Annotated in this window: 41 protein-coding genes and 1 tRNA gene; 22 read left to right on the top strand and 20 right to left on the bottom strand. The window is 71.9% G+C overall.

What is annotated here, in order from left to right:
• Positions 1-3: 3 nt before the first annotated feature.
• From Q7A36_RS28645 to Q7A36_RS28605, 9 genes are all read right to left on the bottom strand, one after another.
• Entirely contained in the window at positions 4-618 is a 615-nt protein-coding gene (locus Q7A36_RS28645; RefSeq protein ID WP_305107200.1) for a YcbK family protein, read from the bottom strand.
• 114 nt (positions 619-732) lie between these two features.
• A complete protein-coding gene (locus Q7A36_RS28640; RefSeq protein ID WP_305107199.1) occupies positions 733-1815 on the bottom strand; it encodes a UDP-glucuronic acid decarboxylase family protein in 1083 nt (360 codons plus the stop codon).
• The gene (locus Q7A36_RS28635; RefSeq protein WP_305107198.1) at positions 1812-2921 is read right to left on the bottom strand and encodes a CgeB family protein; all 1110 of its coding nucleotides are present in this window, start codon (positions 2919-2921) and stop codon (positions 1812-1814) included. The genes Q7A36_RS28640 and Q7A36_RS28635 overlap by 4 nt, the downstream gene beginning before the upstream one ends.
• Positions 2918-4012: a CgeB family protein gene (locus Q7A36_RS28630; RefSeq protein ID WP_305107197.1), complete on the bottom strand. Its 1095-nt coding sequence runs from the start codon at positions 4010-4012 to the stop codon at positions 2918-2920. Before Q7A36_RS28630 ends, Q7A36_RS28635 begins: the two co-directional genes overlap by 4 nt.
• Positions 4009-5115: a CgeB family protein gene (locus Q7A36_RS28625; protein ID WP_305107196.1), complete on the bottom strand. Its 1107-nt coding sequence runs from the start codon at positions 5113-5115 to the stop codon at positions 4009-4011. Before Q7A36_RS28625 ends, Q7A36_RS28630 begins: the two co-directional genes overlap by 4 nt.
• Positions 5112-6236: a glycosyltransferase family 4 protein gene (locus tag Q7A36_RS28620; protein WP_305107195.1), complete on the bottom strand. Its 1125-nt coding sequence runs from the start codon at positions 6234-6236 to the stop codon at positions 5112-5114. Before Q7A36_RS28620 ends, Q7A36_RS28625 begins: the two co-directional genes overlap by 4 nt.
• Positions 6233-7522: a TIGR04295 family B12-binding domain-containing radical SAM protein gene (locus Q7A36_RS28615; RefSeq protein WP_305107194.1), complete on the bottom strand. Its 1290-nt coding sequence runs from the start codon at positions 7520-7522 to the stop codon at positions 6233-6235. Before Q7A36_RS28615 ends, Q7A36_RS28620 begins: the two co-directional genes overlap by 4 nt.
• Complete coding sequence (locus Q7A36_RS28610) at positions 7519-8565, bottom strand: NAD-dependent epimerase/dehydratase family protein (protein WP_305107193.1); 1047 nt, start codon at positions 8563-8565, stop codon at positions 7519-7521. Before Q7A36_RS28610 ends, Q7A36_RS28615 begins: the two co-directional genes overlap by 4 nt.
• Positions 8562-9671: an NAD-dependent epimerase/dehydratase family protein gene (locus Q7A36_RS28605; protein WP_305107192.1), complete on the bottom strand. Its 1110-nt coding sequence runs from the start codon at positions 9669-9671 to the stop codon at positions 8562-8564. Before Q7A36_RS28605 ends, Q7A36_RS28610 begins: the two co-directional genes overlap by 4 nt.
• Positions 9672-9976: 305 nt before the next feature.
• On the opposite strand from Q7A36_RS28605, the gene Q7A36_RS28600 reads away from it, so the two are divergent.
• Genes Q7A36_RS28600 through Q7A36_RS28540 form a run of 13 tightly spaced genes read left to right on the top strand, consistent with a single transcriptional unit; the run spans position 9977 to position 22925 of the window.
• Positions 9977-11050, top strand: a complete 1074-nt coding sequence (locus Q7A36_RS28600) for an inositol-3-phosphate synthase (protein ID WP_305107191.1) — start codon at positions 9977-9979, stop codon at positions 11048-11050.
• Between the two features lie 4 nt (positions 11051-11054).
• Complete coding sequence (locus Q7A36_RS28595) at positions 11055-11654, top strand: histidine phosphatase family protein (protein WP_305107190.1); 600 nt, start codon at positions 11055-11057, stop codon at positions 11652-11654.
• The gene (locus tag Q7A36_RS28590) at positions 11651-12415 is read left to right on the top strand and encodes a TIGR04290 family methyltransferase (protein WP_305107189.1); all 765 of its coding nucleotides are present in this window, start codon (positions 11651-11653) and stop codon (positions 12413-12415) included. Before Q7A36_RS28595 ends, Q7A36_RS28590 begins: the two co-directional genes overlap by 4 nt.
• On the top strand, positions 12412-13341 hold the full coding sequence (locus Q7A36_RS28585) for a glycoside hydrolase 5 family protein (RefSeq protein WP_305107188.1): 930 nt from the start codon (positions 12412-12414) through the stop codon (positions 13339-13341). Before Q7A36_RS28590 ends, Q7A36_RS28585 begins: the two co-directional genes overlap by 4 nt.
• A 34-nt stretch (positions 13342-13375) precedes the next feature.
• Positions 13376-14521 carry a DNA topoisomerase IB gene (locus tag Q7A36_RS28580; RefSeq protein ID WP_305107187.1) on the top strand — a complete coding sequence of 382 codons (1146 nt, stop codon included), beginning with the start codon at positions 13376-13378 and terminating at the stop codon, positions 14519-14521.
• Positions 14521-15594, top strand: coding sequence for a CgeB family protein (locus tag Q7A36_RS28575; RefSeq protein WP_305107186.1), 1074 nt, complete (start codon positions 14521-14523; stop codon positions 15592-15594). Before Q7A36_RS28580 ends, Q7A36_RS28575 begins: the two co-directional genes overlap by 1 nt.
• Positions 15595-15596: 2 nt before the next feature.
• Positions 15597-16427 carry a sugar phosphate nucleotidyltransferase gene (locus tag Q7A36_RS28570; protein ID WP_305107185.1) on the top strand — a complete coding sequence of 277 codons (831 nt, stop codon included), beginning with the start codon at positions 15597-15599 and terminating at the stop codon, positions 16425-16427.
• 29 nt (positions 16428-16456) lie between these two features.
• Positions 16457-17509, top strand: a complete 1053-nt coding sequence (locus tag Q7A36_RS28565; RefSeq protein WP_305107184.1) for a glycosyltransferase — start codon at positions 16457-16459, stop codon at positions 17507-17509.
• Entirely contained in the window at positions 17499-18539 is a 1041-nt protein-coding gene (locus Q7A36_RS28560) for a GNAT family N-acetyltransferase (protein WP_305107183.1), read from the top strand. The genes Q7A36_RS28565 and Q7A36_RS28560 overlap by 11 nt, the downstream gene beginning before the upstream one ends.
• Positions 18524-19645: a phosphopentomutase gene (locus tag Q7A36_RS28555; RefSeq protein ID WP_305107182.1), complete on the top strand. Its 1122-nt coding sequence runs from the start codon at positions 18524-18526 to the stop codon at positions 19643-19645. The genes Q7A36_RS28560 and Q7A36_RS28555 overlap by 16 nt, the downstream gene beginning before the upstream one ends.
• Positions 19642-20505: a class I SAM-dependent methyltransferase gene (locus tag Q7A36_RS28550; RefSeq protein WP_305107181.1), complete on the top strand. Its 864-nt coding sequence runs from the start codon at positions 19642-19644 to the stop codon at positions 20503-20505. The genes Q7A36_RS28555 and Q7A36_RS28550 overlap by 4 nt, the downstream gene beginning before the upstream one ends.
• 60 nt (positions 20506-20565) lie before the next feature.
• Complete coding sequence (locus Q7A36_RS28545; protein WP_305107180.1) at positions 20566-21960, top strand: glycoside hydrolase 5 family protein; 1395 nt, start codon at positions 20566-20568, stop codon at positions 21958-21960.
• Positions 21957-22925 carry a sodium:calcium antiporter gene (locus tag Q7A36_RS28540; RefSeq protein ID WP_305107179.1) on the top strand — a complete coding sequence of 323 codons (969 nt, stop codon included), beginning with the start codon at positions 21957-21959 and terminating at the stop codon, positions 22923-22925. Before Q7A36_RS28545 ends, Q7A36_RS28540 begins: the two co-directional genes overlap by 4 nt.
• On the opposite strand, the gene Q7A36_RS28535 is transcribed toward Q7A36_RS28540, so the two are convergent.
• Positions 22922-24490, bottom strand: coding sequence for a GMC family oxidoreductase (locus Q7A36_RS28535; RefSeq protein WP_305107178.1), 1569 nt, complete (start codon positions 24488-24490; stop codon positions 22922-22924). The genes Q7A36_RS28540 and Q7A36_RS28535 overlap by 4 nt on opposite strands.
• A 126-nt stretch (positions 24491-24616) precedes the next feature.
• Here Q7A36_RS28535 and Q7A36_RS28530 point away from each other — a divergent pair, with 126 nt between their 5' ends.
• A complete protein-coding gene (locus tag Q7A36_RS28530) occupies positions 24617-25516 on the top strand; it encodes an alpha/beta hydrolase (RefSeq protein ID WP_305107177.1) in 900 nt (299 codons plus the stop codon).
• Between the two features lie 145 nt (positions 25517-25661).
• Here Q7A36_RS28530 and Q7A36_RS28525 read toward each other — a convergent pair whose 3' ends face one another.
• Both Q7A36_RS28525 and Q7A36_RS28520 read right to left on the bottom strand, forming a co-directional pair.
• A complete protein-coding gene (locus tag Q7A36_RS28525) occupies positions 25662-25973 on the bottom strand; it encodes a putative quinol monooxygenase (RefSeq protein WP_305107176.1) in 312 nt (103 codons plus the stop codon).
• A 62-nt stretch (positions 25974-26035) separates the two neighbouring features.
• Positions 26036-27610, bottom strand: a complete 1575-nt coding sequence (locus Q7A36_RS28520) for a hypothetical protein (RefSeq protein WP_305107175.1) — start codon at positions 27608-27610, stop codon at positions 26036-26038.
• A gap of 624 nt (positions 27611-28234) precedes the next feature.
• Here Q7A36_RS28520 and Q7A36_RS28515 point away from each other — a divergent pair.
• From Q7A36_RS28515 to Q7A36_RS28500, 4 genes are all read left to right on the top strand, one after another.
• Positions 28235-28456, top strand: a complete 222-nt coding sequence (locus Q7A36_RS28515; protein ID WP_305107174.1) for a hypothetical protein — start codon at positions 28235-28237, stop codon at positions 28454-28456.
• 511 nt (positions 28457-28967) lie between these two features.
• On the top strand, positions 28968-29726 hold the full coding sequence (locus Q7A36_RS28510; protein WP_305107173.1) for a hypothetical protein: 759 nt from the start codon (positions 28968-28970) through the stop codon (positions 29724-29726).
• A 128-nt stretch (positions 29727-29854) separates the two neighbouring features.
• Positions 29855-30064, top strand: coding sequence for a hypothetical protein (locus tag Q7A36_RS28505; RefSeq protein WP_305107172.1), 210 nt, complete (start codon positions 29855-29857; stop codon positions 30062-30064).
• 54 nt (positions 30065-30118) lie between these two features.
• Positions 30119-32086 carry a S8 family serine peptidase gene (locus Q7A36_RS28500; protein ID WP_305107171.1) on the top strand — a complete coding sequence of 656 codons (1968 nt, stop codon included), beginning with the start codon at positions 30119-30121 and terminating at the stop codon, positions 32084-32086.
• A 372-nt stretch (positions 32087-32458) separates the two neighbouring features.
• On the opposite strand, the gene Q7A36_RS28495 is transcribed toward Q7A36_RS28500, so the two are convergent.
• From Q7A36_RS28495 to Q7A36_RS28475, 5 genes are all read right to left on the bottom strand, one after another.
• A tRNA-Gln gene (locus tag Q7A36_RS28495) sits at positions 32459-32533 on the bottom strand.
• A 26-nt stretch (positions 32534-32559) separates the two neighbouring features.
• Complete coding sequence (locus tag Q7A36_RS28490) at positions 32560-33414, bottom strand: 4-(cytidine 5'-diphospho)-2-C-methyl-D-erythritol kinase (protein WP_305107170.1); 855 nt, start codon at positions 33412-33414, stop codon at positions 32560-32562.
• Complete coding sequence (locus Q7A36_RS28485; RefSeq protein WP_305107169.1) at positions 33414-35120, bottom strand: tetratricopeptide repeat protein; 1707 nt, start codon at positions 35118-35120, stop codon at positions 33414-33416. The genes Q7A36_RS28490 and Q7A36_RS28485 overlap by 1 nt, the downstream gene beginning before the upstream one ends.
• Positions 35121-35185: 65 nt before the next feature.
• Positions 35186-35821 carry a class II aldolase/adducin family protein gene (locus tag Q7A36_RS28480; protein ID WP_305107168.1) on the bottom strand — a complete coding sequence of 212 codons (636 nt, stop codon included), beginning with the start codon at positions 35819-35821 and terminating at the stop codon, positions 35186-35188.
• Positions 35818-36093 carry a cupin domain-containing protein gene (locus Q7A36_RS28475; RefSeq protein ID WP_305107167.1) on the bottom strand — a complete coding sequence of 92 codons (276 nt, stop codon included), beginning with the start codon at positions 36091-36093 and terminating at the stop codon, positions 35818-35820. Before Q7A36_RS28475 ends, Q7A36_RS28480 begins: the two co-directional genes overlap by 4 nt.
• Before the next feature lie 299 nt (positions 36094-36392).
• Here Q7A36_RS28475 and Q7A36_RS28470 point away from each other — a divergent pair, with 299 nt between their 5' ends.
• Positions 36393-37361: a Bug family tripartite tricarboxylate transporter substrate binding protein gene (locus tag Q7A36_RS28470; RefSeq protein ID WP_305107166.1), complete on the top strand. Its 969-nt coding sequence runs from the start codon at positions 36393-36395 to the stop codon at positions 37359-37361.
• A 43-nt stretch (positions 37362-37404) separates the two neighbouring features.
• Here Q7A36_RS28470 and Q7A36_RS28465 read toward each other — a convergent pair whose 3' ends face one another.
• Together Q7A36_RS28465 and Q7A36_RS28460 are read right to left on the bottom strand one after the other, a co-directional pair.
• The gene (locus Q7A36_RS28465; protein WP_305107165.1) at positions 37405-43074 is read right to left on the bottom strand and encodes an FG-GAP-like repeat-containing protein; all 5670 of its coding nucleotides are present in this window, start codon (positions 43072-43074) and stop codon (positions 37405-37407) included.
• A gap of 249 nt (positions 43075-43323) precedes the next feature.
• Positions 43324-45027, bottom strand: a complete 1704-nt coding sequence (locus tag Q7A36_RS28460) for an electron transfer flavoprotein-ubiquinone oxidoreductase (protein WP_305107164.1) — start codon at positions 45025-45027, stop codon at positions 43324-43326.
• 100 nt (positions 45028-45127) lie between these two features.
• On the opposite strand from Q7A36_RS28460, the gene Q7A36_RS28455 reads away from it, so the two are divergent.
• From Q7A36_RS28455 to moaB, 3 genes are all read left to right on the top strand, one after another.
• Complete coding sequence (locus tag Q7A36_RS28455; protein ID WP_305107163.1) at positions 45128-45916, top strand: uracil-DNA glycosylase; 789 nt, start codon at positions 45128-45130, stop codon at positions 45914-45916.
• Between the two features lie 136 nt (positions 45917-46052).
• Positions 46053-47900, top strand: a complete 1848-nt coding sequence (locus Q7A36_RS28450) for a lytic transglycosylase domain-containing protein (protein WP_305107162.1) — start codon at positions 46053-46055, stop codon at positions 47898-47900.
• A 26-nt stretch (positions 47901-47926) separates the two neighbouring features.
• Complete coding sequence (gene moaB, locus Q7A36_RS28445) at positions 47927-48469, top strand: molybdenum cofactor biosynthesis protein B (RefSeq protein ID WP_305107161.1); 543 nt, start codon at positions 47927-47929, stop codon at positions 48467-48469.
• A 113-nt stretch (positions 48470-48582) separates the two neighbouring features.
• On the opposite strand, the gene pgmG is transcribed toward moaB, so the two are convergent.
• Entirely contained in the window at positions 48583-49998 is a 1416-nt protein-coding gene (gene pgmG, locus Q7A36_RS28440; RefSeq protein ID WP_305107160.1) for a phosphoglucomutase/phosphomannomutase PgmG, read from the bottom strand.
• Positions 49999-50122: the final 124 nt, after the last annotated feature.

Raw genomic sequence — 50122 nt, 5'->3', positions numbered from 1 at the left:
TGCTTAGGGCAGGCGCGTCTGCGCCCAGGCCTCGGCCATCTTCGCCAGGGGATCGACCGGCACCGGCTTGGCATGCGCCAGGGCGACGCCGTCCGGCAGATCGCCCCAGGCGCGCACCGGCCCGCTGTCGAGATGCACGAAGCTGCGCCGCGCATAGATCCCAACGCCGCCGCGGCCGAGTTTGAGCGCCTGTTCGCCGAAGCCCGCCACCTGCTCCGCCGGCAGCAGCACGTCCACTGCGCCCGCCCGCAGGTGCTGGCTGTCGCCGGCGCCATGCACGAAGCGGTTGGTCTCCGGCGTGCGATAGCCGGAGAGGATCGTCAGCGGACCGGCAAGGCGCGCGCGCCGCGCGACCTCCCACAGCACCTCGATCGCCATGGGATCGAAGGGCATCACCGCATGGGTGCGGCTATCCGCCAGCACCTGCGACAGGTCCGCCATGGCCGCAGGATCGGGCGCCCGGCCGTCATGCCAGGGGCCATCGAAGCGGTCGCCCGTCGCCAGGTGCCGCAGCGACAGGCGCCGCGCGACGGGGCCGACGCGCCGCGTCGCGGCCCAGGCGCCGTGAGGCCCGAGGGCGACCGCAGCGGCCGCAAGGAGGAAGGTCCGGCGTGTCATCGCTTCCCTGCTACGCAGCATCGGCAGCGGAGGAAACCCGCAACCGCATCCTGCGCACGCAGCCTTGACGAAACGGATCACGCGGCGCGAGCAGCATCCAGGCGCGATCAACGCTCAGTCGCTGCGCGCCCGCAGCGGCACGGGCTCCGGCCCCGGCAGGGCGCCGGCATTGCCCTTGGCGTAGCGCGGATGCGCGTCGTTCGCGGCGGCGCGCATGGCCATCGCCCAGTGGCGTTCCTGCATGAACCAGGCGATGGTGCTGCGCAGCCCGGCCTCCAGCCCGACGCGCGGCTGCCAGCCCAGCAACTCGCGCGCGACCGCGATGTCCGGCCGGCGCCGCCGCGGATCGTCCACCGGCAATGGCCGCCGGACGATGGCGGAGGTGGAGCCGGTCAGGGCGACCACGCGCTCGGCGAGTTCCGCGACCGTCAGCTCCTCCGGATTGCCGAGATTGACCGCGCCGCGCAGCGGCGCGTCCGACGCGGCCAGGCGGCACAGTCCCTCCACCAGATCGTCCACGTAGCAGAAGGAGCGCGTCTGGCTGCCGTCGCCGTAGATGGTGATGGGATCGCCAGCGAGAGCCTGGGTGACCGCGTTGGAGACGATGCGGCCGTCATCCGGCCGCATGCGCGGGCCATAGGTGTTGAAGATGCGCGCGACGCGCACCTGCGCCCGCCCGGCGCGGGCATAGTCGAAGGCCAGCGTCTCCGCCGCGCGCTTGCCCTCGTCGTAGCAGGCGCGCGGGCCGCAGGGGTTCACGTTGCCCCAGTAGCTCTCGGCCTGCGGATGCACCTCCGGGTCGCCATAGACCTCGCTGGTCGAGGCCAGCAGGAAGCCGGCCCCGGCCCGCTCGGCAAGCTGCAGCAGGTTGCGGGTGCCGAGCACGCAGGTCAGCAGCGTGTGTTCGGGATCCGCCTGGTAATGCGGCGGGGAGGCCGCGCAGGCCAGATTGAACACGGCATCCACCCGCGTCCCGCCGCGCAGGATCTGCCCCGGCCGGAACTCGATGACATCGGCCTCCAGCAGGTCGAAGCGAGGCTCATGCTCCAGATGGAGGATGTTTTGCTTTCGCCCGGTGCGGAAGCTGTCCACGCAAATGACATCCCAGGACCTGCCCAGCAGCGCATCGCAGAGATGCGAGCCGAGGAATCCCGCGCCGCCGGCGACGACAGCGACCTTTCGCCTGCCCCTGGTCACGTGGCCGCCTGCTCCCTTGCAAGATGATCGTGGCGGCGCAGGGCCGCACGCAGATGACCTTCCAGCTCCGCCGCGCGATGCGCCGCCGTATGGGCGCCGAGCACGCGTTGCCGGAAGGCCGCGGCGAGCCGGTCCCGCGCCGGCTCCGCCGTGCCGAGCAGGATGTCGAGCACCTGCCCCGGCCGCGTGGCAAGGAGGATCTCCTCGCCCGGCCGGAACAAGGCCTCGATCCCGTCCCAGGTATCGGAAATGACAGGGGTTCCGCAGGCCCCTGCCTCGAAGAGACGGACGCTCGGACTGTGTCCGGCCTGCACCATGTCCTGCCGCGTGACGTTCAGGGTGAAGCGGCTGGCGGTGTAGAAGGCGGGGTGGTCGGCGGGCGCGACATGCTCCAGCCGCTCGACATTCGCCGGCCAGTCGATGCCGGCCGGATACTGCGCGCCGGCGACGACGAAGCGAAGCTGCGGCGCCCGACGCGCGGGCTCGAGCAGCAGCGCCTCGAGCATCGGCTGGCGGTCGTCGCTGTAGGTGCCGAGGTAGCTCAGGTCCCAGCGCCGCGGCCCGCCGAGCGGCTGGTAGACGGCAGGATCGACCGAGCAATGCAGCACGCGCGCCGCCGGGGCGCCGTACTCGCGCTCGAGCCGGCGCAGCGTCGGCCCGCCGGTGAAGGAGAGATAGAGGTCGAACTGCGGCACCTGCCGCGCGGCGATGTACTCCTCGTCGTCGCGCGCGAGCTTCGCCAGGGTCACCGGCGTATCGATGTCGTAGAAGGCGGTGGCGCCGCGCGCGATCCGCTGCACTAGGTCGCCGACGGCGACACCCTGCGGGACATAGGAGCCGAGGACCACCGCATCGGCCGCGGCGATGTCGTCCTGCCAGCGCCGCAGGTCATCGAGATCGCGATACAGCACGAGTTCGCAATAGTCCGGCGACGCCAGGTCGCGCTGGCTGGCATACCAGGGCACGTCGCGTTCGAGGAACAGCACGCGATGCCCGCGCGCGGCGAAGGCCTTGAGCAGAGCGCGGTAGGTGGTGGCGTGGCCATTGCCCCAGGCGGAGGACAGGCTGAGCCCGAGGACGACGAGGCGCAGGGGCCGGTCGCTCATGCCGCCTGGCCTGCGCGGCGCCGCGCCGCGACCTCACGCAGCAGCGCGTCCACCTGCGCGCCGCGGCGGGCGTAGGTGTGCTGCGCCATGATCCTGGCGCGCGCCGCCTCGCCGATGGCGCGCGCGCGACCGGGCGTGAGCGCGGCGAGATGGGCGGCCACCTCCGCACCATCGCGCGCGACCAGCACCTCCTCTCCGTCCCGCAGGAAGAGCTCCAGCCCGACCCAGGCATCGGTGATGAGGCAGGCCCCGGCCCCCGCGGCCTCGAAGACCCGGGTCGCCGGCGAGTAGCCGACCTGCGCCATGCTGTCCCGCGCGATGTTCAGCACCGCCAGCGGCGTTGCGTTGAAGGCATTGTGCTCGCGCGTATAGACATGCCCGATATGGCGGACATTCGGCGGCATCGGCTTGTCGTGCCAGCCATTGCCGCCGATCAGGAAACGCCTGTCCGGCAGCAGCGCGGCCGGGCGCAGGAAGAACTCCTCCACCCGCGCCTCCCGGTCCGGCAGGCGATTGCCGAGGAAGGCGAGGTCCGATGCGAAGCGCTCCTCCGCCGCGACCGGATGATGGGTGGCGGGGTCGAGCGCGTTGTAGACCGGCACGCAGCGGCGCGCCCCGAAGCCCTCATAGGCCTGCACGACGGGCGGGCCGCCGCCATAGGTGAGGACGAGGTCGAGGCCGGGCAGCGCGCGCCGCAGCGGGTGGTCCGGCGCGGCGGCGATTTCCGCGAGCGTCGCCGGCGCATCCACGTCCCAGAAGATGCGGATCGCCTCCGGCCGCGCGGCCGCCATGACGCCCTGCAGCAGCTCGGTGTCGAAGACGCCGACGCCGCTCGCCTTCACCACGACATCCGCCCGCGCGGCCTCGGCGATCACCTCCCGCAGCGCGGCCTCGGTCGCCGGATAGACCCGGACCTCGGCCCAGTCCGGCGGGGCGATGTCGCGGTGCTGCTGGCGGTCGAAGGCATCGGGCTCGTAGAAGGTGGTCCGGTAGCCGTGCCGATGCAGCTCCTGGATCAGGCCGCGATAATAGGTGGCCGCGCCGTTCCAGTAGGAGGAAAGCAGGCTCGAGCCGTAGAACGCGATCCTCATGCCACGGCCTCCGTCGGCGCGCGCAGCCGGGCGACGATGCCCAGCAATTCCTCCACCCGATGCGCGCAGGTATGGCGGGCGCGGATGCTCTCGAGGCCATACGCGACCAGGCTGGCGCGCAGCCCGGCATCCTCCTGCACGGCGCGCAGATACCGCGTCATCTCCGCCCCGTCGCGTGCGACCAGGTAGTCCTGGCCGGGCCGGAACAGCCCTTCCGCATCCCGCCAGGGCGAGCAGAGCAGCGGAATGCCGCAGGCCAGCGCCTCGAAGACCCGGATGGTCGGAATGCCCGGCAGGAGGTCGAGGTAGAAGCGTCGCGGGACATGCACCGTGGCGAGATGCCGCGCGAAGACCTCCGGCGCCCGGGCATTCGGCAACCAGCCGCGGTAGCGCGCGCCATGCGCCGCGAGCATCCGCAATGCGTGGTCGGGGTAGCGCACGCCATGGATGTCGAGCCGCAGGCCGGCCTCCTCGGCCGGTTGCAGCAGGAAGCGCTCCAGTTCCTCGCTCCGCTCCTCGTCGCCCCAATTGCCGATCCAGACCAGACCGTCGCGTGCAACTTCCGTCGTCGGCGGGTGAAACAGGCGCGTATCCGCCGCCTCGTGCCAGGTGAAGACGCGGCCGCCCCAGCCCCAGCGACGATAGACCGCGGAAAGCGCCTCGCCGAAGGCGAGCACGCCATCATAGCCCTCGAGGTCGAAGCGCCGGATCGCCTCCGGGTCGCTGACGGCGCGATGGTGCGTGTCGTGAAACAGCAGCGTGAAGCGCGCGCCGAGGCGGCGCAGGCGACCGACCGCCGCGACGATGGCCGGCTCGTTCCATTCGTGGACGATGATGAGGTCGGCGCCGTCCAGCGCGGCCTCGATATCGCCGGCATTGCGGTAGCGCCGCGGCTGCAACTGCGGATAGGCTGCGCGGAAGGCGTCCAGCCCGGCCTCGCCATGGTCACGCAGCAGGTTGTCGCGGCTCCAGGATTCGACGGGTTCCAGCGCAAGGACGTCATGCCCGCGCTCCTGCATCTCCGCCAGCACGCCACGCAGGAAATGCGCGTTACCGTGGTTCCAGCAGGACTCGAGCGAATGCGTCAGATAGGCGAGCCTCACGCGGCGGCGTCCCTTCCCGTCTGATGGTGAGCCCCCTGGAGGAGCCGGCGATAGGCCGCGAGCATCGCCTGCGCCTGCGCCTCCGGACCGTAGTGGCGCGCCCGTTCCCCGGCCGCAACGCCAAGCGCGCGGCGCCGTTCCCCGTCCATGGCGAGACGATGGATCGCATCCGCGAAAGCCGGTGCATCGCCCGGCGGCACGAAGACCGCCGCATCGGCCCACAACTCGCGGAACACCGGCGTGTCCGCCAGCACCAGCGCGCATCCGGCCTGCGCGGCCTCGAGCACGGTCAGGCCGAAGGGCTCGTAGCGCGCGGCGGAGGCGAAGATCGGCCGCGCGGCGAGCCATGCCGCGACTTCCATAGTGGAAAGGCGGCCGAGCCGACGCAGATGCGCGAATGCCGCCTGCGCGCCATGCGGCCCTTCCAGGGGTCCAGCCGCCATGAGCGGGAAGGGCAGAAGCGCGGCCGCGCGGTCGAGCGTCGCGGCATCCTTGCCTTCGTCCCACAGGCGACCGGCGGTGAAGGCGAAGGGTTGCGCGGCATCCATGGCAGATGCCACGGCCGGCTGCCGCGCATTCGGCACCACGATCGGTGCCGCGGGCAGGCGATAGGCTGCCCGCGTCGCGGCCGCGAAGGCAGCGCTCGGCGCCACCAGCAGGTCGGCCGCGCGATAGCCGCGCGCCGTCAGCTCCGCGCGCCAACGGAAATCCGCCGGCATCTCGCTGCCGCGCACCGCCTGCCACCAGGTCGCCAGGCAGGAATGGCAGGCCACCAGAACCGGCACGGGAAAACCTGCGGCGGCGGCCGGCCCCGGCGCGTTCAGGTGGACGAGATCGGCGCCGGTCTGCTGCGCGAGCCGGGCGAGCGCCTGGCCGGAGCCCAGCACCTCCGCCGCGGAGCCGGCCAGCCATTCCAGCGGCAGATCCGTCTCAAGCAGACGCAGGCCGGGCACGCGCTGCGCCGCTGCGCGCTGGTCGGGCGCGGGTCGTGGCCCCATCACCGCCAGCACCGTCTCCACGCCGTGCGGCGCGAGGGCACCCGCGAGGTCCAGCGCATAGGTCCAGACCCCGCCCACCGCATCCGCCGTCATCAGCAGCCGCAGGCGTCGCGCGTCGCTCATCGGCAACACGCCGCTTCGAGCTCGGCCAGCGGCAATACCTGCTCCTCCTGGATGTCGCTCAGCCGCGCGAACTGGCCGAGGTAATGCGCATGCGCGCGCTCCCAGGCCAGATCGTCCGGCGGGCCCCAGAGCCGCAGGTAATCGGGCGAGCTCGGATAGGGATAGAGCGGCACCGGGTCGTTGGCCCAGACGCCACCGCGCTGCAGGTCCTCGCGCCAGGCCGCGACCATGGCCGGATCGTCCCCCGCCGTCTTGATCAGGTTCGCCTGCACGAAGGGCACCCGCCGCTTCGCATAGAGCAGGCGCTCGGACAGTTCCTCCGTCGTCATGCGGCAGTTCTTGTCGAGGGCGGCGCGCCCTTCCGGCGTCAGGCTCTCCACCCCGGCCTCGATGGAGACGCAGCCGGCGCGGCCGAGCAGGTCGAGCATCTCCGGCTTCCACAGGTCGATGCGCGTCTGGATGCCGAATTGCAGGCCGCGCCCCACCAGCGCCTCCAGCAGCGGCCGCTGCGGCAGGAAGATCTCATCGATGAAGTAGAGATAGCCGACGCCCTGCGCGGCGAGGCCGTCGATCTCCTCCAGCAGCGGGCCGAGCACGCGCCGGCGATAGGCGTCGCGGAAATCGAGCTTGGCGCAGAAGGAACAGGTATAGGGACAGCCGCGGGAGGCCTCGACCTCCGCGCCTGGCACCGTCGGCTCGCAATCGAAGCGATGATGATGATGCCGGTGGCGGCGGACCCAGTCATCGGGCCAGTGCAGCGCCGGCAGGTCCGTGAACTTGCCGGCATGCGGGCCGCCCGTTGTCCGCATGCGCCCGGACTCCTGCCAGGCGATGGACGGCACATCGGCGAGGTCGCGCGCCTCCGCGAGGCGCAGGATGATCTCCTCGCATTCGCCGCGCACCACGACATCCACGTCGAGCTTCCGCAGCGCCGCGCCGGGCGTCGCGGAGCCATGCGGGCCGACCGCGACGGTGCGCCCGCCGCGGCCGCCGAGCGCCAGCAGGAACGCCCGCGGCACGCGCAATTCCGGTGGTGCGCAGCGCCAGAACAGGTAGCTCGGCGCCGTCGTCACCACGGTCATGTCCGGGGTGAAGGCCGCGACCTGTGCAACCGCCTCGGCCTCCGTCAGGCCACAGAGATGCGCGTCGAGCAGCAGGACCTCATGTCCCGCCGCCTCTAGCAGGCTCTTCGCATAGCCGAGTTCCAGCGGCAGGTGCGGCGCGCGGCAGCCGAAGTAGATGCTGCCATCGAAACGCCAGGGCGGATTGACCAGCGCGACCCTCACGGCAGAGCCTCCGCCGGCGCATGCTCATTGCGCAGCCAGGATGCCAGCGCGCGCAGGCCCTCCCGCCAGGGCCGCGGCGCGGCGAGCCCCAGCCTGTCCCGCGCGCGCCGCGTGTCGGAGACATAATAGCGCTGGTCGCCCGACCGCCAGGGTCCGTAATGCAGGTCGACGGGACGGCCGAGCAGCACTTCGATCTCCTGGATCACCTGGCGAAGGCTGACCGCATTCGCCGGCCCACCGCCAAGATTGAAGGCCGTGCCGCTGACGGTGCCGATCCGCCGCCGGGCCGCCAGATAGGCATCCACCACGTCGTCCACATACAGGATGTCACGGACCTGGCAGCCATCGCCGAACAGGCTGATCGCCTCGCCGGCGAGGGCCCGGATCAGGAAATGCGCGACCCAGCCCTGGTCCTCCGTGCCGCGCTGATGCGGGCCGTAGATGCAGCTCATCCGGAACACCGCCGTGGGCAGGCCGAAGCTGCGCGCATAGTCCAGGACATACTGGTCCGCCGCACCTTTGGAGCAGCCATAGGGCGTATGGAAGTCGAGCGGCCGGTCCTCGCCGATGCCCCGCGCGCGGATGTCGTCGCGCACCGGGACGTAGGCGTCGTCCCGTAGATCCAGCGCGAGGTCGGACAGGTCGCCATAGACCTTGTTCGTGCTGGCGAAGATCACCGGGAGCGGACGGGCCTGGCGACGGACGAGCTCCAGAAGCCCGACCGTCCCCCGCAGGTTGGTGGCGAAATCCCCGGCCGGATCCGTCAGGCTGGTCGTCACCGCGACCTGCGCGGCCAGATGGAAGACGGCGCCCGCCTCGCGGACCGTGCGGCCAAGCTCTGCGGCATCACCGATGTCGGCGACGACTGGCACGATCCGCCGCGGATGCCGCCGCTGCAACCACGCCAGATTCCGCTCGACGCCCGGACGCAGCAGAGAATCGTAGACCAGCACCGTCTCGCCATCCGCCGCGAGCCGGTCCGCGAGATTCGAGCCGATGAAGCCGGCACCGCCGGTGACCAGGACGGGACGCTGCTCCGTCACGCCACCAGCCCTCGCGCTTCGAGTTCCTGCCGCGCCTGATGCACGCGGTCCTCCGCCTCCTGCCGCGCCACCCATTCGGCCAGTTCGGCAAGGCCCTCCACGAAATCCCGGCGCGGCGCGAAGCCCAGTTCCTGCCGCGCCAGGGCGATGTCCGGAATGCAGTGGCGGATATCGCCCGCGCGCATCTTCCCAGTGATCTCCGGGCCGATCTCGGGCCGCCCCATCGCGCCGGCCAGGAGTTCGGCGACCTGCTGCACCGTGCGGTCCTCCCCGCTGCCGATGTTGAAGACGCGGCCGGCCGCGCGCGGATGCTCCAGTGCCAGGAGAAAGGCATCTGCCACATCGGCGACATGCACGAAATCGCGCCGCTGCAGGCCATCCTCGAAGATCATCGGCGGCTGTCGGTTGTGCAGGCGCGAGGCGAATATCGCCAGCACGCCGGTGTAGGGGTTCGACAGCGCCTGCCCCGGCCCGTAGACGTTCCAGAGGCGCAAGGCGACGCCCTCCATGCCATAGGCCGGCGCGAGCGTCAGCGTGAGTCGCTCCTGAACATATTTCGTGATCGCGTAGACGGATGCGAGCGCAGCACGCTTCGCCTCGGGCGTCGGAACAGGCGAGAGAGGCCGGCCCGCGTCGTCCAGCGGGTCCCAGGGCTCCGCCGCCGAGCCGCGGGGGCGGCGAACCACTTCCTCGAACAGGCTCCCGTCCACGCCGCGATACAGCCCCTCGCCATAGATGCTCATGGAAGAGGCGACGAGGATGCGGCGCACCGGCCGGTCGATCAACTGCTGAAAGAGCACAGCCGTCCCGTGATCGTTCACCGAGACATAGCGGTCAACGGCGTACATGCTCTGTCCGACGCCGACCTCCGCCGCGAGGTGGACGACGCTGCCGACACCGTGCAGCGCCACCCGCAGCCTGTCCGTGTCGCGCACATCGCCGTGCAGAAACTCCACCTCCGGCTCCAGGGCCGGACGGCCGCGCGCATGCACCTGCTCGATCAGGCTGTCGAGGATCCGGACGCGGTATCCCCGCGCGAGCAGCAGCCGTGTCAGGTGCCTTCCGATGAACCCCGCGCCGCCAGTGACCAGGACAAGTTCCGACACCAGGGCGCCTCCTGTGGTAAAGCCGAGCCATCCAGGTCCCTAGAGACCGCGATGCTTGCCGAGTTCCCCGCCGCGCCCCGCATCGGTGGCGATGGTCCGCCACCTGCGGCCCGCAAGCTACAAAGGCTCTCGGTTCGGTGCGAACGCAAGCTGAGCCGATGCGTAGCCGGCGCGGAACCGGTGCTCACCTGTATTTGTCGAAAAGGCAGTTCATCCGGACGCCGCCCCGCGCGCCGCTTCGCGTTCCGCCAGAACCCATGTTCCCGGACGCGGAGAGCAGGGGCCGGATGCAGGGGAGACAGGCCTTGGGTTCCAGACGCTTGCGGGTCGGCCTCGTCGGCATCGGCAACTGCGCATCCTCCTTCGTGCAGGGGCTCGGCTATTACCGCGATGCGCAGGGCGATGTACCCGGCCTGATGCATGCGGAGCTCGGCGGCTACCGCATCTCGGACATCGAGGTGAGTGCCGCCTTCGACGTCAGCGCCGAGAAGGTCGGGCGCGACCTGGCCGAGGCGATCCACGCCGCGCCGAACAACACCATGCGGTTCGCGACGGTGCCGCCGTCCGGCGTGACCGTGGTACGCGGCCCGACCCTGGACGGCATCGGCCGCTACCTGAAGGACGAGCTGCGCGAATCCGACGCGCCGCCGGTCGATGTCGCGCAGGTCCTCCGGCGCACGGGAACCGAGGTGCTCGTGTGCTACCTGCCGGTCGGGTCGCAACGCGCCGTGGAATGGTATGCCGAGCAGGCGCTCGAGGCCGGATGCGCCTTCGTCAATTGCATCCCGGTCTTCATCGCCTCCGACCGCTCCTGGCAGGAACGCTTCGCGGCACGACGCCTGCCGCTGATCGGCGACGATATCAAGAGCCAGGTCGGCGCCACCATCGTCCACCGCGTGCTCACCAGCCTGTTCCGCGACCGCGGCGTGTCCCTGGACCGCACCTACCAGCTCAATTTCGGCGGCAATGCCGACTTCCTGAACATGCTGGAGCGCGAGCGGCTGCAGTCGAAGAAGATCTCCAAGACGCAGGCCGTCACCAGCCAGATGGCATCCGCCCCCTCCCCCGGCGATGTGCATGTCGGGCCGAGCGATTTCGTGTCCTGGCTCGGCGACCGCAAGTTCGCGCATATCCGCATGGAGGGGACGGGCTTCGGCGGCGTGCCGCTGAACCTGGAGCTGAAGCTCGAGGTCTGGGATTCGCCGAACTCGGCCGGCGTCGTCGTGGACGCTGTGCGCTGCGCCAAGCTGGCGATGGACCGCGGCATCGGCGGCGTGCTGAAGGCGCCGAGCAGCTATTTCATGAAGTCGCCGCCCGAGCAGTACACGGATGCCGAGGCGCGCGCGCGCCTGCTGCGCTTCATCGCCGGCGAGGCATGACCGCATGGCGGCGAGCATCCTGCTGGTGCGGCATGCGACCCACCCGCTGGTCGGCAAGGTGCTGTGCGGCCGAGCACCGGGCGTGTCGCTCGGTGCAGCGGGCCGGGACCAGGCCGCGCGGCTGGGCGCCGCCCTCGCCGGCCGGCATCCCGCGGCGATCTGCACCAGCCCGGTCGAGCGTGCCCGGGACACCGCCGATGCCATCGCCGCAGCCTGCCGGGTGCCGGCCAGTCTCGACGATGCGCTGGACGAGATCGACTTCGGCGACTGGACCGGCCAGTCCTTCGACCGGCTGGCGGGCGATCCGGCCTGGGCGCGGTGGAATGCGGCACGCGGCGAGGCCTGCCCGCCCGGCGGCGAATCGATGCACCAAGCCCAGGCGCGCGCGGTCGCCGGCATCCAGCGGCTCCGCACCGCGCATCCGGACGGCACGGTGGTCGCGGTCAGCCATGCCGATGTCATCAAGGCGGTGCTGATGTGGTGCCTGGGCCTGCCGCTCGACCGCTACCACGCCTTCGACATCGACCCGGCCTCCGTCAGCACCCTTCTCCTCTGGGACGGTGGGGGAAAGGTCGTCCGCATGAACGAGGGGATCGCGGCATGACGCAAGGCATCGAGACCGAGGAGATCCGCCGGCGCGCGGCGTCGCTCGGCGAGTGGTTCCACAACATCGACCTCGGCGGCGTGCGGACCGCGCCGAACCACTTCCTCGGCGACTATCCGGCGGTGAAGTGGCGGCAATTCGCGCATGTCATCCCGCCGGACCTCGCCGGACGCAGCGTGCTCGACATCGGTTGCAACGGCGGCTTCTACTCGATCGAGATGAAGCGGCGCGGCGCCGCGCGGGTGCTGGGGATCGATTCGGACGAGGACTATCTCGCGCAGGCTCGCTTCGCGGCCGAGGTGACAGGCCAGGATATCGAGTTCCGCTGCCTCTCGGTCTACGACCTCGGCGCGATCGGGGAACGCTTCGACATCGTCCTCTTCATGGGCGTGCTCTATCACCTGCGCCACCCGCTGCTGGCGCTGGACCTGATCCACGAGCACGTGGCGAAGGACCTGCTGGTCTTCCAGTCCATGCAGCGCGGTGCGGCCAGCGTGCTACCGGTGCGCGAGGACTACGATTTCTGGGAGCAGGAGCAGTTCGACGATCCCGGCTGGCCGAAGCTGCACTTCATTGAGCGCCGCTACTCCCATGACGAGACCAACTGGTGGGTGCCGAACCGCGCCTGCACGGAGGCGATGCTGCGCAGCGCCGGCTTCGCCATCGAGGCGCATCCCGAACAGGAAGTCTATCTCTGCCGCCGCGTAGAGGCGCCGCCGGGCGCCGCCGCGGCCTATCCCGTGAGGGGACGCACCGCATGATCGAAGCGGCGATGATCTGGAACGAGCCGAACAACAAGTCGCACTGGGATCCCGAAGTGGATCCGGGCTGGGAGCGTTTCGCCGAGATGGCGACCCTCGCCGGCCGCGCCATCCGCGAGGCGCACCCGACCCTGCCGCGCGTGCTCGGCGGCATCTCCCCGATCGACCCCGGCTTCATCCGGCTGCTCGGCGCCAAGGGCGTGCTGGACCAGTTGGACGCGGTCGCGGTGCATGGCTTCCCGCTGGACTGGAACCTCTGGCAGATCGGCGAATGGCCGGCCAAGATTGCGGAGATCCGTGCCGTCACCTCGCATCCCGTCTGGGTCTCGGAGGTCGGCGTCTCCTCCTTCGGGGCGGAGGAGGTGCAGGCCTGGGGGCTCGACCGCACCGCCGAGCTGCTGATCGGCCAGGCGCCGCGCATCCACTGGTACAGCCTCTATGACCTGCCCCGCGCCTGGGAGGCGACGACGCGCCACAGGGAAGCGGAGGGCAGTTCCTACTATCGCCATTTCTACATGGGGCTGCTGCGGGAGGATGGCTCGCCCAAGCCGTCGCTCGAGCGCTTCGCGCGGCACGCGCCGGCAATGGGTCTCTGCCAGTGGTTCCATTTCGAGGACCACCGGCTGGACGAGGCGGTCGCCTGGATGCGGCGCCTCGGCGTGCGATACCTGCGCACCGGCCTGTCCTGGGCCGATAGCTTCCGGCCCAATGCGCTCGACTGGTTCGACCGGCAGATGCAGGCGCTGGCTGAGTTCGACGTCACCGTCACCTTCTGCTTCACGCCGGAGCATCGCGGGATCGCGCCGCACCACACCAGCGCGCCACTCGTGCCGCAGGAGTTCGCCGAGTTCTGCGCGCAGATGATCCGGCGCTATGCGCGTCCGGGTGTCGATGCCGCCGGAACCGCGCCGGTCGGGGCGGGTTGATGCGCCACCCCAGAGCCATAGGCGTGCAGTCCCCATGCCGTCCGACACCCAGCCGAGTTCCATCCAGGAAGCCCGCGAGGCCGCCAGGGCTGCCTCGCTCCGCTATGTCTCGGACGAGGGGCCGGGCATCTCGCGCCGCAAGGCCGGCCGGCACTTCTCCTACAGGCTGCCGAAGGGCGGCCCGATGAAGGACCCGGCGACGCTCCGCCGCATCAAAGCGCTGGCCATCCCGCCGGCCTGGACCCAGGTCTGGATCTGCTCGTATGACAACGGCCACATCCAGGCGACCGGCCGCGACGAGAAGGGTCGCAAGCAGTACCGCTACCACCCGCGCTGGCGGGAGACGCGCGACGCCGCGAAATTCGGCCACATGGTCGAGTTCGCCCGCGCCCTGCCGCGCATCCGGGCGCAGGTGGAGGAGCATCTGCGCCTGCCGGGCCTGCCGCGGGACAAGGTGCTGGCGACTGTCGTCCGGCTGCTCGAGACCACGCTCATCCGCGTCGGCAACGACGACTACGCCAAGCAGAACGGCAGCTACGGCCTGACCACGCTCCGCAACAGGCATGTGGCGGTGGAGGGCTCGAAGCTCCGCTTCCGCTTCAAGGGCAAGAGCGGTAAGGACTGGCAATTGCAGGTCTCAGACCGCCGCATCGCCCGCATCCTGCGGGAGTGCCAGGACCTGCCGGGGCAGGAGCTGTTCCAGTACGTGGACGATGACGGCACGTTGCGCAGCATCGATTCGGGCGACGTCAACGACTACCTGCGCGAGATCGCCGGGGAGGACGTGACGGCCAAGGATTTCCGCACCTGGGCCGGCACGGTGCTGGCAGCGCTCGCGCTCCATGAGTTCGAGCGCTTCGACACCCAGGCCGCGGCCAAGCGCAACGTCAAGCAGGCGATCGAGCAGGTGGCCTCCCGCCTCGGCAACACGCCCACCATCTGCCGCAAGTGCTACGTGCATCCGGGCGTGCTCGACCTCTACATGGATGGCGGCCTGGCGCTGCACGTGAAGGAGGAGGCCGAGGCAGCGCTGCTGGACCAGGCCGCCGGGCTGAAGCCGGAGGAGGCCGCGGTGCTCGGCCTGCTGATCGGCCGCCTGGCGCGCGACGAGAAGGTCGAGGAGCAGCGGATCGTGCGGGCGTCGCCGCGCGCGCTGCAACAGGCGGGGGCGCCGCCCTGATGCGCATCCTGGTCTTCGGGCTGACCATCACCTCCTCCTGGGGCAATGGCCATGCGACGCTCTGGCGGGCGCTGTGCCGCGCCCTGGTGCGCCGCGGCCACCACGTGACCTTCTACGAGCGCGACGTGGACTACTACGCCTCGACGCGCGACCTGCAGCCTATGCCGGGCGTCGAGCCGATGCTCTACCGGGACTGGGCCGAGATCCGACCGCAGGCGGAACGCGCGCTGCGCGGCGCCGACCTCGCCATGGTCACCTCCTATTGCCCGGACGGCATCGCCGCCTCGGCCCTGGTGCTGGAGAGCGGCGCCCGGCTGCGCGCCTTCTACGACCTCGACACGCCCGTCACGCTGGACCGCCTCGCCGCCGGCGAGCGCCCCGCCTATCTCCCGCCGGATGGCCTCGGCGGCTTCGACATCGTGCTCAGCTACACCGGCGGCGAAGCGCTGACGCGCCTGCGGACCGAACTCGGCGCGCGCCGCGTCGCGCCGCTCTATGGCAGCGTGGACCCGGAGGCGCACCATCCGGTCGCGCCCGATCCGCGGCTGCAGGCCGACCTCTCCTATCTCGGCACCTATGCCGCGGACCGGCAGCCGGCCCTTGAGCGGCTCTTCGTCGCGCCGGCGCGGCGCCTGCCGGCGCGGCGCTTCGTCATCGGCGGCGCTCTCTATCCGCAGGACTTCCCCTGGGCCGACAACATCTGGTTCGTGCGGCACATGCCGCCGCCGGACCACCCGGCCTTCTTCTCCTCCTCGCGCCTCACACTCAACGTCACGCGGCGGGCCATGGCTGACATGGGCTGGTGCCCCTCCGGCAGGCTGTTCGAGGCCGCGGCCTGCGGCGCCGCGATCCTGACCGATACCTGGCCCGGCCTGTCCGACTTCTACGCGCCCGGGCGCGAGCTGCTGGCCGCGGAGACGACGGAGGAGGCCATCGCCGCCATCGGCCTCTCGGATGCCGAATTGCGGCGCATCGCGCAGGCCGCACGCGAGCGGACGCTGGCGGAGCACACGGCCGACCATCGGGCCTTGGCATTGGAGGCCGCGCTGGCGGCCGCGACGACAGGAGGCTGAGCATGTGGGGCATCATCCCGGCCGCGGGGCTCGGCAGCCGCATCCAGCCCCTCGCCTTCTCGAAGGAGCTGCTGCCGGTCGGCAGCCGTCTCGAGGGCAGCGTGGAGCGTCCGCGGGCTGTCAGCGAGCACCTGATCGAGCGCATGATCGCCGGCGGCGTGGACAAGCTCTGCTTCGTCATCGCGCCGGGCAAGAGCGACATCATCAACTACTACGGCTCGCGCATCGGCGGCGCATCCATCGCCTATGTGGTGCAGCAGGAGCCGAGCGGGCTGTGCGACGCGATCTTCTGCGCCCTGCCGCTGATCGCGCCAGAGGAGGCCGTGGTGGTCGGCCTGCCCGACACGATCTGGTTCCCAGAGGCCGCGCTGGCGCCGCTGCCGGACGACGAGTTCTCCTTCCTGCTCTTCCCCGTGGACCGGCCTGAACTGTTCGACGCCGTCGTCACCGATGCCGAAGGCCGGGTTGAGGCGATCGAGGTGAAGCAGCAGACCGCCCGCAGCCGCTGGGTCTGGGGTGCCTTCAAGCTGCCGGGCGCCGTGCTGCACGACCTGCACATGCTCTGGCGCTCGCCGGGGCGGCGGGACGAGTATATCGGCACGCTGGTGAATGCCTGGCTGGCCCGCGGTGGCGCGGCGCGCGGCGTGCGTGGCGGCGAGGTCTATGTCGATGTCGGCACGCTGAACGGCTACCGCGAGGCCGTGGCGCTGCTGGCCTCGCGCCCGGGCCCGCGCGATTCCGCGGTGATCCCGTTCCGCGTCCTGCAGCAGCGGGCCGCGCTGCAGGCGGCGGCGCTGCGGCCGGACCTCCCCGCTGCGGGGGTCGCCGGCTGAGGATCCCGAGCGAGCCGCGGCGCCGCGCCATGCCCCTCACCATCCTCCAGGTCGCCTTCCCCTTCGCGCCGGTCGGGCCCGATGCGGTGGGCGGCGCGGAGCAGGTGCTGTCCATGATCGAGCGCGACCTGCCGCGCTTCGGGCACCGGACGGTCACGGTGGCGCAGGCCGGATCGGTCACCCGCGGCCCTCTCCTCCCGACTGCGCTGCCGCACGGCCCGATCACGCCCGCGATCCAGGCGGCGACCTATGCGGCGCATGCCGCCGCGATCGAGCAGGCGCTCGCGCGGTACCCCGTGGACCTCGTCCACATGCATGGCATCGACTTCCACCGCTACCTGCCGCCGCCGGGCATGCCGGTGCTGGCGACGCTGCACCTGCCACCGGACTGGTATCCGGCCGAGGTGTTCCGCCTGCCGCGGCCGGACACCTGGCTGCATGCCGTCTCGGCCTCGCAGCATCGCGCCTGCCCACCCTGCCCCGCGCTGCTGCCGCCGGTCGAGAACGGCGTGCCCATCGATGCGCTACCGCTGCCGCTGACACGCCGCGGCTTCGCCCTGGTGCTCGGTCGCATCTGCCCGGAGAAGAACCAGCATGCGGCGCTCGAGGCCGGCACACGTGCCGGCCTGCCCGTTCTTCTCGGCGGCCAGATCTTCCCCTACGAGGCCCATGAGCGGTACTGGCAGGAGGAGGTGCAGCCGCGCCTCGCACCGCCGCACCGCTTCCTCGGCCCGCTCGGCTTCGCGCGCAAGCGGCGCCTGCTGAATGCCGCGCGTTGCCTCGTCTCGGCGAGCCTCGCGCCGGAGACCAGTTCGCTCGTCGCCATGGAGGCGATGGCCTGCGGCACGCCGGTCGTCGCCATCGCCTCCGGCGCGCTCGCCGACATCGTGGAGGATGGCGTGACCGGCTTCCTGGTGCGCGATGCGGGCGGGATGGCCGCAGCCATGCGTGCGGTGGACCGGCTCGATCCGGCGCTGATCCGGCGAACCGCGCAGCGGCGGTTCTCCGCCGAGGCGATGCTCGCGCGCTATGCCGCGCTCTATGAGCGCCTCGTCCGCGGGGACCGCAGCCATGCGGCCTGATGCAGGCGCGCTCGCGGTCGAGGAGGTGACGGACCGCCCGGGTCTCGAGGCGCAGCGCCCCGCCTGGGAGGAACTCTGGCGCACCGTCCCGGACGCCACCCCCTTCCAGTCGCCGGCCTGGCTGATCCCCTGGTGGCGCCATGTCGGCGAGGGCAGCCTGCTGACGCTCGCGGTGCGACACCATGGCGCATTGGTCGGCCTCTTCCCCTTCTACCGCTACACCCGGCCGGAGACGGGCGAGCGGCTGCTCTTCCCGCTCGGCATCGCCACCACCGATTACCTGGACGCGCTGGTGCGGCCCGGCCATGCGCCGCAGGTCCTGGACATCGCCGCGCGCCATCTGGCGCTGCGTGCCGGATGCGATGCCTGGGAGTGGCCGCAGCTTCGCCAGGGCTCGCCCCTGCTGGCCCTGCCGGCACCGGCTGGCTGGGCGGAGGAGGTCGGCCATGCCGATCCCTGCCCTTGCCTCGCCCTGCCGGAGACGGTGGATGGGTTGGCGCAGCGCGTCTCCGCCAAGACGCTGCGGGACCTGCGGACCGTCCGACGCCGCGCGGAGCAGGCCGGCGCCCTGCATTGGGAGACCGAGGCGGACGGCATCGAGGAGCCCTTCGACGCGCTGCTGCGGCTGCATGCCGCACGCTGGCGGATGCGTGGCGAGGACGGCGTTCTCGCCGCCCCAGGCGTGCAGGCGATGCACCGCGAGGCCCTGCCGGCGCTGCACCGGGCCGGACTGCTGCGCTTCCACGCCCTGCGGCTGGATGGCGAGATCGTCGCCGCGCTCTATGGTCTGGCCGATCCCCCGTCCCGCAGGGCCCGCCGCCTCTACTTCTACCTCAGCGGCTTCGACCCGGCGCTGGAGCGGCTGAGCCCCGGCATGCTCCTGGTCGGCCGCGCGGTGGAGGCGGCGATCGCCGAGGGCCTTGCCGTCGCCGACTTCCTGCGCGGGCAGGAGCGCTACAAGTACTTCTGGGGGGCGCAGGACCAGCCCAGCTTCCACCGCCGACTGGTGCCGCCATGCGCAGCCTCCTGATCGTCCTCGACAGCGTCGGCTGCGGTGCCGCGCCGGATGCCGCGGCCTATGGCGACGCGGGCGCCGACACGCTCGGCCATGTCATGGCGCGGACGGGGCTGCGGCTGCCGGCGCTCGACTCGCTCGGCCTCGCCGGCGTCATGCGGCGCGACGGCCCGGCGCCGCAGGGGCTCTGGGGCCGCATGCAGCCGCGCGCCGCCGGCAAGGACAGCACCACCGGGCATTGGGAGATCGCGGGCGTCGTGCTCGACCAGCCCTTCGCGGTCTACGAGGCCTTCCCGCCCGCGCTGCTCGATCCGATCGAGGCGGAAGCGGGCCTCCGCTTCATCGGCAATGTCCCGGCCAGCGGCACCGAGATCATCGAGCGGCTCGGCCCCGAGCACCTGCGCACGGCACGGCCCATCCTCTACACCTCGGCCGATTCCGTCCTGCAGATCGCGGCGCATGAGGCGGTGATGCCGCTCGAGGCGCTCTACGCGCTCTGCGAGCTCGCCCGGCGGCATGCCGACGCCTTCCGCATTGGCCGCGTCATCGCGCGTCCCTTCGCGGGAGAGCCGGGCCGCTTCCGCCGCACGCCGCACCGGCATGATTTCGCCATGCGCCCGCCGCGGACCGTCCTCGAAGCGCTGACGGAAGCCGGACACCCGCCGGTCGCCATCGGCAAGGTCGCCGATCTCTTCGCCGGCCAGGGCATTGCGCGCAGCCTCCCGACCGGTTCGAATGCGGAGGGCATGCGGCGGATCGCCGAGGTCTGGGACATGACGCGGCACGGGCTGGTCTTCGCCAACCTCGTCGATTTCGACACGGAATACGGGCACCGCCGCGACGCCATCGGCTATGCGCGGGCGCTCGCGGATTTCGATGCCTGGCTCGGCGGCTTCCTCCCGAAGGTCGGGCCCGACGACCTGCTCATCGTCACCGCCGACCATGGCAACGATCCGCTGCATCACGGCACGGACCATACGCGGGAGGAAGTGCCTCTCCTCGTGCGCCAGGCCGGGCGCCGCGGACCGCTCGGGACGCGGGCGGGCTTCGGCGATGTCGCCGCGACCCTCGCGGATTTCCACGACGTCCCCTGGTCGGCGGGACGGTCCTGCCTCGCGTGACGGCGCTCCGCGACTATCTCGACGGGACGATCCCGGCCACCGTCGCGCTGATGCGGCTGATGCTGCAGGGCGCCTCCGCCGAGTCGGTGATCCGGCATCTCACCGGGGCTGCGGCGGATGACGACCGCCTGCTGCCGCTGCTCGCGCTGGCACAGCGGATGCGAGACGGGCTCTGGACTCTGCAGCGCATGGTGGAGGCTGGCGCCACCCACGCGCCATGCGACGACCCCGAAGCGGCCATTGCGCAGAGCCGGGCGATGTTCGACCGCCTGGTGCGGATCAGCCCGGAGGCGAGCGTCGCCGCCTATAGCCTGGGCGACCCGGAACTGCTCGATGCCATCACGATGGAACTGGTCGTTTGGCTGCGCGCACAGGGGTTGCTGGCGCGCCGGCCGCGCATCCTCGACCTCGGCTGCGGGATCGGCCGCCTGGCCGGCGCCCTCGCGCGCGATGCCGGCTCGGTCACCGGCCTCGATATCGCGCCGGCCATGATCGACGAGGCCCGCCGGCGCAACGCCGCCCTGCCGGGATTGCGGTTCGAGACCTGTTCCGGCCGCGACCTCGCGGGCATGCCCGATGCCTGCTGCGATCTCGTCCTCGCCGTCGACGTCTTCCCCTATCTCGTCGGCGGCGGCCTGCCCCTGGCAACCGGTATGGTGACCGAAGCCGCGCGGGTGCTGCGGCCCGGCGGCGACCTGCTGATCCTGAACTTCAGCTATCGCGGGCCGGAGGCCGACCGGCGCGACCTGCCCGGCATTGCGGCGCAGGCCGGATTCGACCTCCATCGCAACGGCACGCGCGAGTTCCTGCTCTGGGACGGCCTGGTCCACTGGCTGCGGCGCCACCACGCAGGCGCTTGAGCGGAGGCAACCTGCCGCACCGGCCCGAGTTGCTGGACCACCGCCCTGCAAGGATGCACCTTGACCAGCCTTCCCTGGATCGGCCGCGCCGATGGCGCGCCCTATTTCGTCGAGGAGAGCGGCGCAGCCTGGGCGCCCATCGGCCATAACGACGCCATCACTTGGCCGGACCTCGCCGGCCTCTACCGGCGGCGCGACCTGCCGGGCGTCGAGCGCCACCTGCGCTGGCTGCAGGAGCATGGCGTGAACTGCCTGCGCCTGATGCTGGAATACAGCCAGCACGACCACCGCCATCTCGAGCACGCGCCCGGGCGCTACAACCCGGCGCTGGTGCAGCTCTGGGACGATCTGGTGGCGCTCTGCCAGAAGCTCGGCATGCGCCTCCTGCTGACGCCCTTCGACACCTTCTTCCTGTGGATCCGTTGGGACAGCCATCCCTACAACAAGGCGAATGGCGGCCCCTGCGCCGCCCGCACCGAGCTCCTGACCTGCCCGGCGACGCGGGAGGCGGTGAAGGCGCGCCTCGCCTTCGCCACGGAGCGCTGGGGCGGCAGCGGCGTGATCTTCGCCTGGGACCTCTGGAACGAGATGCATCCCAAGCACGGCGAGGCGGATCCCGACTGTTTCGCCCGCTTCATCGACGATGTCTCGCCCTTCATGCGCGACCTCGAGATGCGGCTGCACGGCCGGGCGCATCTGCAGACCGTCTCGATCTTCGGGCCGGAGCTCGGCTGGCACCCGCGGCTGAACGAACCCATTTTTCGCCATCCCCTGCTCGACTTCGCCAGCAGCCATTTCTACGAGGAAGGCACGATCGACGACCCGCCGGACACCGTGGCGCCGGCCCTCAGTGCCGGGCGCCTGACGCGGGAGGCATTGTCGGAGATCCGGGACGCCCGCCCCTTCCATGAATCCGAGCATGGGCCGATCCACCGCTACAAGGACCATCACCACACGCTGCCGGCGGCCTTCGACGACGAGTATTTCCGCCACATGCAATGGGCGATCCTCGCCGCCGGCGCCAGCGGCAGCATGCGCTGGCCGAACCGCACCCCGCATGTACTGACGCCCGGCATGCGGGAGGCGCAGCGCGCGATGGCCGGCTTCCTGCCCCTAGTGGACTGGCAGCACTTCCGTCGCGTGAACCTGAACGAGGAGATCGGCTCGGATCCGGACACCATCGCCTTCGGCTGCGGCGATGCGCATCAGGCCGTGGTCTGGCTGCTGCGGCGCGGGCCGATGCTGCCGGACGGAAGGCTCGATCCGGAGATGCCGGCGCGGCCCGCGGCGCTGCGGGTGCCTGGCCTGGCCGCGGGGCGCTACCGCCTGGCGCTCTGGGACACGCGCGCCGGCCGGCCCGCCGGCGCGCTGGACGGCGTGTCGCAGGGAGACGCGCTCTCCGTCACCTTGCCGCCCTTCCGCGGCGACGTCGCGGTCGCCATCGTCGCGGCGTGATCGCGCTGCTGCCCTGGCTGGGCCTGCTGCTGCTGGGGGTCGCGGGGATGCAATGGGGCGCGGCCCGGGCCGCGACGCTGCTGCAGGCGCTCCGCGACCGCTGGGGCCTGCCGGCGACCGCGGGCGGCGCGCTGATGGGCATCGCCACGGCGGCGCCGGAGACGGCGGTCAATCTCTCCTCGACGCTGTTCGGCTGGCCGGATATCGGCCTCGGCGCCGCGCTCGGCTCCAACGTGCCGGCGCTGCCGCTGGCCGTGCTGCTCTCCTGGGCGGCGACGCGCTGGCGGCGACGGGACGACGCGCCGCCGCCGCAGGTGCGGCCGCAGGTCGTGGAGGTGCAGGCGCTGCCCTATCTCGGCATCGTGCTGCTGCTGGCGGCCCTGACGCTGCCGCCGCCCATCGCCGGGCTGCAGTGGTGGGACGGCGTGATCCTCTGCGCCGGCTTCGCGGCGTATATCGCGCATGCGCTGCTGCGCCGGCCCTGGTTGGAACGGGCGGCGATGCCGGAGGGCGTCGTCGGCCCGGCGCTGCTCGGCCTGCCGGCCATCGGGCTCGGGGCGCTCGCGGCGGTGATCGGCGCGCAGAAGGTTGGCGCGCCGCTGGGCGTGCCGGACATGGTGGTGGGCCTCTTCGCCATCGGCCTGCTCTGCGCCCTGCCGGAGAGTTGGTCCGCCTGGCGCTTCACGCGGGACGGCACGCCGACGGTGGCGATCGCTGCGGTGATGGGCGACGGCATCGTCTCCCTCACCCTCGCGCTGCTGCCGCTCGCGGTGGTCGGCTCCTCGGTCGGCGATACGGCGATCTACGGGCTGAACCTCGGCTTCCTGATCGCCGTGCTTGCCGCCTATGCCGTCCGCAACCACCGGCGGCGCGGCCAGGCGATGGGGCCTGGCTTCGTCGCGGTGCTCGGCGGCGGCTACATCGCCTATCTGGCCGCCACGGCCGTGCTCCTCGGGCGCGGCTAGGCCGCCCGCATCCGCCGCGCCAGGTTCTCGCCGATCATCACGCAGGTGAAGTGCAGGTTGGCGCGGCAGTCGGTGGGCATGATGGCGGCATCCGCGACGCGCAGCCCTTCCACCCCGCGCACCGTCAGGTCCGGGTCCACCACGCCACGCGGGTCCTCGTAGGCCGTCATGCGGCAGGTGCCGGCGGCGTGCTGGATATCCCCGCATTCCTGCAGCATCAGCGCGTCGAGCTCGTCATCAGGCAGGCCGGCGGAATCGGCCATGGTATAGGGACCGTCACCGAAGCTGATCCCCTGCGCGATGCCGGCGATCTCCGGCCGGGCGCAGAGCGCGGCGAGGCGCCGGACGCCGTCGCGCATCCGCAGCCGGTCGCGCGGGTCGTCCAGCATGTTCTCCTCCACCACCGGGTTGGCGTGCGGGTCGGCCGAGACCAGCCGCACCTCGCCGCGGGAGAAGGCATCGTAGAGCGCGATGCCGATGGCGCCGACCGGCGCCGGACGATTGCCCGCCAGGCCGCGGTGATTGTAGGCGATCATGATCATGTCGCGCTCGCCGCCGCCTGCCAGGTGGCTGCTGTAGGTCACGCAGCAATTGGTGTGGCGCGCATCCGGGTCCGCGGCCGCGGCATCGGGCGTCAGGGGCAGGGTCGCGCGCAGGATCGGGTGGTCCATGAAGTGCTGCCCGACCGCCGGCAGGTCCTGCAGCACGGGGATGCCGAGGTCACGCAGCGCCGCGGCCGCGCCGAGGCCGGAACGCATCAAGATGGCCGGGCTGTGGATGGCGCCGGCGCAGAGCACGACCTCCCGCGCCGCGATCTCCTCGAAGCCCTCCGCCCCCTCGAACAGCACCCGCACGCCGCGCGCGCGGCGCCCGTCGAACAGCACGCGGTCCACCAGCGCGCCGCCGCGGATCTCGAGGTTCGGGCGGCCGCGCGCCGGCTCCAGGTAGCCGTCATTGGTCGTCACGCGCCGGCCGTCGCGGCTGTTGATGGGGTTGCAGGAGACACCCTCGCCGGTAGGCGCGTTCAGGTCGGCCTTCCAGGGGTGGCCGGCCGCCAGCGCCGCATCGCGCAGCGCGCGGTCCACCGCGCCCCAGGTCTCGGGCGGCGCCCGATAGACCGGCAGCGGGCCGCCCCGGCGGATGCCGGGCGCGGTGCCGGTGTCGGCGTCGTCCTCGATGATGTCGAAGAGCGGCAGCACGTCCCGCGCCGACCAGCCCTCGCAACCGGCCTCGGCCCAGGCATCGAAGGCGGAGGGCACGCCGCGGATGGCGATCTGCGCATTGACCGTGGAGGAGCCGCCGAGCGCCCGCCCGCGCCAATAGAATTTCGGCGCCTGCGCCCTGGTGCGGCGCGTCATCAACCCGGGCCACTGCCACTCCGCCTGGTGCACCGGATCGTGCATAAAGGGGATGATGTTGGCGCTTCGGAGGGCATGCGGCGCCTCCGCCGCCCGCCAGTCGCGGCCGGCCTCCAGCAGCAGCACGCGGCGATGCGCGTCCTCCGACAAGCGGGCAGCCAGCGGCGCGCCGGCCGAACCGGCGCCGACCACGATGACGTCGTACATGGACGGGATCCCTTTCCACCCGGCAATGACCATAGCCGATGGAGGTAGGCATCCAATGGACGTGCCAGATGGACGGCGCGAGGATCGCGGGCACCGCGCGACGCCGCGGCACGGGAGGACCAAGGAATGACCACACGCCCGATCGACCCCGAGGTGCAGGCGATCCGCGACCTGCTCGCCGCCCGCCCCCGCCCCGCGGACCTCGCCGAGCGCCGCAAGCGCCTGGACGCGCTGGGCGGCAGCTATCCCCTGCCGCGGGATGTCCGGGTCGAGCCGGCCACGGCGCATGGCGTGCCTGCGGAGTGGACGGAAGCACCCGGCGCGGATGCCTCGCGCGTGCTGCTCTACCTGCATGGCGGCGGCTATGTCGCGGGCTCGCTGGCGAGCCACCGGCCGATGGTGGCCGAGGCCGGGCGGCAGGCGGGGCTGCGCACCCTCGCGCTCGACTACCGGCTGGCGCCGGAACACCCCTTCCCCGCCGCGGTCGAGGACGCCGTCGCCGGCTACCGCCACCTGCTGGAGAGCGGCTTCGCGCCGGGCCGCATCGCCATCGGCGGGGACAGCGCGGGCGGCGGGCTGACCGCGGCCGCGCTGCTCGCCATCCGCGACCGGGGCCTGCCCATGCCGGGCTGCGGCTGGCTGGTCAGCCCCTGGGTGGACCTGGAGAGCGCCTCGGCCAGCATGGAGACCAAGTCGGCCGAGGACCCGATGGTGCAGAAGGTCTACCTGCTGGAGATCGCGGCGATGTACCGTGGCGGGGCGGCGGCGCGCGACCCGCTGGTCTCGCCGCTGCAGGCCGACCTGCGCGGCCTGCCGCCGCTGCTGGTGCAGGTGGGCTCGGCGGAGACGCTGCTGGACGAGGGCGTCGCCTTCGCCGGCAAGGCCGGCGCGGCCGGGGTCGCGGTGACGCTGGAGGTCTGGCCGGACATGATCCATGTCTGGCACCTCTTCCATCCGCAGCTTGCCGCAGGGCGGTGGGCGCTGGGCAAGGCGGGCGCCTTCCTCCGCGAGCAGCTCGCTGGCTGAGGCGCGCCGATGACCGAAGGGCCGGATGGCCCGGATGTCTGAATCGGCTCGCCCAACATACAAGGCGCTCCGAGAACCTCCGGGCCGTTCGGCGCGCCCGGCACGTACGGCAGGGGGCGCGGCGGCTGGCCGCGCCCCGTCCGGCTCAGCCCGCCGGCTCGAGCACGTGGATGACGCGGCTGGCAATCATGTCGCGCGTCTTGGCGGCATAGGCCGCCATGTGCGGCGCGGCGGCATGCGCGGCGAGTGCCTGCTTGCTTTCCCACTTCTCGATGACGACGAAGGTGTCGGCGCCGAAGGGTGTCTGGATCTTGCCCATGCCCTCGGCATCGATCGCCGGGCCGTATTCGATGCAGCCCTGCTCGGCATGCACCGCGGGCATATTGGCGCGGAAATGCTCCAGGATGCTCTCCCGCATGCCGGGCTTGGCGGTGATGATGGCAACCACATGGATCATGGCCGGACGTTCCTCCGTCGCTTGGACGGCGGCAGGGTAGGCCGGGCGCCCGGGCCTGCCAATCAGCCCTCGCCGGCGAAGCGCGCGGCGATCCGCGCCTCCAGCGCCCGGTAGCCCTCGACCAGCGGCCGACGGTTCTCGAAGGCGTCCTGCGGCATGTCCAGCAGCCGGCCGCTCATCGCGTCCTTCACCTCCCCGTCCTTGAGGAAGGCGCGGCGGAAGAGCCGCGGCGCGGCGCCGACATAGGGGCGGAAGCAGACGCGCTGCGGCCCCGCCTGTCCCAGCCGCCGCGCGACGCTCGGCGGCACCCAGCCCTCCCGCGGCAGGGTGATGCTGTCGGCGTGCAGGCTCAGCGCCTTGCTCTTGAGGAAGGGCTCGATGAACTGCACCTCGTCCACGCCCGCCGCGACGATGTGCCGCGCGCAATTATGGCAGGGGAAGGTGGTGACGAAGAGGCGCCCGCCGATGGTGGACACGCCGCGTCGCGCCGCCGAGATCAGCGCATCCATCTCCGCATGGACGGAGCGGCTGAACTCGACGAGGTGGCCGAGCCGCGAGCGCCGCAGCCGCCGCGCCAGCCCGGCGCGCGTGCCGGCATCGCCCAACGCCACGCCCTGCTCCTCCAGCAGGTCGAGCACATGGTCGACCAGGCGGTTCCGCTCGTCGGTGTTGCGGCAATAGCCGCCGAGGGCGTGGCAGCGGCCGCGCTCCACCTCCTCGGGGTCATCGGTGCCCTCCCCGTAGAGGCCGCCGCCGGCACGCGGCACCTCGTTGCAGCCGGTGGAGAGCAACTGCCCGTCCGGGCCCAGCAGCACCGCGCCGACCTGGCGCGACAGGCAGGCGCTGCCGAGTCGCGCGGCATAGGCATGGTACATCGCCTGCTCCGCCTCGGTCGGGCGCAGCATGGGCCGGTCGGCGCGGACCAGGGCGAGGAAGCGCGCGAGATCGGCGGTGACCGGCCAGGCATCCAGCTCGGCATCCGGGCACCCCGCATCCGGCAATGGGGCAGAGCTGTCGCAGTAGAAATCGGCGTAGCGGAAGGTGTCCGCGACCTTCTGCCCGTAGTCGAGGCCGCCATCCTCGTCCCGGCCCATGAACTCCTGCACGGCGCGGGCCGCATCGGGGTCGTCCGGGGCGAAGCCGTATTTCCGCATCAGCCGCGCATGCCGCGTCCGCTCGTCGCAGACCACCCCGAGCAGCCAGAAGGCCTCGCCATAGACCGAGCGCAGCAATTGCACCTCGGCCGGATGGCGCAGCGCGTCGCAGACCGCGACCAGCGGGCCGCCCGCCGCGCGTGCGCGGTGGATCTCGGCGATCATGGCGGCGGCGACGAAGGCGTTGTCGTTGTCCTGGCGCAGCCGGCTGCCGATCTCCTGCAAGGCGCGGAAGCGGCGGATGGGCAGGTCGGCCGCTGCCGCCGCCCAGTCGCCCGGCGCGGCGCGCTGCATCACCTCCCGCGCCCGGACCGGCACGGAGGCGCAGCCAGCGCGGGCGAGCAGCCGCTGCAGGACGCGCCCCACCGAGGAGACGCCGGCGCCCACCGCGCCGACCAGGCCGATGACGAGGTCCGGGCTCTGCGCGGCGCGGGCCAGCGCCAATGCCTCGATCCGCTCCGGCCTCTTCCGCGGTCCCGCCATGGCTGCTCCCGTCGCGCCCGCCGCAGTCCGGCAGGCTGCCGGGGGTCGGGCCAATAAGGGGTTCCACCGCAGCCGCAGCAAGGCCCCGAGCGGCCGGGGGTCCGGCGGCGCCCCATGACCGGCATCGCCTCCGGCAGCCGCGCCCTCCGCGTCCTGCCCGGCACCGGCGCCATCGGGTCGCGCAGCCTCTTCGCCGCCGCGGCCGGCATCGTCGGGCTGGCGGCAGCGCCACGGCATCTCCGCGACCGATCCCGGCAGCGGCCTGCCCGCCGTTGCGGCCCGGCGGGCGACGGGTCGGACCGTGGCGGATCGCGGCGCCGCGGCCCGGGCGGCGCGCGCCGGGACCGATGCAGTGGATCCGGGCAGGCGCAGCGCCTGCCGGCGGACCCCAGGTGCCACCTGCGCTCTTCGGCACGGCCGGGACGGTGCCTCGGCCTCCCTCAGCGCCGGGTCACGCTGTTCCGCTCCGGCGCTGTCGCACGGCCATGCTGCGACGCAGCAATTCAAACGTTTTCTCAAACAAAGGCAGGAAGCGTCTTCGACGTGTGCCGGATGCGTGATAGTGGCCCTGCCGACACGCCCGATCGGGGGCGCCAGACCGTTTGTGAGCCGCAAGCACCCGGAATGTCAGCCAGCGTCATCGGCAAGAATGGGCCCGCCATCCCCCCCGCCAATCCCCGCAGCTATGAGGTCAAGGTGCAGCGCCAGCCGCTGCCGCCCAGTCGTTGGGTCTGGATGATCGTGGAAGAGACGACCCAGACCGTCGTGCAGCAATCCAGGGAGACCTTCCCGAGCGCGCAGGAAGCCTGGATCGGCGGCCGGCGGCGGCTCGGCAAGCCTTACTGAGGCAGCCTCTCCGTCGGCGCCAGGTCGCAAGACCGGCGCCAGGGGCGGACAGGGACCAGGTGCGCAGGATGCGGCGCCCTGGCCCTTGCCTCTGCGCCGATTGCAGCGGGACATGCCGGCCCAGGGCCGCGTCGCCGAGGCATGCGCGGCGGCCCGGCCTTGGCCCGCGCAGGACACGGTCGCTTCCTGATCCTTCCCCCAGCCATCGTGCCCATGACCACCGGGACGGAAGCGCTGTTGCGCCCGGGCCTGCGTGACGGCCGACAAGCCCTGCGCGCCACAGGGAAGAAAAGGCGCCTATATCAAATATTATATGGGCTGCCGCCGGTCGCACCGATGAATACAGGACGGTGACAGGCGACTTCGATGTATCGAGACCGGCTCCGACTGCTGCAGTATAATCGTGTCAAATATTTGTGTATTTCCTGGACTCCCAGCGAAACGCGGCGTAGCATTACTTGTGCTCGCGTTCCCAGTGAGTACGCATTCAACAAATGAATTGGAGCAGGAAATGTCGGTAAGCACGTCTACGAACCCGGCTTCCTCACAAAGTTTTACTCCGTACGGGGCCAATGCGGCCGGCCTGAGTAACCAGCAGCAGCCAGGCGTCATCCCCCAAGGCTTCAACTTCGGTCATCTGGTGCAGCAGATCGCCGGGCACGCCGTGCAGGCATTGCCCGGAATCATCATGTCGGTGCTTTCCGCGGATCCCGTGCTCGGACCGGCCGTACGCCAGCAGGCCGGTGGCGGCGTCGCGCCGCAGGGCTTCGGGCTTTCCACGCCCTTCGGCGGCTTCCAGTTCAACTCGGCGGCGCCGCAATTGGGCGGTGGCGTCAACCCGCAGGGCTTCGCGCTTTCCACGCCCCTCGGCGGCTTCCAGATCAGCTCGGCAACCCCGCAGGCCGGCGTCTCTCCGCAGGGCATCAATGTCGGCCAGCTCGTGGAACATGCCGCGACGAGCCTGCTTCCCATCATCTTCAGCCTGCTCGAAGCCCATCCGCAGTTGCAGCAGCTCCGGCAGCAGACCGGCGGCGTGACGCCCCAGGGCTTCGCGCTCAGCACGCCCTTCGGCGGCTTCCAGATCAGCTCGGCGACGCCGGATGCGGGCATGCTGGCCCCGCAGAGCTTCCTCAGCGGCATCGGCGGCGCTCTCGGCCATGTGGCGAAGCAGGTCGCGCAACAGGCCGCGCATGGGCTCGTGCAGCAACTGCCCACCCTGATCAACGGCGTCCTGCAACAGCTCTCGACCTCGCCGCCCACCGTCCACTGACGCGGGGCTTCGGCCCGCATCCTCCCCGGGCCGGGGCGGCCTCCCTCACGGTTGCCGCCCCGGTCACGTCACGGCTTCCATGCAGCAGGAGGCGCCCGCTGTCCGACAACCGCTCGCAGCAGTACACGGTGGCCGCACGCGACCTGTCCGTGCCTTTCGACGTGACCAGGCAAGCGGTTGCGAGCGTGATCGCATCCGCCCCTGGCACGCGCCTGCTGGACCTCGACCCGGCGACCAAGGTCGCCGTCATCGAGGTTCCGGACAGCCAGGTGCAGGCGGTGCGGGAAGCGCTCGATCAGCAGTTCTTCGTCGATCCGAACGCGCCACTCCGGTACTGACCGCCGACGCCACGGACGCAGGCCTTCCTGCTGCCCTGCAGCAGGACAGAGGACATGTCTGACCAGAAGGACTCTCCCGGACCCCGGGACCGTCGGGGCTCGCCGGCGCATGCGGCCGCGCCCGGCGCATCGGCCACCGGCAGCGCGGCCGACCAGCCGACGCACAAGACGACCCCGCACGCCGATGTCGGAACCCGTCGCCGCCAGTACATGGTCGGCCGGGCGGTCCCGACCGCCGAGGCCTATGCGGCCGGCTTCGCACCCGCGGCGGCCGGATTCGGCCTCGGCCCGCAGGTGCAGGCGGGTGGGAGCTACAACGCGGACGAGATCGTGCGGGCCCTCGGCGCGATGCCGGATGTCGAGGTCGTGCGCCGCGTCAGGCCGACCGGGGTGGGCGTGCTCTCGGCGGGCGCCGCCAACCACGACATCGTCGTGGTCCGGACGGCGACCCTGGAGAAGGCCGAGTTCCTCGAGACCATGGGCCGGCGCAATCCCTCCCTCATCGTCGAGCGCGACCACCTGCTCCAGCATCTCGGCACCTTCCGGCCGGCCTTCGTCGGGCTGCCCGGCACGCCGACGCAGGCCGCCACCGCCTCCATCGATGTCGAGTTCCGCGTCACCTCGCAGGACGGCAACGGGCTGCAGAATGCCGAGGTCGTCGTCTATGGCGAGAACGGCACGGAAGACCGCGGCAAGACCGATGCGAACGGCAATGTCACGATCCAGGTCCGCGGCGGCTTCCTGAACCAGACGGCGGCGCTCTATGTGAAGCCGGCCGCCAATCACTGGGAGAAGTTCATCGAGCGACCCTCCCTGCAACAGAACGGCGTCAACACCATCCCCTTGCGCGCCCTGAGCGATTTCCCCGAGGCGGATTTCCCGGCCCCGAACAATCAGCGCAATGCTTTCTTCGGCTATGGCCAGCGGATCATGGACCTGCTGGGGCTCGACCTCGCGGCCTGCACCGGCGCGGGGGCGAGGGTCGCGATCATCGACAGCGGTTGCGACGCGGATCACCCCGCCCTGCGCCACATCAGGATCGGCCGCGACTACACCAACCTGTCCGATGACCACCAGCCGGACGAGAACAGCTGGCGCGACGACCAGATCAGCCACGGCACGCACTGCGCCGGCATCATCGCCGGCAACGGCCAGAACGGGCATATCCGCGGCTTCGCGCCGGAAGCCGAAGTCCACATCCTGAAGGTCTTCCCCGGCGGCGCCTTCAACAACCTCGTCGCGGCCATCCATTACTGCATCGACAACGCGATCCATGTGGTCAATTGCAGCCTGGGCAGCGACGCCGATTCCCGGCTGGTGCAGCAGGCGATCGAGCTTGGCCGGCAGGCCGGCGTGGCCGTCTTCGTGGCTGCCGGCAATTCGGCCAGTGCGGTCCAGTTCCCGGCCCGGCTTCCGGGCGTGATGTGCGTCTCGGCCATCGGCCAGGCCGGAAGGGTGCCGGAGGATACCTACCACGCCCGCACCGTGCCGGACGGCGCGCCGGTGGCGCCCGGCCAGGTCTATCCGGCGCGGTTCACCTGCCACGGCCCGCAGGTCGGGCTCTGCGGCCCGGGCGTCGGGATCATCTCGACCGTGCCGGGGGGCGGCTATGCCGCCTGGGACGGCACCTCCATGGCCGATCCCCACCTGACGGGGCTGGGCGCGCTGCTGGCGGCGCATCACCCCGCCCTGAACCGGGCCGTGGTCCGGGACGCGGCCTGGGTCGACCATCTCTTCGCGCTGATGCGCAGCGCGGCGGCGCCGGTCGGACTTCCCGCGGAATTCGGCGGCGTCGGCCTGCCGCAGGCCTCGCGGGCGATCGGGGCCGGAACGGCGATGGCCGGCATGCGCCTGAGCGGCGCCTCCCCGACCTTGCAGGCAGGGCCCGATTCGGGCATGGCGCTGCGCGGTCCCGAGGCCCTGGCCGAGGCCGTGTCGAGGGCGGTCCTGAGGCTGCTCCCGGAGTATATGAAGGACAGCATCCAGGATACGCGACGGGACCCGGGACGGACCGCCGCCTGACATACCGGCCTGCAGACGTCCTGGCCTCTGCAGGCCGGCATCGGGCGCAGGGTTGCCGGGTCCTCATCGCAGCCTGGCGGCGATGGGAGCCCGGCGTGGCAGCCTCGCGCCGAAGAAGGCATGCCGGTCAGCATCTGCGCTGGCCGGCATGGACGCGGAGGTCCGCCGCCCCGGAACCGCTGCCGCCCCGGCGGATGCGCCGCAGCCCTCACGAACAGCGAAGTTCAGATGCGGAGGAGGCTGCGCGGCGGGTGACCGGCGCGCCGCGGCATCCCACCCGAAGGAGATGCGGCCTCCGGACCGTCAGGCAGCGGAACAGGGGCCTGTCGTGCGGAGGCAGGACGTCCGGCGCCCGGTCGGCCTCCGCGGCGATGGTTGGGGCGCCAGGATTCGAACCTGGGAATGGCGGTACCAAAAACCGCTGCCTTACCGCTTGGCTACGCCCCATCCGCCGCGGCCCCGCTGAATAGAGGTCAGGCGGCCCCGCCGTAAAGCCCCCCTGCCTCGCGCCACCAGCCGGACGGCAGCAGCCTCGCCGCCGACTGCGCGGCCGCAGCATCCGCGAAGAGGCCGAAGCAGGTGGCGCCCGACCCGCTCATCCGTGCCAGCAGGCAGCCGGGCAGCGCGCGCAGCGCCGCCAGGACCTCGGCGATGACGGGGCAGAGGGTGATGGCCGGCGGCTCCAGGTCGTTCCGCAGCCCGGCCAGGTCGCGCGCCATGCCCGCCGCATCCGGCCAGGCGGCCGGAAGTTCGGCCGGCGGCGTGAAGCCGCCCTGGCGCGCCTTGAAGACCGCAGGCGTCGGCAGCGCCACGCCCGGATTCACCAGCAGCAGGCCGCAGCGCGGCAGCGCCGGGGCGGGCAGCAGCACCTCCCCCACCCCCTGCATGCGGGCGGGGCGGGAGGCGAGGCAGACCGGGATATCGGCGCCGAGCGGCGCGGCGACCTCCGCCAGCCGCCCCTCCCCCAGCCCCAGGCCCCAGAGGCGGTCCAGCCCGCGCAGCGCCGCCGCGGCATCGGCCGAGCCGCCGCCGATGCCCGAGGCGACGGGCAGCCGCTTGGTCAGCACCATCGCCGCGCGCGCCGGCACGCCCACCGCGGCGGCCAGGGCCCGCGCCGCCCGCAGCACCAGGTTGTCCGGCTCGGCCGCGAGCGCCGCGCCGAAGGGCCCGTCCAGCGCCAGGGAGAGGTCGTCCGCCGGCGCCAGGGCCAGCGCATCGGCCGCCGGGCCGAAGACTGCGAGGCTGTCCAGCAGGTGATACCCATCCGCCCGCCGCCCGGTGACGTGCAGGTACAGGTTCACCTTGGCCGGGGCGAGCTCGGTCGGCATCAGCGCTGCGCGGTGCTGGCGGGATAGCCGGGCAGGCCGTCCTTCAGCTTGGCCTCGATCTTCACCAGGTCTTCCGGCTCCGGCTCCATGGTGAGCGCGCGCTGCCACTGGAAGCGCGCCTCCCGCTGCCGCCCGCCCGCCCAATAGGCATCGCCGAGATGGTCGTTAACGACGGCATTGCGCGGCTCGAGCTCCACCGCCTTCTCCAGCCAGGTCACCGCGCCCGGCAGGTCGCCGAGGCGGAACAGCACCCAGCCCAGGCTATCAGCGATATTGCCGTCCTGCGGCCGGAGCTCGGTCGCGCGCAGCAGCATGGCCTTGGCGCGGTCGAGGTTCTTGCCCTGCTCCGCCCAGGTATAGCCGAGGTAGTTCAGGACATAGGGCTGCTCCGGCGAGAGCTCGAGCGCCCGCAGCAGGTCGGCCTCCGCCCGCGGCCAGTCGCCCGAGCGCTCCCGCGCGATGCCGCGGGAATAGAGCAGCGGCCATTCCGCCATGCCGGGCCGGCCGATGCGCGACAGCGCCTGGTCATAGGCCACCGCCGCCTCGGCGAAGCGGTTGCGGCGGCGGAGCAGGTCGCCGAGTCGCGCCGGCGCCTGCGGCAGCGTCGGATAGGCCTCGGCCAGCTTGCGCAGCACGGCCACCGCCTCCTCCGTCCGGTCCAGCTTGTCCAGCAACCCGGCGCGGCGCAGGCCGACCACCGGCGCCAGGATGTCCTCGGCCGGGACGCGGTTCAGCGCCGCCAGCGCATCCTCGTCATGCCCCTGGTCGGCCAGGGTATCGGCGGTCAGCACCAGGGCCGGGCCGAAGCCCGGCCGCAGCCGCACGGCAAGCTGGGCAAGGATCAGCGCGAAGTCGCCGGAGCCCTGGGCGCGCAGCGCGCCGGCGAGGGCGGTATGGGCCTCCGCCCAGCCCTCCGCGGGGGAGGCGACGCCGCGCGCGGCCAGCGCGCCGCGCTTCATCGCCTCGGTCGCGGCCAACGCCGCGTCCTCCCCGCTGCCGGCGATCTGCTCGAGCAGCCGCTGGCCCTCCGCGGCCTTGCCGGCGCGCGCCAGCACGCCGGCGGCCAGCACCGCGAGGCGCCAGGTCGGTTGCGGCTGGTCGGCGACGGCCATGCGGGCGAAGCGCTCGGCCTCCCGCGGGCGGGCGGCGATGTCGGCGATCAGCGCGGCATGCAGGGCATTGAGGGCGCGCAGCCGGTTGCTCTCGGCCAGGGGGCGGAGCGTCGCCAGCGCCTGGTCGGGCTGGCCGCGGCCGAGCTGGACCCAGGCCAGCAGGACCGGCTGCAGCACCTGCACCGGCCCGCCGCGGCCGATCGCCTTCAGCCGCTGCTCCGCCCGGTCCCAGCGGCCGGCCTGCACATCCGTGCCGGCGAGCAGCAGGTTGGCGGCCGGGTTGTCCGGCAGGCGGCGGGCCAGCCGCGTCGCCTCCGACCGCCCGTCCAGCAGGGTCGCCAGGAAGGCGCGGTTCAGCACCTCCGGCTGGTCCGGATCGGCCTTCAGCGCCGCCAGCATGTTGTCCGCCGCGGCCTCGGTGTCGGTCTCCGCGCTGGCGAAGCGGCCGGCCAGATAGGCGCCGAAGGCGCCGGTGATGGGGAGGCCGGAGGCGCTGCGCGGCGCACGGCTCCCGGGCGCCCCGCCGGCGGCACAGGCGGAGAGGAGCGCCGCGGCGAGGAGAAGGAGCCGCGGCGAGGATCCCGGAAATTGCATGTCCGCAGGCTAGCAGGCGGGCGGGGCACACGCCACGGTGGCGATGCCGCCGCGGTAAACCATCTTCAGCCGAGCCGGCCGTAGTCGCCGAACTGGGCGAAGACCGCCTGCAGCTCGGCCTCGGTCAGCAGGACGGGGGCGAGGCCGGCGCTGCGCAGGGCGAGGTACTGCCGCGCGAGGTTCTCCACCTCCATGGCCAGGGCGCGGGCGCCGGCCAGGGTCTTGCCGAGCGCGACGACGCCGTGATTGGCCAGCAGCGCCGCCTTGCGGCCCTCGAGCGCGGCGACGCAGGCCGTCGCCAGCGCCTCGGTGCCGAAGGTCGCGTAGGCGGAGCAGCGGATATCGGCACCGCCGCCGAGGGCGATCATGTAGTGGAAGGGCGGGATGCCCTGCCGGGCGCAGGAGAGCGCGGTGGCGAAGGGGCTGTGGGTATGCACCACCGCCCCCGCCTCCGGCCGCGCGGCATAGATCGCCGTATGCAGCCGCCATTCGGAGGAGGGCCGGCGGTGGCCGCCGACCACCGTGCCGTCCGGCGCGACCTCCACCAGGTCCTCCGGCATCGTCTCGGCATAGGGCAGCGCGGCCGGGGTGATCAGGCAGCCCGCCGGCGTCCGGATCGAGAGGTTGCCCGACTTGGACGGCATGAAGCCCAGCGCATCCAGCGCCCGGGCCGCGGCGATGAGCGCCTCGGAGGGGGTCATGCCTTGTGGCGGCGGCCGACCAGAAGCTCGGCCCCCTCCGCCCCGGCGGCCTCGGTGTGGCGGCAGCCGGCCTCCAGCGTGAAGACCTGGCCCGGGCCGCAATCCTGCACCCCGCCGGCGGAGGTCACGGTAAAGCGGCCGGTCAGCACCAGGCCACGCACGTCCCAGCCATGCTCGTGCTCGGGCAGCCCCTCATGCGCCGGCACCGGGCGGCGGAGGATCTCCTGGTAGCCCTCGGCGCGCAGCGAGGATTCGAAGCCGGCGGTGTCCATGGTCCTTGTTCCCTCCCTCTGGCCGCGGGTCCTGGGCGTGGCCGGCCGCATCAGGCAGTGGTCCACCCGCGCGTGGCCGCAGGACGCGCCGGCAGAATCCTAGCTTCGGAGCCGGCAGCCTGAGAGCACGGCGGCGAGATTGCAATGCGCCAGACCGCCGATGGCCGGCATCCCGGCCGGCTCCCGACGCCGTCGAAGCCATCCCCGTGCTGAACGGCCGCGCGAGGGGCGCCATGCGGCGCGGGCTGCGGCTATGCTGCGCCGGCGGGGCGGAAGACCCCGCGGGGAGGAGCCGAACCATGCATCGCCGCACCCTGCTGCCCGCCCTCGCGGGCCTGCCCCTGCTGCCCCGCGCCGCCGCGGCGCAGGCCTGGACGCCCGACCGGCCGATCCGAATGCTGGTCGGCTTCGCCGCCGGCGGCAGCACCGACACCACGGCGCGGATCGTCGCGCAGGCCATCATCCCGGCGCTCGGCCAATCGGTGGTGGTGGAGAACCGGACCGGCGCCGGGGGCAATGTCGCCTCCGAGGCCGGGGCGCGGGCGGCGCCCGACGGCTATACGCTGGTCATGGCCTCCATGGGCACCCATGCGGTGAACCAGGCGCTCTACCGCACCCTGCCCTTCCATGTCGCGAAGGACTTCGCCGCCGTCTCGCTGGTCTGCCTCTCGCACAGCCTGCTGGTGGTGCGCCCCTCCCTGCCGGCGCGGAGCGTGGCGGAGCTGGTCGCCATGGCGAAGGCGAAGCCGGGCGGGCTGAATGCCGGCACCGGCGGCTCCGGCAGCTCGCAGCACTTCTCGCTGGCGCTGTTCGAGCACCAGGCCGGGGTGAAGTTCACGCAGGTGCATTATCGCGGCGGCGCGCCGGCCATGGCGGACCTGGTCTCCGGGCGCGTCGACCTGGTCTTCGCGCCGATCGTCGAGAGCGTGCAGCAGGTGCGCGCCGGGCAGGTCCGGGCGCTCGGCATCACCCGCCGCGACCGCTCCCCCTATTTCCCCGATGTCCCGGCGATCGGCGAGCAGGTGCCGGGCTATGTCTTCTCGAGCTGGCTCGGCGTCTTCGCCCCCGCGGGCACGCCAGCGCCGGTGGTGGCGCGGCTGTCGGAGGCGATCCAGGCCGCCATGCGCGTCCCGGCGATGCGCGAGCGCATGGCGGAGCTGGGCTACGACGCCGTCGGCACCACGGCGGAGGAATTCTCCACCTTCCAGCAGGCGGAGATCACGCGGACCGCGGAGTTGGTGCGGCTCTCCGGCGCCGCGGTGGAGTAGTGCGGGAGGCACGGCGGTGCCGCCGCGCCTCCCGTCGCCCGCCTCAGATCACCGTCCAGGCCGGGCCGGTGGTGCCGAGATAGCTGGCCGTGCCATGGAGCCCGTCCATCTGCCAGATGGAGAGCGCGCCGCTGTCGTGCCGCCACAGGATGTCGGCCTTGCCGTTGCCGTCATAGTCGGCCACGCCGGCCACCTGCCAGGACTGGTCGAGCACGGCGAAGCCGTCGCCGCCGGCGAGGGTCGCGCCATCCATCCACCACTCCGCGACGCCGCCGCCCTGCATGTCGCGGAGCAGCAGGTCCGCCTTGCCATCGGCGTTGAAGTCGGCCGCGCCCACCACCTGCCAATTGGCGCCGGGATAGCCGACCACGCCGCCGCCGGCATAGTTGATGCCATCCATCAGCCAGATCGAGATGGTGCCGTTGGCATGCTGCCAGGCGAGGTCGGACTTGCCGTCGCCGTTGAAGTCGGCGATCGCCGCCACCCGCCAGGCCGGATCGACGATGCCGAAGCCGTCGCCGCCGATATAGGTGGTGCCGTTCATCCACCACTGGGCGATGCCGCCACCGGCGTCGCGCCAGAGGATGTCGGCATGGCCGTCGCCGTTGAAGTCGCCGGTGCCCACCACCGACCAGCTTGGCGCGGCGAAGCCGAAGACGCCGCCGCCGAGCACCTGCGTGCCATCCATGCGGTTGATCGCCGCCAGGCCGTCATCCTGCCGCCAGAGGATGTCCGCGCGCCCGTCGCCGTCGAAGTCGCCGGTGGCGGCAACCTTCCAGCCGGCGCCGGGCGACTGCAGCGCGCCGCCGCCGACATGGGCGACGCCGTCCATCTGCCACTGCTCGACGCTGCCATCCGCCCCGCGCAGCAGGATGTCGCTGGTGCCCGTGCCGGTGAAGTCGCGGATCACCGTGTGCAAGGCGCGGTCGCCGTCGCTGAAGCGCGCCACCTCGAAGCCGAACAGCGTGTCGGTGCCGTCCGGCCCCGTCGCCGTCCAGGACCCGTCGGCATTGTGCAGCAGGACGGTCTGCGCGCTGGTGCCGGAGAACACCGCGACATCGCGGCCGGCGCCGCCCTCCAGCCGGTCATTGCCCGCGCCGCCGGAGGCCTGGTCGTCGCCGCCGCCGAGCGAGATCAGGTCGTGGCCGGTGGTGCCGGTCACCGTCTCCGCGGCGTCGGTACCGGTATATTGGTACTGCAGTCCGGCCAGCGTGCCGGCATAGGCCACCGCCTGGACCTGCGTCGTCACGCCGCCGCTCGTGACGGCGAAGTTCGGCAGGGTCGCCGGCGGCTGCGACGGGCCATCGCCGCCGCCACTGCCCACCGGGTCTCCGCCGCCCTGGCCGCCGCCGGGCGTATCGCCGCCCGTGCTCCCGCCGCCGGTGCCGCCGCCGCCGGTGCCGCCGCCGGTGCCGCCCGAGCCGGTGTCGGGCGGAGTGACCGCCGCGCCATAGGTGACGTCATTGGCGCCGAGCGCGGTGACGCCGGCGAGGAAGACGGCGTCGGTGCCGGTGCCGTAGTGGACCGCCAGGCCGGCCGTGCCGCTGAGGGTCGCCGCCTCCATCCGCACCAGATCGGCGGTGATGCCCGGGCCGAAGACGATGTGGTCGGTGCCGGACTTGAAGCCGTCGATCCGGTCCGTGCCGTCGCCGAGCGAGAAGCGGAACTCATCCGCGCCCGCACCGGCCGCCATGGTGTCGTTGCCCTGGCCACCCACAAGCGTGTCGCCGCCATTGCCAGCCGCCAGCGTGTCGTCGCCCGTGGTGCCCTGACGCAGGGTCGGCGGCTGCACCACCGGCGCGCCATAGGTGACGTCGTTGGCACCCAGCGCGGTGACACCGGCGAGGAAGATCGAGTCCGTCCCATTGCCGTAGTGGACCGCCAGGCCCGCCGTGCCGCTGAGGGTCGCCGCCTCCATCCGCACCAGATCGGCGGTGATGCCCGGGCCGAAGACGATGTGGTCGGTGCCGGACTTGAAGCCGTCGATCCGGTCCGTGCCGTCGCCGAGCGAGAAGCGGAACTCATCCGCGCCCGCACCGGCCGCCATGGTGTCGTTGCCCTGGCCACCCACAAGCGTGTCGCCGCCATTGCCAGCCGCCAGCGTGTCGTCGCCCGTGGTGCCCTGACGCAGGGTCGGCGGCTGCACCACCGGCGCGCCATAGGTGACGTCGTTGGCACCCAGCGCGGTGACACCGGCGAGGAAGATCGAGTCCGTCCCATTGCCGTAGTGGACCGCCAGGCCCGCCGTGCCGCTGAGGGTCGCCGCCTCCATCCGCACCAGATCGGCGGTGATGCCCGGGCCGAAGACGATGTGGTCGGTGCCGGACTTGAAGCCGTCGATCCGATCGGTGCCATCGCCCAGCGAGAAGCGGAATTCGTCCGCGCCCGCGCTGGCCGCCATGGTATCGTTGCCCTGGCCGCCCACCAGCGTGTCGCCGCCATTGCCGGCCGCCAGCGTGTCGTCGCCCGTGGTGCCCTGGCGCAGGGTCGGCGGCTGCACCACCGGCGCGCCATAGGTGATGTCGTTGGCGCCCAGCGCGGTGACGCCGGCGAGGAAGACGGCGTCGGTGCCGGTGCCGTAGTGGACCGCCAGGCCGGCCGTGCCGCTGAGGGTCGTCGCCTCCATCCGCACCAGATCGGCGGTGATGCCCGGGCCGAAGACGATGTGGTCGGTGCCGGACTTGAAGCCGTCGATCCGGTCCGTGCCGTCGCCCAGCGAGAAGCGGAACTCGTCCGCGCCCGCGCCGGCTGCCATGGTGTCATTGCCCTGGCCGCCCACCAGCGTGTCGCCGCCATTGCCGGCCGCCAGCGTGTCGTCGCCCGTGGTGCCCTGGCGCAAGGTCGGCGGCTGCACCACCGGCGCGTCATAGGTGATGTCGTTGGCGCCCAGCGCGGTGACGCCGGCGAGGAAGACGGCGTCGGTGCCGGTACCATAGTAGACCGCCAGGCCGTCGACACCGAGTTTCAGGGGCTCCACCCGCACCAGGTCGGCGGTGATGCCCGGGCCGAAGACGATGTGGTCGGTGCCGGGCTTGAAGCCGTCAATCCAGTCGTTCCCGTCGCCCAGCGAGAAGCGGAACTCGTCCGCGCCCGCGCCGGCCGCCATGATGTCATTGCCCTGGCCGCCCACCAGCGTGTCGCCGCCGCCGCCGGCCGCCAGTGTGTCGTCGCCCGTCGTTCCCTGTCGGAGTGTCGGCGGCTGCACCACCGGCGCACCGTAGGTGATGTCGTTGGCGCCCAGCGCAGTGACGCCGGCGAGGAAGACGGCGTCGGTGCCGGTGCCGTAGTAGACCGCCAGGCCATCGACACCGAGGTTCAGCGGCTCGATCCGCACGAGGTCGGCGGTGATGCCCGGGCCGAAGACGATGTGGTCCGTACCGGGCTTGAAGCCGTCGACCCAGTCATTCCCGTCGCCAAGGGAGAAGCGGAACTCGTCCGCGCCCGCGCCGGCCGCCATGGTGTCGTTGCCCTGGCCGCCCACCAGCGTGTCGCCGCCGCCGCCGGCCGCCAAGTTGTCGTCGCCCGTCGTTCCCTGTCGGAGTGTCGGCGGCTGCACCACCGGCGCGCCATAGGTGATGTCATTGGCACCCAGCGCAGTGACGCCGGCGAGGAAGACGGCGTCGGTGCCGGTGCCGTAGTAGACCGCCAGACCATCGACACCGAGGTTCAGCGCCTCCACCCGCACCAGGTCGGCGGTGATGCCCGGGCCGAAGACGATGTGGTCGGTGCCGGACTTGAAGCCGTCGATCCAGTCGTTCCCGTCGCCGAGCGAGAAGCGGAACTCGTCCGCGCCCGCGCCCGCGGCCAGGAAGTCGTTGCCCTGGCCACCCACCAGCGTGTCGCCGCCGCCGCCGGCCGCCAAGTTGTCGTCGCCCGCCGTTCCCTGTCGGAGTGTCGGCGGCTGCACCACCGGCGCGCCATAGGTGATGTCATTGGCACCCAGCGCGGTGACGCCGGCGAGGAAGACGGCGTCGGTGCCGGTGCCGTAGTAGATCGCCAGGCCATCGACACCGAGGTTCAGCGCCTCGATCCGCACGAGGTCGGCGGTGATGCCCGGGCCGAAGACGATGTGGTCCGTGCCGGGCTTGAAGCCGTCGATCCAGTCGTTCCCGTCGCCGAGCGAGAAGCGGAACTCGTCCGCGCCCGCGCCCGCGGCCAGGAAGTCGTTGCCCTGGCCACCCACCAGCGTGTCGCCGCCGCCGCCGGCCGCCAGGTTGTCGTCGCCCGTGGTGCCCTGGCGCAGCGTCGGCGGCTGGACCGGCGGTGGGGCGAAGGCGAGATCGTTCGGGCCGAGCGCCGTGACGCCGGCGAGGACGATGCCATCCCCGTTCGGACCGTAGAGGATACCGAGGCCCTCAAGACCATCCTGGGAGAAGGGGAAGATCTGGATATCGGCATCCGTGATGCCGGCACCGAAGCTGATCTTGTCCACCCCCGGCTTGAAGTCGAACACGGTGTCGTTGCCGTCACCGAGCGAGAAGACGAAGGTGTCGGCGCCGGCGCCGGCGGTCAGCACGTCGTCGCCCTTGCCGCCGATGACCGTGTCGCCGCCGGTGCCGGCCGCGAGGTTGTCCGCACCGTCGGTGCCGGGCACCGTGACCCCGGGCTGCACCACCGCGCCATCGATGACGAGGCCGGCGACGGGCGTCCGCAGCGGCATGCCCTGGTCGTCGTAGATCGCATTGCCGGTCGCGGGTCCGCTCGTCCCGAGCAGATGGGTGTCGCCGTAGCCGTAATAGATCTTGGCCCCGACCGGCAGATCGGTGCCGAAGCTGACGACCAGCGTATTGCCGGCGCCGAGTGCCACGCCGGTCGCCTTCAGGACGGTCGAGCCCGCGATGGCCTGCCAGCCGATGCCCGTGGCCGCATCCGCATCGAGCGCCTGCAGCGAGGCCGCGCCATCGAACTTGAGCGTGACCGTGACCTGCCCGGCCGCGCTGCGCTGCGCCTGCACGGCGACAGGACCCGTGTCGTCGATATTGCCGCCGCCCAGCTTCACCGGCGAGCCGTCCTTGGCGTAGACGCCGAAGGCCTCGGCGATGCTGCGCGCTGCCCGCTCCGCGACCAGGTCGGCATCCGCCTGGCTCATATGGCCGCCGGCGCCCTCGAAGACGCCGTTCATGGCGAGGTCGTCGTTCTCGGCGGTCAGGCGGGCGCCGAAGCTGCCATCGGCCGCGAGGTCCGCCATCCCGGTGCGGATCGCCTGCGCGCCGGGATCGGCCGCGCCGTTGCTGTCCAGCGGAATCGGCTCGACGAAGACATAGGAGATCGGGTTGCTGGTGGAGAGCCCGGCATTGAACGCGGCGCGGACCAGCGATGCGTCGTAGCGCACCGCGTCCTCCCAGGTGGCGGCGGTCAGCGTGGCGTTGCCGCTGTCATACTCGCTGTGCAGCCAGAGCACGACCGTCGGGTCGTCGCGCTGGTCGGCCGGCAGGCTGGTGACGTAGTTCACCAGCGCCTTCTCGTAGGCCTGCTGCTCCCAGCCCTGCTGGCCATTGGTCGTGGTTGGCTTCAGCCAGTCGCCGATCAGCGAGGTGCCGGAGACGGAGGTGTACTTGTCGCCGGCGTCATAGGGCTTGAACAGCAGGGTCACGGTATCGGCCTTGCCGTCGAAGCCGAGCAATTGCTCGATCCGTGCCGTGAGGGCGGCCCCGGCCTCCTGCCCCAGGACGATGGAGTTCGACTGCCCACGCAGCAGCACGTTCAGGTTCACGCTTTTGCTCTCCCCAAGGGCGCCGCTCCAATACGGGGGCGGCATGGCTATCGGGAGAAAAGCGCGATGCAGGTCGCCGGTCTTTCCACAAATTAGATAATGCCGAACACCATTTTGTTATGTATTCGACACTGTCCTTTTCACGACTCAAGAAGACGGGCGTGCGTTATATCGTAATGCGAGAAATATTATACTTACTTTTCTACTCCGGATTGCGGCCGTCCGGTCGCCCGGACGGCCAGGCAGCGGTCACATGCCGCCGATGTAGTTCGGCCCGCCGCCGCCCTCGGGCGTCGTCCAGTCGATGTTCTGCGTCGGGTCCTTGATGTCGCAGGTTTTGCAGTGCACACAGTTCTGCGCGTTGATGACGAGGCGCGCGCCACCATTGCCGGCCTCGACCGCGGCCCCCTCGCCCGTCGCCTCCGCATCGGGCGTGCCCTTCAGCTCCCGCTCCGCCTCCGGCCCCACCGCTTCGTAGACCGCGGCCGGGCAGTAGCGGCTCTCCGGGCTGCGGAACTGCTCCCAGTTCACCGGCGTCCAGCGCGACGGGTCGCGCAGCTTCAGGTGCGCCGGCTGGTCCTCCTCATGGTTGGTGTTCGACAGGAACACCGAGGAGAGCCGATCGAAGGTCAGCTTGCCGTCCGGCTTGGGGTAGACGATGCGCGTCGCCTCGCTCGCCTTCTTCAGGCGTTCGTGGTCCTCGTGGTGGTGCCAGGTCCAGGGCGCCTTGCCGCGGAAGACATAGGTGTCGAGCGCCGCCGTCACGAGGCCGCCGAACAACCCGTACTTGGCGAAGCCGGGGCGGATGTTGCGCACGCTGCGCAACTCCTCCCAGACCCAGCTCTTCTCGAGCGCCTGCGGGTAGCTCTCCAGCACCGGCGGCCGCGCCTCCTGCGCCAGCGCCGCCGCCACCGCCTCGGCCGCCACCATGCCGCTCTTCATGGCGGTGTGGCTGCCCTTGATCTTGGGGACGTTCAGGAAGCCGGCGGTGTCGCCGATCAGCATGCCGCCCGGGAAGACCAGCTTCGGGATGGCCTGGAAGCCGCCCTCGTTCAGCGCGCGTGCCCCATACGCAACCCGCTTGCCGCCCTCCAGCATCTTCCGCACCTCGGGATGCGTCTTGAAGCGCTGGAACTCATCGAAGGGCGAGAGCCACGGGTTCGGATAGTCGAGGCCGACGACGAAGCCGAGGGAGACCAGGTTCTCGCCCAGCATGTAGAGCCAGGAGCCGCCATAGGTGTCGCGCTGCAGCGGCCAGCCGATGGAATGCCAGACCAGGCCGGGGGTGTGCTTCTCCTTCGGGATCTCCCACAGCTCCTTCATGCCGAGGGCGAAGGTCTGCGGCGCGCAGTCGCGGCGGAGGTCGTAGCGCTCGAAGAGCTTCTTGGTCAGCGACCCGCGGCAGCCCTCGGCGAAGAGCGTGTAGGTGGCGCGCAGCTCCATGCCGGGCTGGTAGTTCGGGCCCTTCTCGCCGTCCTTCTGGATGCCCATGACGCCGGCGACGACGCCCTTGACCTGCCCGTCCTCGACGATGGTCTCGGAGGCCGCGAAGCCCGGATAGATCTCGATGCCGAGCGCCTCGGCCTTCTGGCCCAGCCAGCGGCAGACATTGCCGAGCGAGACGATGTAGTTGCCGTGATTGTCCATGCCGGGCGGCGTCGGCAGGCGGAAGGCGCGCGTCTCGGTCAGGTACATGAAGTGGTCGGCGCCGGCCGGCGTCGCCAGGGCCGGCGGGTCGTCGCGCCAATCGGGGATCAGCTCGTCCAGCGCCCGGGGCTCGAGCACCGCGCCGGAGAGGATATGCGCGCCGATCTCGCTGCCCTTCTCGACCAGGCAGACGGAGGCCTCGGGCGCGACCTGCTTCAGGCGGATCGCGGCGGCGAGGCCGGCCGGCCCGCCTCCCACGATCAGCACGTCGAACTCCATCGCTTCCCGCTCTTCCGCGCCGGACATGCCGTGCTCCTCCTGTTCCCTCGGGCATGTAGCCTCGCTTCGGGTTGCGCGTAACCCCGGCCCCGGCCGATACGGAAGGGGCGAGGAGGCGGGCGCGGCGATGGAGGCGATGACGCGGGAGGCGCTGCTGGCGGCGCTCCGTCTGCAGATCGACTGGGGGGCGGACGAGGCGCTGGAGGAGGCGGCGCTCGACCGCACGGTGGCCCGCACGCCGGCGCCCGCGACACCGGCCCGGCAGGCGCCGGCACTGGTCCTGCCCACCCGCGCGGTGGTCGGCGCACCGCCGGCCGTCACCCGGGCGGCGGCGCTGGCGGCACAGGCGGACAACCTGCCCGCCCTGCGCGAGGCCATGGCCGCCTTCGACGGCAGCCCCCTGCGGGAGACCGCGACCAACCTGGTCTTCGCCGATGGCGTGCCCGAGAGCGGGCTGATGCTGATCGGCGAGGCGCCGGGCGGCGACGAGGACCGCCTCGGCCGCCCCTTCGTCGGGGTTTCCGGCCAGTTGCTGGACCGCATGCTGGCGAGCATCGGCCTCAGGCGGGAGGAGAGCTTCTACATCACCAACATCCTCCCCTTCCGCCCGCCCGGGAACCGGACGCCGACGGATGCGGAGATCTCCCTCTTCCTGCCCTTCGTGCTGCGCCACATCGCCCTCGCCCGGCCGCGGCACCTGGTGCTGCTCGGCGGCGTCGCGGCCAAGTCGCTGCTGCGCTCGAAGGAAGGGATCACCCGGCTGCGCGGCCGTTGGCATGAAGTAACGAAAAATGATGGCCAGTCACTCCCGGCACTGGCGACACTCCATCCCGCCTACCTGCTGCGGAACCCGGCGGCGAAGCGAGATGCCTGGGTCGATCTGCTGTTGCTGCAGCGGAGCCTCTCACGCCAATAGCGGGCGGAATGCCGATTCCTTTATCGGTCAGCAAACGGTAAACATCTGAGATTACACATCGCGCGGTTTTTTCCTGGCTCGTCTCGCATTTTCGGGGTTGCGCCGACCGCGGCTGCAGCGCTAACGGGAACGGGCCATGACCGCGATCCGCGCCATGGCCCGCGACGCCCTTCGCCCCCTGCTTGCCGGGGTCCTGTGGGGCGCGGCGCTGGTGAGCGGGGGTATCAACCCCGCCCTGGCGCAAAGGGCCATAGATCAAGGCCCCCTTGGCCAGACCGCCATGAGCGTCCCCCGGCCCGCCACCCCTGGCGGGGTTCCCGGCCTGCCCCAGGTCTTGGCCCCGTCCGACGCCGCCCGGCTGCGACGCATCTTCGACCTCCAGTCGCGTGGCGACCTGGCCGCGGCGGCGCGCGAGTCGGACCGGCTGGGCGACCGCCGGCTGCTGGGCCATGTGCTGGCCGACCGCTTCCTGCGGCCGGGCGCGCATCCGCAGCCGGCCGAGGTCCAGGCCTGGCTGGCGCAATATGCCGACCACCCGGACGCGCCCGGCATCCATGCGCTGCTGGGCCGGTTGCTGCCGCGCGGCGCCACGCTGCCCGCCCCGCCCGTGCCGCCCGAATCCCTGCCGCCGGAGGCGATCCTCGCCCCGGAGGAGGCCTCCCCCCTCTCGGCCGCGGTCGCCCGCAACCCGGCGCTGGACCGGGCGGTGCGGGAGCGGGCGCAGCAGGGCAAGGCGGCCGCCGCGCTGGCCCTGATCCAGCAGGGCAAGGGGATCTCGCCGGCCTATGCCGGGCTGCTGAAGGCGGACCTCGCGATCGGCCTCTTCCGCGCCGGCAAGGACGAGGAGGCGCTCAGGATCGCCGCCGAGGCCGCCCGGGCGGGCGAGCCGAGCGGCCTCGCCGCCTTCGCCGCCGGCCTCTCCGCCTGGGGGCTGGAACGCTGGGACGCCGCCCTCCCCTTCTTCGAGCGCGCCGCCCGCACCGAGCAGGCCGCACCCGCGCTGCGCGCGGCCGCCGCCTTCTGGACCGCCCGCGCCGCGGTGCGCGCCCGCCGGCCCGCGCTCTACGTGCCCTGGATGATGCAGGCGGCGCAGGAGCCGCGCACCTTCTACGGCCTCGTCGCCCGCCGCGCCCTCGGGCTCGCCCCCGGCTTCGCCTGGGAGGGCGAGCTGGCCGGGGAGGCGGAGGCGGCGGCCATCGCCGAGACCGCCGGGGGCTGGCGGGCGCTGGCCCTGCTGCAGATCGGCCAGACAGGGCGGGCGGAGGCCGAACTGCGGCAGCTCTGGGCCCAGGCGCAGCGCAATCCCGGCCTGGTGCGGGCCATGATGGTGGTGGCCGCCCAGGCCAGCCTCACCGGCCTGACCTCGCAGCTCGCCGCCGCCTCCCAGGCCGAGGACGGGCGGCCGCGCGACTTCGCCCGCTTCCCGGTGCCGAAGCTCATCCCGCAGGGCGGCTTCCGCGTCGACCCGGCGCTGCTCTACGCGCTCGCCCTGCAGGAGAGCCGCTTCGATGCCGGCGCCGTCTCCCCGGCCGGGGCGCGCGGGCTCATGCAGATCATGCCGGCGACGGCGAGCTACCTGGCACGCGACCCGTCGCTGGCGACGGAGGGCGCGCAGCGGCTGCATGACCCGGGGTTCTCGCTCGAGCTCGGGCAGCGCTACGTCCACTACCTCGCGCGGCACGAGGCTGTGGAGGGCAACCTCATCCGCCTGCTCGCGGCCTACAATGCCGGCCCCGGCAACCTGCTGAAATGGCTCCCGGCGCATGACCACCGGGACGACCCCTTCCTCTTCGTCGAGGCGATCCCCTTCGACGAGACGCGGGGCTTCGTGCAGCAGGTGCTCACCTTCTCCTGGATCTACGCCTCCCGCCTCGGCCTGCCCGCGCCGAGCCTCGACCAGCTCGCGGCCGGCAGCTTCCCGAAATTCGCCGGGGTGGAGGAGGTCACGGCCATGCTGCGCCAGCGGGGCCGCACGCTACATTAGGCGGGACGCCAGACCCGGAGCGCCCCATGCCGATCGATGAGAGCCTGCCCTTCCTCCCCGTCAACATCGCGGTCCTGACCGTCTCCGATACGCGGGACATGGCGAGCGACCGCTCCGGCCAGACCCTGCAGGAGCGCATCGAGGCCGCCGGCCATCGCTGCGTGGCGCGGGAGATCGTCAAGGATGAGGCGGATGCGATCGAGGCGGTGCTGCGCCGCTGGATCGCCGACCCGAGCATCGATTGCGGCATCACCACGGGCGGCACCGGCATCACCGGCCGCGACGTGACGCCGGAGGCCTTCAAGCGCGTGCTGGAGAAGGAGATCGAGGGCTTCGGCGAGCTGTTCCGGATGCTGAGCTACCGCAAGATCGGCACCTCCACGATGCAGAGCCGCGCCCTCGGCGGCGTCGCGGATGGCACCTATCTCTTCGCCCTGCCCGGCAGCACCGGCGCCTGCAAGGATGCCTGGGACGACATCCTGGTCTTCCAGCTCGACGCCCGGCACCGTCCCTGCAACCTGGTCGAGCTGATGCCGCGGCTGAAGGAGCACCTGACGGCGGCGGCCTGACCGGGCGGAATGCGGCGCCCCGTCAGCCTGCGGACGGGGCGACGCCGCCGGGCACGGGACGACCGGGCCTGCGGAACCTCGCCGCGCGGCGCAGGCCGCGCGGCGACCCCGGCTCAGTGGCCGGCATTCTCGCCGGAGAAGTCCGGCGCCGCCAGGCCGCTCGCGGTGAGCTGCTCGACCAGCCCGGCCTTGAGGCGCTCGAGGCCCTCCGGCGAGGTCGCCTCGCAGCGCGCGACCAGCACCGCCTGGGTGTTGGAGGCGCGGAGCAGCCACCAGCCATCCGCGGTCAGCACGCGGACGCCGTCCACGTCCTGCACCTTGGCGCCGGACTTCGAGAGCCGCTCCTTCACCTCCTTCACCACCTCGAACTTCCGCTCCTCCGGGCAGTCGAAGCGCAGCTCGGGTGTATTGATCACCTGCGGCAGGGCGGCGCGCACCTGGCTCAGCGTTTCCTGCATGCGGGCGACGATGCCGAGCAGGCGGACGGCGGAATAGGGCGCGTCGTCGAAGCCGTACCACTTGTCCGCGAAGAAGATGTGGCCGGACATCTCGCCCGCGAGCGGCGAGCCGGTCTCGGCCATCTTCGCCTTGATCAGGCTATGGCCGGTCTTCCACATCAGCGGCTGGCCGCCGGCCTTGCCGATCTCGTCGAACAGCACCTGGCTCGCCTTGACGTCGGCGATGATGGTGCCGCCCGGCTTGTGCTTCAGCACGTCGCGCGCCAGCACGACGAGGAGCTGGTCGCCGAAGAGGATATGGCCCTCGTTGTCCACCACGCCGATGCGGTCCGCATCGCCGTCGAAGGCGATGCCGAGATCGGCCTTCTCGCGCGCCACCTCCTCGATCAGTTGCTCGAGGTTCTTGGCGACGGTCGGGTCGGGATGGTGGTTCGGGAAGCTGCCGTCGACCTCGGCATTGATGACGAAATGCTCGCCCGGCAGCTTCGCCGCCAGCACCTTGGTGACATTGGCGCCCGAGCCGTTGCCCGGGTCCCACACCACCTTCAGCTTGCGCTCGCCGCCGTCGTAATCCTCCAGCACGCGGGCGACATAGGCGTCCATGATGTCGACCTGCCGGTCGCTGCCCTCCGTCGAGACGGGGACGACGTCGCCCTCCCGCGCCATGCGGCCGATCTCCTGGATCTGCGCGCCGTAGAAGGGCTTGCGGCCCAGCATCATCTTGAAGCCGTTGTAATCAGGCGGATTGTGGCTGCCGGTGACCATGACCGCGCCGTCGGCGGCGAAGTGATAAGCGGCGAAGTAGAGCATCGGCGTGGCGACAAGGCCGATGCGGATCACCTCCAACCCGCAGGCGCGCAGCCCGGCGACGAGCTGCGGCTCGAGGTCCGGGGAGGAGAGCCGGCCGTCATAGCCGACCGCGACCTTGGTGCCGCCGGCGCGCGCCACCATGCTGCCGAAGCAGCGGCCGATGGCGAAGGCATCCTCCGGCTGCAGCGTCTTCCCCACGATGCCGCGGATGTCGTATTCGCGCAGCACGGTCCGGTCGAAGCTGTGGTGGAAGGCGGTCATGAGGCTCTCCGCGTTTTGGCGGCGGGCGCTTGCCCGTCGCGATCAGGGACGGCCGATCGAGGCATAGGCGAAGCCGGCCGCACGCATGGCCTCCGGATCATAGACGTTCCTGAGGTCCAGCAGA

Source organism: Paracraurococcus lichenis (genome assembly GCF_030657435.1).
Lineage (GTDB): Bacteria > Pseudomonadota > Alphaproteobacteria > Acetobacterales > Acetobacteraceae > Paracraurococcus > Paracraurococcus lichenis.
This window is presented reverse-complemented; position numbering and strand designations above follow the sequence as displayed.

What these genes read in the sequence shown, in the direction of transcription:
- Q7A36_RS28555 (WP_305107182.1), top strand. Translation starts at nt 18,524, where the DNA reads ATGCGCAGCCTCCTGATCGTCCTCGACAGCGTCGGCTGCGGTGCCGCG.
- Q7A36_RS28475 (WP_305107167.1), bottom strand. Translation starts at nt 36,093, where the DNA reads ATGGACACCGCCGGCTTCGAATCCTCGCTGCGCGCCGAGGGCTACCAG.
- Q7A36_RS28460 (WP_305107164.1), bottom strand. Translation starts at nt 45,027, where the DNA reads ATGTCCGGCGCGGAAGAGCGGGAAGCGATGGAGTTCGACGTGCTGATC.
- Q7A36_RS28570 (WP_305107185.1), top strand. Translation starts at nt 15,597, where the DNA reads ATGTGGGGCATCATCCCGGCCGCGGGGCTCGGCAGCCGCATCCAGCCC.
- Q7A36_RS28515 (WP_305107174.1), top strand. Translation starts at nt 28,235, where the DNA reads ATGTCAGCCAGCGTCATCGGCAAGAATGGGCCCGCCATCCCCCCCGCC.
- Q7A36_RS28500 (WP_305107171.1), top strand. Translation starts at nt 30,119, where the DNA reads ATGTCTGACCAGAAGGACTCTCCCGGACCCCGGGACCGTCGGGGCTCG.
- Q7A36_RS28535 (WP_305107178.1), bottom strand. Translation starts at nt 24,490, where the DNA reads ATGTACGACGTCATCGTGGTCGGCGCCGGTTCGGCCGGCGCGCCGCTG.
- Q7A36_RS28525 (WP_305107176.1), bottom strand. Translation starts at nt 25,973, where the DNA reads ATGATCCATGTGGTTGCCATCATCACCGCCAAGCCCGGCATGCGGGAG.
- Q7A36_RS28575 (WP_305107186.1), top strand. Translation starts at nt 14,521, where the DNA reads ATGCGCATCCTGGTCTTCGGGCTGACCATCACCTCCTCCTGGGGCAAT.
- Q7A36_RS28510 (WP_305107173.1), top strand. Translation starts at nt 28,968, where the DNA reads ATGTCGGTAAGCACGTCTACGAACCCGGCTTCCTCACAAAGTTTTACT.
- Q7A36_RS28450 (WP_305107162.1), top strand. Translation starts at nt 46,053, where the DNA reads ATGACCGCGATCCGCGCCATGGCCCGCGACGCCCTTCGCCCCCTGCTT.
- Q7A36_RS28590 (WP_305107189.1), top strand. Translation starts at nt 11,651, where the DNA reads ATGACGCAAGGCATCGAGACCGAGGAGATCCGCCGGCGCGCGGCGTCG.
- Q7A36_RS28530 (WP_305107177.1), top strand. Translation starts at nt 24,617, where the DNA reads ATGACCACACGCCCGATCGACCCCGAGGTGCAGGCGATCCGCGACCTG.
- Q7A36_RS28480 (WP_305107168.1), bottom strand. Translation starts at nt 35,821, where the DNA reads ATGACCCCCTCCGAGGCGCTCATCGCCGCGGCCCGGGCGCTGGATGCG.
- Q7A36_RS28485 (WP_305107169.1), bottom strand. Translation starts at nt 35,120, where the DNA reads ATGCAATTTCCGGGATCCTCGCCGCGGCTCCTTCTCCTCGCCGCGGCG.
- Q7A36_RS28645 (WP_305107200.1), bottom strand. Translation starts at nt 618, where the DNA reads ATGACACGCCGGACCTTCCTCCTTGCGGCCGCTGCGGTCGCCCTCGGG.
- pgmG (WP_305107160.1), bottom strand. Translation starts at nt 49,998, where the DNA reads ATGACCGCCTTCCACCACAGCTTCGACCGGACCGTGCTGCGCGAATAC.
- Q7A36_RS28630 (WP_305107197.1), bottom strand. Translation starts at nt 4,012, where the DNA reads ATGAGGATCGCGTTCTACGGCTCGAGCCTGCTTTCCTCCTACTGGAAC.
- Q7A36_RS28560 (WP_305107183.1), top strand. Translation starts at nt 17,499, where the DNA reads ATGCGGCCTGATGCAGGCGCGCTCGCGGTCGAGGAGGTGACGGACCGC.
- Q7A36_RS28490 (WP_305107170.1), bottom strand. Translation starts at nt 33,414, where the DNA reads ATGCCGACCGAGCTCGCCCCGGCCAAGGTGAACCTGTACCTGCACGTC.
- moaB (WP_305107161.1), top strand. Translation starts at nt 47,927, where the DNA reads ATGCCGATCGATGAGAGCCTGCCCTTCCTCCCCGTCAACATCGCGGTC.
- Q7A36_RS28595 (WP_305107190.1), top strand. Translation starts at nt 11,055, where the DNA reads ATGGCGGCGAGCATCCTGCTGGTGCGGCATGCGACCCACCCGCTGGTC.
- Q7A36_RS28580 (WP_305107187.1), top strand. Translation starts at nt 13,376, where the DNA reads ATGCCGTCCGACACCCAGCCGAGTTCCATCCAGGAAGCCCGCGAGGCC.
- Q7A36_RS28455 (WP_305107163.1), top strand. Translation starts at nt 45,128, where the DNA reads ATGGAGGCGATGACGCGGGAGGCGCTGCTGGCGGCGCTCCGTCTGCAG.
- Q7A36_RS28565 (WP_305107184.1), top strand. Translation starts at nt 16,457, where the DNA reads ATGCCCCTCACCATCCTCCAGGTCGCCTTCCCCTTCGCGCCGGTCGGG.
- Q7A36_RS28620 (WP_305107195.1), bottom strand. Translation starts at nt 6,236, where the DNA reads ATGAGCGACGCGCGACGCCTGCGGCTGCTGATGACGGCGGATGCGGTG.
- Q7A36_RS28470 (WP_305107166.1), top strand. Translation starts at nt 36,393, where the DNA reads ATGCATCGCCGCACCCTGCTGCCCGCCCTCGCGGGCCTGCCCCTGCTG.
- Q7A36_RS28635 (WP_305107198.1), bottom strand. Translation starts at nt 2,921, where the DNA reads ATGAGCGACCGGCCCCTGCGCCTCGTCGTCCTCGGGCTCAGCCTGTCC.
- Q7A36_RS28585 (WP_305107188.1), top strand. Translation starts at nt 12,412, where the DNA reads ATGATCGAAGCGGCGATGATCTGGAACGAGCCGAACAACAAGTCGCAC.
- Q7A36_RS28520 (WP_305107175.1), bottom strand. Translation starts at nt 27,610, where the DNA reads ATGGCGGGACCGCGGAAGAGGCCGGAGCGGATCGAGGCATTGGCGCTG.